Origin of the sequence: Crenobacter caeni (genome assembly GCF_010435965.1) — a bacterium.
Taxonomy (GTDB): Bacteria; Pseudomonadota; Gammaproteobacteria; order Burkholderiales; family Chromobacteriaceae; genus Craterilacuibacter; species Craterilacuibacter caeni.
Window position 1 is genome coordinate 221636 of record NZ_JAAGAA010000004.1, and the last position, 54601, is coordinate 276236.

Annotated in this window: 59 protein-coding genes and 1 other RNA gene (2 of these 60 cut by a window edge); 45 read left to right on the forward strand and 15 right to left on the reverse strand. The window is 66.1% G+C overall.

What is annotated here, in order from left to right; all coding sequences use genetic code 11:
- From GZH52_RS06320 to GZH52_RS06350, 7 genes are all read left to right on the forward strand, one after another.
- Window positions 1-531, forward strand: the 3' end of a protein-coding gene (locus GZH52_RS06320; RefSeq protein WP_163315641.1) for an acetyl-CoA C-acyltransferase. The gene continues 672 nt to the left of window position 1, outside the view; 531 of the gene's 1203 nt are visible here — the last part of the coding sequence; its start codon lies off the left edge, out of view; its stop codon occupies window positions 529-531.
- Window positions 532-1000: 469 nt separating this feature from the next.
- On the forward strand, window positions 1001-1435 hold the full coding sequence (locus GZH52_RS06325; RefSeq protein ID WP_163315642.1) for a type IV pilin protein: 435 nt from the start codon (window positions 1001-1003) through the stop codon (window positions 1433-1435).
- On the forward strand, window positions 1399-1920 hold the full coding sequence (locus tag GZH52_RS06330; protein ID WP_203525640.1) for a GspH/FimT family pseudopilin: 522 nt from the start codon (window positions 1399-1401) through the stop codon (window positions 1918-1920). The genes GZH52_RS06325 and GZH52_RS06330 overlap by 37 nt, the downstream gene beginning before the upstream one ends.
- On the forward strand, window positions 1920-2336 hold the full coding sequence (pilV, locus tag GZH52_RS06335) for a type IV pilus modification protein PilV (protein WP_163315643.1): 417 nt from the start codon (window positions 1920-1922) through the stop codon (window positions 2334-2336). The genes GZH52_RS06330 and pilV overlap by 1 nt, the downstream gene beginning before the upstream one ends.
- Window positions 2337-2354: 18 nt before the next feature.
- Window positions 2355-3548 carry a PilW family protein gene (locus GZH52_RS06340; protein ID WP_163315644.1) on the forward strand — a complete coding sequence of 398 codons (1194 nt, stop codon included), beginning with the start codon at window positions 2355-2357 and terminating at the stop codon, window positions 3546-3548.
- Window positions 3536-4117 (forward strand): pilus assembly PilX family protein, encoded by a 582-nt coding sequence (locus GZH52_RS06345; protein ID WP_163315645.1) that lies wholly within the window; start codon window positions 3536-3538, stop codon window positions 4115-4117. The genes GZH52_RS06340 and GZH52_RS06345 overlap by 13 nt, the downstream gene beginning before the upstream one ends.
- The gene (locus GZH52_RS06350) at window positions 4114-6801 is read left to right on the forward strand and encodes a pilus assembly protein (protein WP_163315646.1); all 2688 of its coding nucleotides are present in this window, start codon (window positions 4114-4116) and stop codon (window positions 6799-6801) included. Before GZH52_RS06345 ends, GZH52_RS06350 begins: the two co-directional genes overlap by 4 nt.
- A 32-nt stretch (window positions 6802-6833) precedes the next feature.
- Here GZH52_RS06350 and GZH52_RS06355 read toward each other — a convergent pair whose 3' ends face one another.
- The gene (locus GZH52_RS06355; RefSeq protein ID WP_163315647.1) at window positions 6834-8012 is read right to left on the reverse strand and encodes a vWA domain-containing protein; all 1179 of its coding nucleotides are present in this window, start codon (window positions 8010-8012) and stop codon (window positions 6834-6836) included.
- A 101-nt stretch (window positions 8013-8113) separates the two neighbouring features.
- On the opposite strand from GZH52_RS06355, the gene GZH52_RS06360 reads away from it, so the two are divergent.
- The 9 genes from GZH52_RS06360 to GZH52_RS06400 all read left to right on the forward strand — a co-directional run bounded on the left by GZH52_RS06360 (window position 8114) and on the right by GZH52_RS06400 (window position 20251).
- Window positions 8114-9541 (forward strand): coniferyl aldehyde dehydrogenase, encoded by a 1428-nt coding sequence (locus GZH52_RS06360; protein ID WP_163315648.1) that lies wholly within the window; start codon window positions 8114-8116, stop codon window positions 9539-9541.
- Entirely contained in the window at window positions 9538-10059 is a 522-nt protein-coding gene (locus tag GZH52_RS06365; protein ID WP_163315649.1) for a hypothetical protein, read from the forward strand. The genes GZH52_RS06360 and GZH52_RS06365 overlap by 4 nt, the downstream gene beginning before the upstream one ends.
- Window positions 10056-11651, forward strand: coding sequence for a GMC family oxidoreductase (locus tag GZH52_RS06370; protein WP_163315650.1), 1596 nt, complete (start codon window positions 10056-10058; stop codon window positions 11649-11651). Before GZH52_RS06365 ends, GZH52_RS06370 begins: the two co-directional genes overlap by 4 nt.
- Before the next feature lie 154 nt (window positions 11652-11805).
- Window positions 11806-13110, forward strand: coding sequence for a TolC family protein (locus GZH52_RS06375; RefSeq protein WP_163315651.1), 1305 nt, complete (start codon window positions 11806-11808; stop codon window positions 13108-13110).
- Between the two features lie 10 nt (window positions 13111-13120).
- A complete protein-coding gene (locus GZH52_RS06380; protein WP_163315652.1) occupies window positions 13121-14035 on the forward strand; it encodes an HlyD family secretion protein in 915 nt (304 codons plus the stop codon).
- 5 nt (window positions 14036-14040) lie between these two features.
- Window positions 14041-15945, forward strand: a complete 1905-nt coding sequence (locus tag GZH52_RS06385; protein WP_163315653.1) for an ATP-binding cassette domain-containing protein — start codon at window positions 14041-14043, stop codon at window positions 15943-15945.
- Window positions 15942-17096 (forward strand): ABC transporter permease, encoded by a 1155-nt coding sequence (locus GZH52_RS06390; RefSeq protein WP_163315654.1) that lies wholly within the window; start codon window positions 15942-15944, stop codon window positions 17094-17096. Before GZH52_RS06385 ends, GZH52_RS06390 begins: the two co-directional genes overlap by 4 nt.
- On the forward strand, window positions 17093-18220 hold the full coding sequence (locus GZH52_RS06395) for an ABC transporter permease (RefSeq protein WP_163315655.1): 1128 nt from the start codon (window positions 17093-17095) through the stop codon (window positions 18218-18220). The genes GZH52_RS06390 and GZH52_RS06395 overlap by 4 nt, the downstream gene beginning before the upstream one ends.
- A 51-nt stretch (window positions 18221-18271) precedes the next feature.
- On the forward strand, window positions 18272-20251 hold the full coding sequence (locus GZH52_RS06400; RefSeq protein WP_163315656.1) for a diguanylate cyclase domain-containing protein: 1980 nt from the start codon (window positions 18272-18274) through the stop codon (window positions 20249-20251).
- A 77-nt stretch (window positions 20252-20328) separates the two neighbouring features.
- Here GZH52_RS06400 and GZH52_RS06405 read toward each other — a convergent pair whose 3' ends face one another.
- From GZH52_RS06405 to GZH52_RS06415, 3 genes are read right to left on the reverse strand one after another with little or no spacing between them, the layout of a single operon-like run.
- Entirely contained in the window at window positions 20329-20973 is a 645-nt protein-coding gene (locus GZH52_RS06405; RefSeq protein WP_163315657.1) for a TetR/AcrR family transcriptional regulator, read from the reverse strand.
- 5 nt (window positions 20974-20978) lie between these two features.
- Window positions 20979-21875, reverse strand: a complete 897-nt coding sequence (locus tag GZH52_RS06410) for a mechanosensitive ion channel family protein (RefSeq protein WP_163315658.1) — start codon at window positions 21873-21875, stop codon at window positions 20979-20981.
- A 16-nt stretch (window positions 21876-21891) separates the two neighbouring features.
- Complete coding sequence (locus GZH52_RS06415) at window positions 21892-23502, reverse strand: peptide chain release factor 3 (RefSeq protein WP_163315659.1); 1611 nt, start codon at window positions 23500-23502, stop codon at window positions 21892-21894.
- A gap of 127 nt (window positions 23503-23629) precedes the next feature.
- On the opposite strand from GZH52_RS06415, the gene GZH52_RS06420 reads away from it, so the two are divergent.
- From GZH52_RS06420 to GZH52_RS06460, 9 genes are all read left to right on the forward strand, one after another.
- Window positions 23630-24244, forward strand: coding sequence for a riboflavin synthase subunit alpha (locus tag GZH52_RS06420; RefSeq protein WP_163315660.1), 615 nt, complete (start codon window positions 23630-23632; stop codon window positions 24242-24244).
- Window positions 24241-24912: a Dph6-related ATP pyrophosphatase gene (locus GZH52_RS06425; protein WP_163315661.1), complete on the forward strand. Its 672-nt coding sequence runs from the start codon at window positions 24241-24243 to the stop codon at window positions 24910-24912. The genes GZH52_RS06420 and GZH52_RS06425 overlap by 4 nt, the downstream gene beginning before the upstream one ends.
- 50 nt (window positions 24913-24962) lie before the next feature.
- A complete protein-coding gene (gene ribBA / locus GZH52_RS06430) occupies window positions 24963-26075 on the forward strand; it encodes a bifunctional 3,4-dihydroxy-2-butanone-4-phosphate synthase/GTP cyclohydrolase II (protein WP_163315662.1) in 1113 nt (370 codons plus the stop codon).
- Between the two features lie 113 nt (window positions 26076-26188).
- Window positions 26189-26656 carry a 6,7-dimethyl-8-ribityllumazine synthase gene (gene ribH, locus GZH52_RS06435; RefSeq protein WP_163315663.1) on the forward strand — a complete coding sequence of 156 codons (468 nt, stop codon included), beginning with the start codon at window positions 26189-26191 and terminating at the stop codon, window positions 26654-26656.
- 37 nt (window positions 26657-26693) lie between these two features.
- Window positions 26694-27149, forward strand: a complete 456-nt coding sequence (nusB, locus tag GZH52_RS06440) for a transcription antitermination factor NusB (RefSeq protein ID WP_136550980.1) — start codon at window positions 26694-26696, stop codon at window positions 27147-27149.
- A gap of 52 nt (window positions 27150-27201) precedes the next feature.
- Window positions 27202-28155: a thiamine-phosphate kinase gene (gene thiL, locus GZH52_RS06445; protein WP_163315664.1), complete on the forward strand. Its 954-nt coding sequence runs from the start codon at window positions 27202-27204 to the stop codon at window positions 28153-28155.
- On the forward strand, window positions 28152-28637 hold the full coding sequence (locus tag GZH52_RS06450) for a phosphatidylglycerophosphatase A family protein (protein WP_163315665.1): 486 nt from the start codon (window positions 28152-28154) through the stop codon (window positions 28635-28637). The genes thiL and GZH52_RS06450 overlap by 4 nt, the downstream gene beginning before the upstream one ends.
- 60 nt (window positions 28638-28697) lie before the next feature.
- Window positions 28698-29693, forward strand: coding sequence for an FUSC family protein (locus GZH52_RS06455; protein ID WP_163315666.1), 996 nt, complete (start codon window positions 28698-28700; stop codon window positions 29691-29693).
- A gap of 72 nt (window positions 29694-29765) precedes the next feature.
- Window positions 29766-30128 (forward strand): hypothetical protein, encoded by a 363-nt coding sequence (locus GZH52_RS06460; protein WP_163315667.1) that lies wholly within the window; start codon window positions 29766-29768, stop codon window positions 30126-30128.
- A 4-nt stretch (window positions 30129-30132) separates the two neighbouring features.
- Here GZH52_RS06460 and GZH52_RS06465 read toward each other — a convergent pair whose 3' ends face one another.
- A complete protein-coding gene (locus GZH52_RS06465; protein WP_163315668.1) occupies window positions 30133-31647 on the reverse strand; it encodes a cyclic-di-GMP receptor FimW-related protein in 1515 nt (504 codons plus the stop codon).
- A gap of 96 nt (window positions 31648-31743) precedes the next feature.
- Here GZH52_RS06465 and GZH52_RS06470 point away from each other — a divergent pair, with 96 nt between their 5' ends.
- From GZH52_RS06470 to GZH52_RS06495, 7 genes are all read left to right on the forward strand, one after another.
- Window positions 31744-33930: a patatin-like phospholipase family protein gene (locus GZH52_RS06470; protein ID WP_163315669.1), complete on the forward strand. Its 2187-nt coding sequence runs from the start codon at window positions 31744-31746 to the stop codon at window positions 33928-33930.
- A 73-nt stretch (window positions 33931-34003) separates the two neighbouring features.
- Window positions 34004-34435: a transcriptional repressor gene (locus GZH52_RS06475; protein WP_163315670.1), complete on the forward strand. Its 432-nt coding sequence runs from the start codon at window positions 34004-34006 to the stop codon at window positions 34433-34435.
- On the forward strand, window positions 34432-35364 hold the full coding sequence (locus GZH52_RS06480; RefSeq protein ID WP_163315671.1) for a CobW family GTP-binding protein: 933 nt from the start codon (window positions 34432-34434) through the stop codon (window positions 35362-35364). Before GZH52_RS06475 ends, GZH52_RS06480 begins: the two co-directional genes overlap by 4 nt.
- On the forward strand, window positions 35361-35489 hold the full coding sequence (locus GZH52_RS16990; protein WP_275405043.1) for a hypothetical protein: 129 nt from the start codon (window positions 35361-35363) through the stop codon (window positions 35487-35489). The genes GZH52_RS06480 and GZH52_RS16990 overlap by 4 nt, the downstream gene beginning before the upstream one ends.
- On the forward strand, window positions 35486-36229 hold the full coding sequence (locus GZH52_RS06485) for an ATP-binding cassette domain-containing protein (RefSeq protein ID WP_163315672.1): 744 nt from the start codon (window positions 35486-35488) through the stop codon (window positions 36227-36229). The genes GZH52_RS16990 and GZH52_RS06485 overlap by 4 nt, the downstream gene beginning before the upstream one ends.
- Window positions 36226-37107: a metal ABC transporter permease gene (locus GZH52_RS06490; RefSeq protein ID WP_163315673.1), complete on the forward strand. Its 882-nt coding sequence runs from the start codon at window positions 36226-36228 to the stop codon at window positions 37105-37107. The genes GZH52_RS06485 and GZH52_RS06490 overlap by 4 nt, the downstream gene beginning before the upstream one ends.
- A gap of 30 nt (window positions 37108-37137) precedes the next feature.
- Window positions 37138-38034 (forward strand): metal ABC transporter solute-binding protein, Zn/Mn family, encoded by an 897-nt coding sequence (locus GZH52_RS06495; RefSeq protein ID WP_163315674.1) that lies wholly within the window; start codon window positions 37138-37140, stop codon window positions 38032-38034.
- On the opposite strand, the gene GZH52_RS06500 is transcribed toward GZH52_RS06495, so the two are convergent.
- Window positions 38018-38692, reverse strand: coding sequence for a sulfite exporter TauE/SafE family protein (locus tag GZH52_RS06500; protein ID WP_163315675.1), 675 nt, complete (start codon window positions 38690-38692; stop codon window positions 38018-38020). The two genes, GZH52_RS06495 and GZH52_RS06500, sit on opposite strands and share 17 nt — an antisense overlap.
- A gap of 206 nt (window positions 38693-38898) precedes the next feature.
- On the opposite strand from GZH52_RS06500, the gene GZH52_RS06505 reads away from it, so the two are divergent.
- Window positions 38899-39681: an enoyl-CoA hydratase gene (locus GZH52_RS06505; protein ID WP_163315676.1), complete on the forward strand. Its 783-nt coding sequence runs from the start codon at window positions 38899-38901 to the stop codon at window positions 39679-39681.
- On the opposite strand, the gene GZH52_RS06510 is transcribed toward GZH52_RS06505, so the two are convergent.
- The 3 genes from GZH52_RS06510 to dapF are packed head-to-tail and all read right to left on the reverse strand — an operon-like array spanning window position 39678 to window position 41668.
- Window positions 39678-40208 carry a hypothetical protein gene (locus tag GZH52_RS06510; protein ID WP_163315677.1) on the reverse strand — a complete coding sequence of 177 codons (531 nt, stop codon included), beginning with the start codon at window positions 40206-40208 and terminating at the stop codon, window positions 39678-39680. The genes GZH52_RS06505 and GZH52_RS06510 overlap by 4 nt on opposite strands.
- Window positions 40209-40228: 20 nt before the next feature.
- Window positions 40229-40834, reverse strand: coding sequence for a DUF484 family protein (locus GZH52_RS06515; RefSeq protein WP_163315678.1), 606 nt, complete (start codon window positions 40832-40834; stop codon window positions 40229-40231).
- A gap of 3 nt (window positions 40835-40837) precedes the next feature.
- Window positions 40838-41668, reverse strand: coding sequence for a diaminopimelate epimerase (gene dapF, locus GZH52_RS06520; RefSeq protein ID WP_163315679.1), 831 nt, complete (start codon window positions 41666-41668; stop codon window positions 40838-40840).
- 107 nt (window positions 41669-41775) lie between these two features.
- Here dapF and GZH52_RS06525 point away from each other — a divergent pair, with 107 nt between their 5' ends.
- The 3 genes from GZH52_RS06525 to GZH52_RS06535 are packed head-to-tail and all read left to right on the forward strand — an operon-like array spanning window position 41776 to window position 43779.
- Window positions 41776-42387: a TetR/AcrR family transcriptional regulator gene (locus GZH52_RS06525; protein ID WP_163315680.1), complete on the forward strand. Its 612-nt coding sequence runs from the start codon at window positions 41776-41778 to the stop codon at window positions 42385-42387.
- A gap of 46 nt (window positions 42388-42433) precedes the next feature.
- The gene (locus tag GZH52_RS06530) at window positions 42434-42937 is read left to right on the forward strand and encodes a DUF4442 domain-containing protein (RefSeq protein ID WP_163315681.1); all 504 of its coding nucleotides are present in this window, start codon (window positions 42434-42436) and stop codon (window positions 42935-42937) included.
- Window positions 42934-43779, forward strand: a complete 846-nt coding sequence (locus tag GZH52_RS06535) for a crotonase/enoyl-CoA hydratase family protein (RefSeq protein ID WP_163315682.1) — start codon at window positions 42934-42936, stop codon at window positions 43777-43779. Before GZH52_RS06530 ends, GZH52_RS06535 begins: the two co-directional genes overlap by 4 nt.
- A gap of 214 nt (window positions 43780-43993) precedes the next feature.
- Here GZH52_RS06535 and GZH52_RS06540 read toward each other — a convergent pair whose 3' ends face one another.
- Window positions 43994-44758, reverse strand: a complete 765-nt coding sequence (locus GZH52_RS06540) for a sulfite exporter TauE/SafE family protein (RefSeq protein WP_163315683.1) — start codon at window positions 44756-44758, stop codon at window positions 43994-43996.
- 117 nt (window positions 44759-44875) lie between these two features.
- Between GZH52_RS06540 and GZH52_RS06545 the strand changes: the two genes are divergently transcribed.
- Window positions 44876-45565 (forward strand): Clp protease ClpP, encoded by a 690-nt coding sequence (locus GZH52_RS06545; RefSeq protein ID WP_163315684.1) that lies wholly within the window; start codon window positions 44876-44878, stop codon window positions 45563-45565.
- A 40-nt stretch (window positions 45566-45605) separates the two neighbouring features.
- Here the strand turns inward: GZH52_RS06545 and GZH52_RS06550 are convergent, their stop codons facing one another.
- The 3 genes from GZH52_RS06550 to argE form a co-directional block, all read right to left on the reverse strand.
- On the reverse strand, window positions 45606-46133 hold the full coding sequence (locus GZH52_RS06550) for a hypothetical protein (RefSeq protein ID WP_163315685.1): 528 nt from the start codon (window positions 46131-46133) through the stop codon (window positions 45606-45608).
- A 2-nt stretch (window positions 46134-46135) separates the two neighbouring features.
- Window positions 46136-47509 carry a sodium-dependent transporter gene (locus tag GZH52_RS06555; protein ID WP_163315686.1) on the reverse strand — a complete coding sequence of 458 codons (1374 nt, stop codon included), beginning with the start codon at window positions 47507-47509 and terminating at the stop codon, window positions 46136-46138.
- A 77-nt stretch (window positions 47510-47586) separates the two neighbouring features.
- Window positions 47587-48759 (reverse strand): acetylornithine deacetylase, encoded by a 1173-nt coding sequence (argE, locus tag GZH52_RS06560; RefSeq protein WP_163315687.1) that lies wholly within the window; start codon window positions 48757-48759, stop codon window positions 47587-47589.
- Window positions 48760-48857: 98 nt separating this feature from the next.
- On the opposite strand from argE, the gene ffs reads away from it, so the two are divergent.
- An RNA gene (ffs, locus tag GZH52_RS06565) (signal recognition particle sRNA small type) lies at window positions 48858-48956 on the forward strand.
- 275 nt (window positions 48957-49231) lie between these two features.
- A complete protein-coding gene (locus tag GZH52_RS06570; RefSeq protein WP_163315688.1) occupies window positions 49232-49564 on the forward strand; it encodes a helix-turn-helix domain-containing protein in 333 nt (110 codons plus the stop codon).
- A 104-nt stretch (window positions 49565-49668) separates the two neighbouring features.
- On the opposite strand, the gene GZH52_RS06575 is transcribed toward GZH52_RS06570, so the two are convergent.
- Window positions 49669-50121, reverse strand: coding sequence for a universal stress protein (locus GZH52_RS06575; protein WP_163315689.1), 453 nt, complete (start codon window positions 50119-50121; stop codon window positions 49669-49671).
- Window positions 50122-50247: 126 nt separating this feature from the next.
- On the opposite strand from GZH52_RS06575, the gene GZH52_RS06580 reads away from it, so the two are divergent.
- The 4 genes from GZH52_RS06580 to GZH52_RS06595 all read left to right on the forward strand — a co-directional run bounded on the left by GZH52_RS06580 (window position 50248) and on the right by GZH52_RS06595 (window position 53007).
- Complete coding sequence (locus GZH52_RS06580) at window positions 50248-50691, forward strand: acyl-CoA thioesterase (protein WP_163315690.1); 444 nt, start codon at window positions 50248-50250, stop codon at window positions 50689-50691.
- The gene (locus GZH52_RS06585; RefSeq protein ID WP_203525641.1) at window positions 50688-51104 is read left to right on the forward strand and encodes a tellurite resistance TerB family protein; all 417 of its coding nucleotides are present in this window, start codon (window positions 50688-50690) and stop codon (window positions 51102-51104) included. Before GZH52_RS06580 ends, GZH52_RS06585 begins: the two co-directional genes overlap by 4 nt.
- An 84-nt stretch (window positions 51105-51188) precedes the next feature.
- Window positions 51189-52043: an AAA family ATPase gene (locus tag GZH52_RS06590; protein ID WP_163315691.1), complete on the forward strand. Its 855-nt coding sequence runs from the start codon at window positions 51189-51191 to the stop codon at window positions 52041-52043.
- 1 nt (window position 52044) lies between these two features.
- Window positions 52045-53007: a tyrosine-type recombinase/integrase gene (locus GZH52_RS06595; RefSeq protein WP_163315692.1), complete on the forward strand. Its 963-nt coding sequence runs from the start codon at window positions 52045-52047 to the stop codon at window positions 53005-53007.
- Here GZH52_RS06595 and GZH52_RS06600 read toward each other — a convergent pair.
- Window positions 52939-53598, reverse strand: a complete 660-nt coding sequence (locus GZH52_RS06600) for a DUF1345 domain-containing protein (RefSeq protein ID WP_163315693.1) — start codon at window positions 53596-53598, stop codon at window positions 52939-52941. The genes GZH52_RS06595 and GZH52_RS06600 overlap by 69 nt on opposite strands.
- A gap of 180 nt (window positions 53599-53778) precedes the next feature.
- On the opposite strand from GZH52_RS06600, the gene GZH52_RS06605 reads away from it, so the two are divergent.
- Window positions 53779-54360 carry an aminodeoxychorismate/anthranilate synthase component II gene (locus GZH52_RS06605; protein ID WP_163315694.1) on the forward strand — a complete coding sequence of 194 codons (582 nt, stop codon included), beginning with the start codon at window positions 53779-53781 and terminating at the stop codon, window positions 54358-54360.
- Window positions 54361-54382: 22 nt separating this feature from the next.
- A protein-coding gene (trpD, locus tag GZH52_RS06610) for an anthranilate phosphoribosyltransferase (protein WP_163315695.1) crosses the window boundary here: on the forward strand, window positions 54383-54601 show its 5' end (the start). Its footprint extends 810 nt past the window's final position; 219 of the gene's 1029 nt are visible here — the first part of the coding sequence; its start codon is at window positions 54383-54385; its stop codon lies beyond the right edge, outside the window.

Sequence of the window (54601 nt, forward strand, 5' to 3'; positions counted from 1 at the left end):
GGCCCGCGCCGCGACACCTCGCTCGAGGGTCTGGCCAAGCTGAAGACGGTGTTCGACGCCAAGGGTTCGGTCACTGCCGGCAACAGCTCGCAGATGTCCGACGGCGCCGGCGCCGTGGTGCTGGTCTCCGAGAAGGTGCTCAAGCAATTCAACCTGACCCCGCTCGCGCGTTACGTGACCTTCTCGGTCAAGGGCGTGCCGCCGGCGATCATGGGCATTGGCCCGAAAGAGGCGATCCCCGCCGCGCTGCGTCAGGCCGGCATCTCGCTTGCCGACATCAAGTGGATGGAGCTGAACGAGGCGTTTGCCGCGCAGGCGCTGGCTGTCGCCCGCGACCTCGAGCTCGACATGGGCGTGGTCAACCCGCACGGCGGCGCGATCGCCCTGGGCCACCCGCTGGGCGCCACCGGCGCCATCCGCGCGGCGACCCTGGTGCACGGCATGCGCGGCCGCGGCGAGAAGGGTTACGGCATGGTCACTATGTGCATCGGCACCGGCATGGGCGCCGCAGGCATCCTCGAGATCTTGTAAGCCTGGCTCTATGCACCGGTTCAGCCGGTGCTTCCGTAAAGCCCCCGGCCTTGGTCGGGGGCTTTTGTTGGCGGGTACCCTTGAGTCAAGTCATTTGGCTTGCAGAAAGAGGCGGGCGATGGAGGCTGACGCGTGGGGCGATTTCAGTTACGACCATCTCGGCCCTAAGGCGGTTGCTAGTGAGGATACCGTGGGCGCGACGGCTGGGTTGTTGCAAATAAGTAACAAGAAGTTACGGCCGCCTACATAGGCAAAACTGTGCGCAGCGCACTGCTGACGTGCGTAAGCCCTTGTATCGTTGGCTTTGCGGTGTTCAGGGACGGCCACGGGTAATCACCCTTTTCCTGCTCGCCTAGGAGTAACCTGCCATGCGGGTGTTTCATGCGTACGAAGTCCAGCCTGGCGAAGTAAAATCCAAATTGGGTGATTGGCTATTGCCATAAAAAGGGGCGCATAGGCTGGGGGCAACATGAAAAACGGATTTACCCTGATCGAGATGGTGATCACGGTCGCGATCATCGGCATCCTCGCTGCGATCGCATGGCCAGCGTATACGGATTATCTGGTCAGAGGTCGCCTCAGTGAGGCGCATGGCATCCTGTCGACCTGGCGGGTTCGTCTCGACCAGTTCTATCAGGACAACCGGCACTACGGGTCGAGTGCAAACGCTTGCGGTGTATCGGAAGCGGTACCTGCCAACTCTCCCTTTACCTACAGCTGTAACTGGGGTGCAGTCGGAACCAACCAGGGCTTTACGGTCACCGCTGCCGGCACTGCCGGCGGCGCAATGGCTGGCTACACCTTCATGATCGACCAGGCCGGCAACAGGGCAACTACCGCGTTCCCGGGCTTGTCCGGCAGCGCAGCTTGCTGGTTTACCAACAACGGACAGACATCATGCTGAGGCGCTTTGCCGGTTTTACGCTGGTTGAGGCAATGGTCAGCGTGGTCATCCTGTCTATTCTCGCCGCGCTGGCCTTGCCGTCATTCAACCAGATGGTCGCCAATTTCAGAGTTCGCACGGCGGCCGAGGCGATGCTGAACGGCCTGAAGCTTGCCCGGTCCGAAGCGGTGCGCCGCAATACGCAAGTCAGCTTTACCGCCAGCGGCACGGGCTGGACCGTCGCTCAGGTTTCGCCAGCGACCACCTTGCAGACCCGGCCGGCTAACGAAGGCGGGCGTGGCCTTACCATGACGTTTGCTAGTGGTAACGCCAGTGCGACTTTCCAGCCGAACGGACGGGTACTGGCGGGCTCGCCGCTGACCCAGATCAAAGTCTCATCAGGTGTGACAGGTGCCGATCGCCTGCAGGTGAACCTTGGGCCTGGCGGGCAGGCTCGGCTGTGTAACGAGTTAATCACCACTGCCAACGATCCGCGAGGCTGCTGATGACTTCACTCCATTCCAGACAACGTGGTGTGTCGCTGATCGAAGCGCTGGTCGCCATCTTGCTGTTTTCTCTGGGCGTGCTTGGTCTGATTGCGCTGCAGGGCCGCGCGGTGACCTTGAGTGCCGATGCGAAATACCGGGCGGATGCAGCATTTTTGGCCGACAGCCTGATCGGCCGCATTGCGGTAGCCGATCAAAGCAACCTCGACGTTTTTAAAACACCGGCCGCCAGCGGGACGATCACCGGCGACTGGGTGGCCGAAGTGGTGGCGACCCTGCCAAATGCCACAACGCAGACACAGACGGTTGCCGTCAATAAGGCAGCACGCGAGATCACGGTCACCCTGCAGTGGCGGTCAAGTCCGGGTGCAGACTTGCGAAGCCATCGAGTATTCACGGTGTTGCCGCCACAATAAGTTTCAGGGGAGATCAGCGTGAAAGCATTGAACCTCAATCGAGCAAGCCGGGGCTTTACCCTGGTCGAACTGATGGTCGGCATTGCGGTCGGCTTGCTGGTCGTGCTGGCGGTTACGCAATCGGTCGCTTTCGTCAACCAGCAGCGCAAGGCGACTACCGGTGGCAACGACGCGCAGGAGAATGCTCAAGCCGCCTTGGTTTTCTTGGACGGAGCATTAAGATTGGCCGGAAACGGAATGTCTTTGCGGGAGAGTCCGTTCGCTTGCACCTCGTACAACGCGTATTACGATCCGCCCGGTGGCGGCTCGCCTGTCACCGTAAGTGGCGGGACTGACCTTGGTTTCATTCCCGGGGTGGCGATCCCTAGAAATGGTCTAGCGGTGAGGTTGCAGGGTGGCGCTGGCGTAGCCCCCGACGCGCTCACCGTGTACAGCGCGCCGCGTAATATCAACGGGGTGATTGGAGATGCAGGGCTGGTACAACTTTCCGGCAACATGCCGGTTCCTTCCGCAAACATTGATGTAGACGGTTTTGCCGACCTGAAAGAGGGCGAGCTGATTCTGATCAAAGACCCAACCAATCCAAGCATGCCTTGCAGTCTGCACAAGATTACAGGCCTGGTGAGTGGTGGGCTGAAGATCCAGGCCAACCCCGGTGCCAATGGTGAGTACAACCCTTCCGGCACCCCCCCATGGACTAATTTCAGCTATTCGGCCGGCTCGTTGGTCCTGCGGGCACCGACGCCGGGCAATCAGCTGCTGGAGACTAATAGTTATAACCTGGCTGCCAGCCGCCTGCAGCACTGTGCCGGCGAACTCGGATGTGCATCGCCAACCGCACTGGTCGACGGCATCGTCCAGTTGCAGGCGCAGTACGGAGTCAGTGCCAGCGCCGCTTCGAAGGTTGTTTCGCAGTGGGTGGAGCCGACCGGTGCCTGGGCAAACCCGAGCAGTGCAGACGCCAAGCGCATCCGCGCGGTACGCCTGGTGGTGGTCGCGCGCAGCGCGGAAGTGGCACCCGACAATGTGACGGCCGCGTGCACCAATGCCGCCGGCGTCTCCAATACCGGTCCTTGCAGTTTCCAGGATGCAGCCGCCCCGGTGATCGACCTGTCGGCTGTGTCCGTGCCGGCTGGCCGGACCTGGCAAAACTACCGCTACCGCGTGTACACCACGGTGGTGCCGTTGAGGAATGTGGTATGGAACATCTAGCAGGGCGTCACCGCCAACGCGGGGCGGTGCTGTTTGTCACGCTGATCGTACTCGTAGTGTTGATTCTCGCCGGCGTCGCCGTGGTGCGCTCAATGGAGACGTCCAGCCAGATCGCCGGCAATACTGCTTTCCGGCAGGCAACCATGCACGCGACGGATCGCGCGATCGTCGACGCGCGCAATGCATTGCACCAGCGGATCGTGGTCGACAAGGCTGGCAATACCGCTGTCGCCAACCGCTACCTGAACACGCGCTCGGCCAATGCTGCCGATTTTGGTGCGCGTGGCATCCCGACGGCGATCAACTGGGCCAACGTGACCTGCACCAAGGCGGACGGTACCAACGGAGACTGCACGGCGAACAACGGAGATTACCGTTTTCAGTATGTGATCGAGCGGCAGTGTTCGGCCAATCCGGTGTTGACCAGCGTTTCTGACGTGAAGGCCAAGTGTGCGTATGAGATGACAGGCGGGGCGGTCGAGGTCAGGTACCGTGTTTATATCCGTGCGCTGGGCCCGAGAGGGACCGAGTCGTTTTACGAGGTGATGCTGGGAGGGCCGTACAATTGAATGCAAATAATAAATTACTGCTGGCGGGTCTGGCCGCTTCCTTGTTGCCCATTTCTGCCATGTCTGCGGTGTCCATCAGTGACGTGCCGCTAGCTGTGCGCAATAATGTACGGACCAATTTTATTTTCATGATCGACGATTCAGGGTCGATGAAGGATAAGGTAAGCGGATCTGGTGGCAAAACCAGAATGGCGGTCGCCCAAGATGCTGCCAAGGCTGTGCTTGATTCCTTGCCTTCAGCTAAGTCGCGGGTTGCTATGGTCAGCTTTTCCAATGCGGGCTCCCAGCATTTGGGTGGTGCGCTTGACTATGGATTGAGGGATCTGGATAGCGACTCTCTTTCCGGAATCAAGTCCGAAATTTCAAAATTATCTCCGGCCAACTGGACTCCGCTGTCCGAGACCCTGGCGGGGGTTGGTCGTTACCTCGCCAATGCGTCTGCCGATAACACACTGAATTTCAGTGGCAATCAAACTGCCAAGGTCAGCAAGTTTTTCGAACAGAATAATACTGGTCGTACAGAGCTGGCAGGGATGTCAGATTCAGACTATCCGATCGAATATTGGTGCCAGCGTTCAAACGTGATTGTAATGACGGACGGCGAATCGACGGAGGATGTCGGTCTGTCCGGTAACGTCTATCTCCGTGATTTTGACAACGATTGTCCGAATTGCACTTACGACAGGAAAACAAGCAACAACCATCCCCCTACTTCGCATATTGGTGGGACTCACACGTATAACCAAACTGACTCATCTCCTCGCGGTAGCGATTATCTGGATGACGTAGCACAAGCCATACACGAAGTTGATCTGCGGCCGGACCTGTTGCCGCCTGCCGGTAAGGCCAAGGGGCGTACCGTTTCCGTTTATATGATTGGCTTCGCAGATGACACGCTGAAGGACTCTCCCTTGATGCAGGAATCCGCCGCGCAGGGGGGCGGCAAGTTCATGTACGCGGGAGACGAGGACAAGTTGAAGGAAGCCTTTCAGGGGGCTATCGACGACGCCTTCGCCAAGGAAAACGCTGCGGCGGCGGTTGCCGTCGTCAATACGCAGGTCGTGGTCGACAATACTGCGTACGCGTCTCGCTACAACTCGGGTACCTGGAGCGGGGACCTGATGGGCTACCGCTTGAACACCACCACCGGCATCCCGATCGAACCGCCAGCCTGGTCGGCGGCCGGTTTGTTGGCCAAACGCACAGACCCACGCAAAATCGTGACTTACAGCGGCAGCAATGGGGTGGTGTTCAGTGGGGCGATGGGGGGGCTAAGTGCCGCCGACGTTGCAGCCCTTCGCGGCGCTCGGCTAGGCGACATCGTCAACGCCGAGCCGGTCGTCGTTAAATACGGTAGCCGCACCGTGGTATTCCAGCCAGCCAACGACGGCATGTTGCACGCCTTCGAAGGCAAACTGGAGGCTGGAGGCGGTGAAGAGTTGTTTGCCTATGTACCGCGTGCTTTATATACAGGCAGTGCGCCGGCGTTGTCTTCACAGAAACTGCCACTAAAGGCGGGGGCTAACCACCAATATCTGGTTGACGCGACGCCGGCTGTCGCCGATTTCGGCAGCCAGAAGCTGCTGGTTGGGGGGCTGGGCAAGGGCGGCAAGGCATATTACGCGCTCGATATCAGTTCGCCCGATGCCAACAACGAAGTCGGCTACGCCAGCAAGGTGAAATGGGAAGTCGTTCCGGATGCCAGCAAATCAGGCTACAGCTTTGCCACCCCCTTGCTGGTCAAGACCAGCAAGGGGGACCGGGTGGTGGTGCCTTCCGGCTATAACAACAGCGACGGCAAGGGCTACGTATTCCTGCTCGACCCGGCCGACGGCAGCGTCGAAGCGACCATCGAGACAGGTGTGAGCGGAGACCTTGCCTATCTTGCCAAACCGCAGGATGCGGTTGTCACGGCCGTAGTCGACGTGATCTACGGCGGCGACACCCAAGGCAACCTGTTCCGCTTTAACCTGGCCAGCGAAACATCCGTCCGTATCGCGCAACTGAAGGATGGTAGCGGCAACGTCCAGCCGGTGACCTCGGCACCCTTGGTGACTACTGGCACCAATGCTGGTGAGTTTCGAGTGTTTGTCGGCACCGGCCAGTATCTGGATGTGGCGGATATTGCTTCGACCAGACGGCAGACGCTGTACGGCGTGTTCGACAACAGTAGTGTGGCGACACCAACCCTGCCAAATATTCGTGGCAGCAATGGTGCCAGCTGCCCGACGGAAGGTGGTGATGGTGCATTCGTCTGCCAGACCCTGAGCGGGAACGATTCGTCAGGGTACTCGGTGAGCGCGAATGCCATCGGCAGCAAGAAAGGCTGGTACGTCGACCTGCCGGTCAGCGGTTCTCGCATCACCTCGCAGGGGGCACTCTCGCGTGGTGGTGTGCTGGTCTACACCGCGAACAAGCCGACCGATACCAAATGCGAGCCCGGCGGCAGCAGCTATCTTTTGACACTGAACCCTGAAACTGGAGGCAGCTTGGGGAATGGCGTCAAGGGCATGGTTTGGATCAGTTCTGCGCTGGCTAGCCGGCCGGTGCTGGTCGAGACCGCCGACGGCGAGCGTGCACTGGTACGCCATGCTGACCAGAGCTTTACGAGTACCAAATTGTGGACGCCGCCCGTGGCGGGGGCGACGACGTTCAGGGTGTTGTCTTGGCGTGAACTGTTGTAGCCGCCACGAGCGAAGATCAGCCGGACAACGGCTCAGCCCCGCCTGAGCCCCCGCATCGCGCGGGTCAGCCCGTCCACCGTCAGCGGGAACATGCGGCCGTCCATGCGCTCCTGCAGCATCGCGATCGACTGCACGTAGGGCCAGCGCGATTCGTCCTCGGGGTTCAGCCACGCGGCGTGGCGGAAGTGCTGGGTGAGGCGTTTGAGCCACACTTCGCCGGCTTCCTCGTTCATGTGTTCGACGCTGCCGCCCGGGTAGGCGATCTCGTACGGGCTCATCGTCGCGTCGCCGACGAACACCAGCTTGTAGTCCTGGCCGTAGGTGTGGATCAGGTCCCACACCGGCAGGACGCTGGCCTGGCGGCGCGCGTTGTCGCGCCACACCGTCTCGTACACGCAGTTGTGGAAGTAGAAGGTCTCCAGGTGCTTGAACTCGCTGCGCGCGGCGGCAAACAGCGACTCGCACACGCGGATGTGGTCGTCCATCGACCCGCCGATGTCGAAGAGCACGATCACCTTCACCGCGTTGTGCAGCTCGGGCACCATTTGCAGCGAGAGATGGCCGGCGTTCTGCGCGGTGGCAGCGATGGTGGCGGGCAGGTCGAGCACCTCGGCGCTGCCTTCGCGCGCGAATTCGCGCAAGCTGCGTAGCGCGACCTTCAGGTTGCGGGTGTCCAGCTCGCTGTCGCCGTCCAGGTTGCGAAATTCGCGCTTGTCCCACACCTTGACCGCGCGGCGGTGGCGCGACTGGTCCTGCCCGATGCGGATGCCTTCCGGGTTGTAGCCCCACGCGCCGAATGGGCTGGTGCCGCCGGTGCCTATCCACTTGTTGCCGCCCTGGTGCCGGCCGTGTTGTTCGGCCAGCCGCTCCTTCAGCGTTTCCATCAGCTTGTCCCAGCCCAGCGCTTCAAGCGTCTGCTTTTCTTCTTCGCTGAGGAATTTTTCGACCTGTTTTCTTAGCCACTCCTCGGGCAGCTCGCGCGCTTCATCGGAGAGGGACGACTCGATGCCGTACGCGAAGCGCGCGAACACCTGGTCGAAGCGGTCGAAGTGGCGCTCATCTTTAACCAGTACGAGCTTGGACAGGGTGTAGAAGTCGTCGACACGGCCGAAGGCGAGGTGGCGGCGCAGGGCGTCCATCAGCACCAGCCATTCCTTGATCGAGACAGGGACGCCGGCTTCGCGCAGCGAGTAGAAGAAGTCGAGTAGCATGATGTGCGGGTGGTGACAGCGTCAGGCGATTGGCTTAGAGTGAAAATACTATGACAAACGACCGTTTGAACGGTCGCCCGGCCACACGAGGATAACATCATATGGACGCACCGACCGCCCCGCTCATGCTTTCCGGCGACCTTGCCGCGCGGCTCGACGCCTTGCGCGGCGCGTGGCGTGCCGACCCCGACCCCTCGCTCGCCGCGCGCCAGCGGGTGCTCGATGCGCTGCGTGAAATGCTGCTGAATCACGAGCACGAGTGGTGCGCGGCGGTGTCCGCCGATTTTGGGCATAGAAGCGACACCGAGACGCGTCTCGCCGAGCTGTTCCCGTCGCTGGAAGGTATTCGCCACGCCAAGAAGCACCTGTCGCGCTGGATGAAGCCGCAAGGGCGGCCGGTGTCGCTGTGGTTCAAGCCGGCGCGTGCGCATGTCCGGCCCCAGTCGCTGGGCGTTATCGGCGTGATCGTGCCGTGGAACTACCCCGTCTACCTCGCGCTGGGGCCGATGCTGGCGGCGCTTGCCGCCGGCAACCGGCTGATGGTCAAGATGTCGGAGTTCACGCCCAACACCGGCGCGCTGATGGCTGCGCTGTGCAAGCGCTACCTCGCCGGCTGGGTCGACGTGGTCGAGGGCGACGCGGCCGTCGCGGCGGCCTTCTCGGCGCTACCCTTCGACCATCTGCTGTTTACCGGGTCGACCGCGGTCGGCCGCCACGTGATGCGCGCGGCGAGCGAGCACCTGACGCCGGTGACGCTGGAGCTCGGCGGCAAGTCGCCGTGCATCGTCGCACCGGGGTTTGACGCGCGCCGCGCGGCCGAAGGCATTGTGGTCGGCAAGATGCTGAACGCCGGGCAGACCTGCGTCGCGCCTGACTATCTACTGGTACCAGAAACTGAAGCGCCGGCGCTTGTCGACGCGATCAGGGCGGCGGCGACGCGGATGTACCCGACGCTGGCCGCCAACCCCGACTACACGGCCATCGTCAACGCTCGCCACCACGAGCGGCTCACCGGCCTGCTTGCCGAAGCAGCCGCGCGCGGCGCGAAGCTCACCGAGGTCAACCCCAAGGCGGAAGACCTTAGTGCCAGCGGCAAGCTCGCACTCACGCTGGTCGAGGGTGCGCCGGAGGACTCGCGGCTGATGCAGGACGAGATCTTTGGCCCGCTGTTGCCCATCGTGCCTTACCGCAGTTTCGACGAGGCGATCGCCTACGTGAACGCAAGGCCGCGCCCGCTGGCGCTGTACCTCTTCGACACCGACAAGGCGCGCATCGCCCGCACCGAGCGCGAGACGGTCGCAGGCGGCATGTGCGTGAACACCACGGTGCTGCACGTCGCGCAGGACGATTTGCCGTTCGGCGGCGTCGGCGCGTCGGGCATCGGCCACTACCACGGCCACGAGGGTTTCCTGACCTTTTCCAAGCTCAAGCCGGTGCTCACCATGCCGCGCCTCAATACCCTGTGGCTGCTGCACGCGCCTTACGGCGCGCGCGCGCGCTGGCTGCTCGCAAGGATGCTCGGCCGATGAGGGCCGACCGCCGCCGTTTCATCCAGGCAGGCCTCGTCGGCTCGCTGCTGCTGGCGGGCGCGGCCTGGCTCGCGCGCCCCGACGCGACCTCGCCCGCGCTGCTGGGCGGCACGCGCTTTGTCAACGCCCAGGACGCGCCCATGCTTGCAGCACTGGCGGTGCCGATGCTGGGGCTGGAACTTACCGCCGGGCAGCGCGAAGCCGTAGTGCGCGGGGTGGACGCGGCGGTGGCCGGCATGCCGCTGGCGATCCAGGCCGAGGTGAGGCAGTTGTTCGACCTGATAGGTTCGGACTGGGGCCGGCGCTACCTTGCGCTGGTCAAACCCGCGTGGGGCGAGGCCAGCGCCGCCGAAGTCGCGGCCTTCCTCGAGCGCTGGCGCACCGCGCCCATTGCGCTACTGCGCGCCGGCTACCAGGCGCTGCACGCGCTGATCAACGCCGCGTGGTACGGGCAGGCAGCCAGCCACGCCGCCATTGGCTATGCGCGGCCCGAGTTCGCGAGGAGGCTGTTTGAATGACAAGCCCCATCCATGACACCTCGCTCGAAGGCCTCGCACGCGGCTGGCGGGTGACCGACGCGTCCACGCTTAAGGCGAACCAAAACCTCGAGTGCGACGTGGTCATCGTCGGCAGCGGCGCCGGCGGCGGCATGGCGGCCGAATCGCTGGCGCGGCGCGGCCTCTCGGTAGTTCTGATCGAGGAGGGCGGCTTGCTTGGCGCCAGCCGCTTCAAGATGGTCGAGGCGCTGGCTTACCCCGAGCTCTACCAGGAATCCGCCGGGCGGCAGACGGCGGACAAGGCGATCACCATCCTGCAGGGGCGTACCGTCGGCGGCTCGACCACCGTCAACTGGACGAGTTCGTTCCGCACGCCGGCCACCACGCTTGCCTGGTGGCGCGACGCGCACGGGCTCGCCGGCCTGACCGACGCCGAAATGGCACCGTGGTTCGCCCAAGTGGAGGCGCGCCTGGCTATCGACACCTGGGCGATGCCGCCCAACCCCAATAACAGCGTGCTGGAGAAGGGTTGTGCGGCGCTGGGTCTCTCCAGCGCCCGCATGCGCCGCAACGTGAAGGGCTGCTGGAATCTCGGTTACTGCGGGATGGGCTGCCCGACCAACGCCAAGCAGAGCATGCTGGTGACGACCATCCCCGCCGCGCTCGACGCGGGCGCGCATCTGCTCACCCGCGCCCGCGCCGAGCGCCTGCTGCTGCAGGGGCGCCGCGTGGCGGGAGTGATACTTGCCGCGCTGGGCGCAGACGGCATCCGCCCAAGCGGGCAGACGCTGACCGTGCGCGCGCGCGAGGTGGTGCTCGCGGCCGGCGCGATCGGCACGCCGGCGATCCTCTTGCGCAGCGGCGCGGCCGACGCGTCGGCGCAGACCGGCAAGCGCACCTTCCTGCACCCGGTGGTGCTCTCCGGCGCGGTGATGAACGAGGAAATCCGGCCGTGGCAGGGCGCGCCGCAGACCGTGTACTCGGACGAATTCCTGCACCGCTGGCCTCTGGCAGAGCGCGTCGGCTACAAGCTCGAGGTGCCGCCTATCCACCCGGTGTTGCTCGGCACCACGCTGACGGGCTTCGGTAGCGCGCACCGCGGACAGATGCGGCAGATGCCCAACCTCAACGTGATGCTCGCACTGACCCGCGACGGCTTCCACCCCGAAAGTACCGGCGGGCAGGTGAAGCTCAGGGGCGACGGCTCGCCGCTGCTCGACTACCCGCTGACCGCTCCCTTGTGGGACGCGTTCCGACACGCCTGGCTGACCATGGCCGAGCTGCAGTTCGCCGCCGGCGCGCAAAGCGTGCTGACCGTGCACGAGGACGCGGCGCCGGCGCGAACGCTTGCCGAGGCACACGCGCAGTTGCAGGCGCTGCCGGACGAGGTGCTGCGCGCGCGGGTGGTCAGCGCGCATGTGATGGGCGGCGCGGCGATGGGCAAGGACGAGCAAAGCGGGGTGGTCGACGCGCACGGCCGCCACTGGCAGTACGACAACCTGACGGTGGTGGACGGCTCGGTGTTTCCGACCAGCATCGGCGCCAACCCGCAAGTGTCGGTGTACGCCTTCGCGGCGCGCAGCACCGACGCACTGGGAAAGCGGCTGGCGTAGGGCGCTTCCACGGTTTTACTTCTACACACACCCGGCCTGTGCCGGGTGTCGTTTTTTGTCGCGCGGTGGCAAGGCTGTCTGACCCAGCTCAAGCCCTGTTCATGCTCATGTGTTAAAATGCTAATGAACAATCATTCATTTGTCAGGGGTCGGCATGAAGGCCTTGCTCGGTGGGGTATGCCTGTGCGCGGCGTTCGCCGCGCACGCGGAAACGCTGGAGGAGGCGTGGCAGGCGGCGCTCGCCAATAACCAGGCGCTCTTCGCAGCGGGGCTTCGGGTCGAGGCCGGCGCGGCGACACTCGAGGCTGCACAGGCGGCGGCGGGCCCGGCGCTCGCCCTCAACGCCGACCTGCGCCGCTTCGACCGCGCGCCGCAAGGCAAGGTCGACCTCTCGGCGCTTGCCAGGGTGCCGCCGCTCGCGCCGCTTGGTTTACCGACCGAGGCCAGGTTCGATTTGACCGACCGCGTGAACACCTACGCCGGCGTGCGGGCGACGCTGCCCCTTTATACCGGTGGCGCTCTGGACGCGATGGCGGCGGGTGCCCGGGCCGGGCAGGACGCGGCGCGTGCGCGAGAGGATGCGCTGTGCCAGTCGCTCAAGCTCTCGGTCGGGCTCGTCTACCTGGACGTGCTGCGCGCCGAGGCGCTGCGAAAGGTTGCCTTACAACAGGTCGCGACGCTGAAGGCTTACCGGCGCGACGTCGGCAACTTCTACCGCGAGGGTGTGGTGGCACGTGTCGACGTGCTGGGCGCGGACACTGCGCTCGCCGCAGCAGAAGGCCGGCGCATCGAGGCGGATAACGCGCTGGAACTTGCACGCGCCGCGTACAACCGCTACCTGGGCCGCGCACCGGCAAGCCAGGTGAGCGTCAGCGACCCGCGGCTTGAGGCGCCGGAGCTCTCCGCCGCGCGTCTTACCGCGCGCGCCGGCAACCGGGCCGAACTGGCCGGGCTCGAGAAACTTGCCCAAGTGCGCAGCGAAGAAGCGCGCGCCAAACGCGCCGACGCGGCACCGCAGCTTGCCGCGTTCGCCGCGTACGACTGGCTGGACAACCCCAACCTGGTTCGCAAGGGCGCGGCGTCGGTCGGCGTCGGCCTGCACTGGCAACTGTTCGACGGCGGGCTCGCGCGTGCCCAGGCGCGCGCGCTCGAGCGCGAGGCCGACGCCCTGCTGGCCGAGCGTGCCGACACCGAGCGCGCGATCACGCTCGAGCTTGCGCAGGCAGCCAGCCAGCTTGAAAACGCCCAGGCCCGCTTCAGGGTGGCCGACAGCGCGCTCGCGCAGGCGGCCGAGCAGCTGAAGATCCAGACCAACCGTTACCGCAACGGCCTTGCGACGCAGACCGACGTGCTTGCCGCGCAAACCATGCACTTTGACAGCCAACGCAACGCCGAAGATGCCCGCTACGCGTGGCAGGCCGCCAGCTTGCGCCTGCGCCGTGCCGCGGGACTCCTGTAAGGGGACGAGAATGCCTAAGAAAACACGAATCCTTGCTGCAGCGGGTGTCGCACTGACGGCCCTGCTGGTTTTTGGCGCGTGGTGGCTGAACCGCGTCCCCGAACTGCCGGCGGGGCTGGTCGCCGTCAACGGCCGCATCGAGGGCGACCGCACGCTGGTCAGCAGCAAATACCCTGGGCGGCTCGCCGAGGTGCTGGTTAACGAGGGTGACTCGGTGCGCGCGGGCGACGTGCTCGCACGCCTGGCATCGGACGAGATCGACGCGCGCAAGGCGGCGCTCGACGCCAAAGTTACCCAGGCCGCGGCGGCGCTCACCCGTGCCCGCGCGCAGGCCGAGCAGGCCGAGCGGGACGCGCGCCGCTTCGAGGCCTTGCTCGCGCAGGGCTCGGTCGAGCGGATGCGCGCCGAGCAGATACGCCTGCTGGCGACCCACGCGCACGAGGCTACGAGCCAGGCGCGCGCGCAGCTTGATGAGGCGCGCGCGGGCGCCCGCGAGGTAGCGGGCATGCAGGGCGAGCTGACACTCAAGGCGCCCGCGTCCGGCGTGGTGCTCAGCCGCTTGCGCGAGCCGGGCGAAGTGCTTGCCGGCGGCGGCGCGGTGTTCGAGCTGGTTGATCTAGACAAGCTGCACCTGAAGGTTTACGTGCCCGAGCGCGAGATCGGCCGTATCGCGCGCGGGCAGGCGGCCAGGTTGTGGATCGACGCGCTGCCGGCTACGCCGTTCGACGCGAAGGTCAGCCAGATCGCCGCGCGTGCCGAATTTACGCCCAAGGAAGTGCAGACCGCCGACGAGCGGGTCAAGCTCGTCTACGCGGTGAAGTTGGGTATCGCGGCCAATCCCGGCCACCGGTTGACGCCGGGCCTGCCCGCCGACGCGGTGATCCGTACTGAAGCCGCTGCCCCCTGGCAGAAACCCGTCTGGTAGCCGTGATGGACGCGCTGGTGATCCGGGCCGACGGCTTTGGCAAGCGCTACGGCAAGCGTCAGGCGGTGTCTGACGTGAGTCTTGCCGTGCGCAAGGGCGAGCTGTTCGGGCTGATCGGCCCGGACGGTGCGGGCAAGTCCAGCCTGATGAAGGCGGTCGCCGGCGTGCTCCGCTACGACAGCGGCACGCTCGAGGTGTTCGGCACCGATATGGCGCGCGACGCGGCGGCCGAGTCGGTGAAGGCGCGCATCGGGCTGATGCCGCAGGGGCTGGGGCAGAACCTGTACGGCGACCTCTCCGTCGAGGAGAACGTCGACTTCTTCGCGAAGCTGCGCCTGGTGCCCGACGCGCAGGCGCGTGCGCGCAAGGAGAAGTTGCTCGGCGTGACGCGGCTCGCGGATTTTCGCGCGCGGCCGATGAAGCAGCTCTCCGGCGGGATGAAGCAGAAGCTGGGGCTGGTCTGCACGCTGATCCACGCGCCGGAGCTGATCGTGCTCGACGAGCCGACCACCGGCGTCGACCCGGTGTCGCGGCGCGACTTCTGGCAGATCCTCGCCGAACTGGTCGCCGAGCAGGGGCTGTCCGCCCTGGTGTCGACCGCGTATATGGACGAGGCGAGCCGCTTTGCACGGATGGCGCTGATGCACGAGGGCAGGGTGCTCGCGCAGGGGCAGCCGCACGAGATCCTCGCGCTGCGCGCGGGCAGCGTGGTCAGCTGCGTACCGCAAGAGCAAGTGCGCGCCCGCGCGGCGCTCGCCGCGAACTACGCGCAGGTCGAGGCGCTCGGGCCCTGCTTGCGGGTGTTCGTGCCCGGTCTGGCGCGAGAAGCGGCCGAAAGCGCGGTCGCGCGGCTGGTCGACGCTGCGGGCAGCGCCACCGCTTACGACTCGGGCGAGGCGGAGCTGGAAGACGTGTTCGTCGCGCTCCTGGCCGGCAGCCTTGCGCCGACGGACGCGGGCGAGGCGGCTGCAGTGCCTGCCGCGCCGGGCAAGGCGTCGCCGGCGATCGAGGCGATTTCGCTGGCACGCCGTTTCGGCGACTTTGTCGCGGTGTCGGACGTGAGCTTCACCGTGCGCGAGGGCGAGATCTTCGGCCTGCTCGGCGCCAACGGCGCCGGCAAGACCACCGCGATCAAGATGCTGACCGGCATCCTGCCGCCCTCCAGCGGCGGCGGGCGCATCGCCGGCGTCGACATCGCCCGCGTCAAGTCGCGTATCGGCTATATGTCGCAAGCGTTCTCGCTCTACCTCGATTTGACCGTCAGCGAGAACATCCGCCTGTACGCCGGCCTGTACGGACTGTCTCGCGCCGAACGCGCGGCGCGGCTGGACTGGGTGCTCGAGATGGCCGGCCTGCAAACGCTCGCCGACACGCTGGCTGCCGAGCTGCCGATGGGGCAGCGCCAGCGTCTCGCGCTCGGTTGCGCGCTGGTGCACCGCCCGCGCGTGCTGTTTCTGGACGAGCCGACCTCCGGCGTCGATCCCGTCGGCCGGCGCGCGTTCTGGGACGTGCTGTTTAAGCTGTCGCGCGTCGACGGCGTCGCCTTGCTGGTGACCACCCACTACATGAGCGAGGCCGAGCACTGCGACCATCTGGCGCTGATGTTCGCCGGGCGCATCGTCGCCGACGCGACGCCCCAGGCGATGAAGGTCGCGCTCGAACACGACCTTGGTGCGCTGTACGAGATCAGCGGCGAGAAGGCGCTGGCCTTCGCGCCGGTGCTCGCGGCGGCCGGGCTGGGCGGCGTGTCGGTACACGGGCGCAGCCTGCACGTGCTGTGCCGCGACGGCGCGCGTCTGGCGGCGCTGGCAAGCGAACACGGCGGCGTGCGGGTGCGCGCACGCGTGCTGACGATGGAGGACGTGTTCGTCGAGCGGGTGCGTGCGCTGGAGAAGGAGGCCGGGCGATGAAGATGCAGCGGGTGCAGGCGCTGGCGTGGAAGGAGTGGCGCGAGATCGTGCGCGACCGGCTCTTTTTCGCGCTCGCCTTCGTGGTGCCGGCGCTGTTGATGGTGCTGTTCGGCTACGGGCTGTCGTTCGACGTGGAAAATGTGCCGTTCGCGCTTATCGACCACGACCGTACCGCGCAAAGCCGCGACTACGGCTACCGCTTCATCGGCTCGCGCTACTTCGACTTCAAGGGCTACGCGGCCAACGAGGCCGACGCCTACGACTTGATCGCCGGCGGGGAGGTGCGCGCGGTGCTGGTGATCCCGCCCGGTTTCGGGCGCGACCTCGCGCAAGGCAGGCCTGCCCAGGTGCAGACGCTGATCGACGGCACTTTTCCCAACCGTGCGCTGACCATCCGCGGCTACGTCGGCGCGATCAACGCCGAACGCTCGCTGGATTCGGCCGCAAATTACCTTGCCGCGCGCAGCGGCTTGCCGTACGCCGACGTGCGCGCGCGATTGCAGCCGGTCACGCTTGAAGTGCGCTACCTCTTCAACGAGGCGGTGCTGAGCATCTGGTCGCTCGCGCCCAAGCTGATCATGCTGATCCTGATGATCTCGCCGCCTTTCCTCACCGCGCTGGGCGTGGTGCGCGAGAAGGAGAACGGCTCGATCTTTAATATCTACGCGTCCGATATCAGCCGCGGCGAGTTCCTGCTGGGCAAGCTTGCGCCCTACGTGGCGATCTCCTGCGTGAACAGCCTGTTGCTGTGGCTGATGGCGGTCGGCCTCTACCGGGTGCCGTTCAAGGGCGACTTCGCGTTCTTCGCGCTCGCCAGCGTGGTGTACGTGGCGTGCACCACCGGCGTCGGCCTGGTGGTGTCGGTGCTGGTGCGCACGCAGATCGCCGCGATGATCGTCACCATGGTGATCACGCTGATCCCGGCGGTGCTCTACTCGGGGCTGATCATCCCGGTGACGTCCCTGTCGGACGCCGCGTCCTTCGTCGCGCACGCGATGCCGGCGATGTACTACGCGGATATCGTGGTCGGCTGCTTCCTCAAGGGGGCAGGGGTCGCCGAGCTGTGGCGGCCGCTGCTGGTGCTCGCGCTGTACGCCTGCGCGCTGTTTGCCGCCGGCTACGCGCTCTTCAGCAAGAGGCCCGCCTCATGAACGCGCTGTCTCTCTGGTGCCTGCAACTGAAGGTGATGTTCGGCAAGGAGCTGCGCCAACTGGGGCGCGACCGCGTGCTGCTCGCCTTCATCGTGTACGCGTTTACCGTCGACATCTTCCTCGCCGCGTCCGGGGTGTCGCTGCAACTGAAGCTGGCGTCGACCTATGTAGAGGACGTCGACCACAGCAGCGCGTCGCGCGAGCTCGCCAGCCGCTTCTTGCCGCCGTACTTCCAGTTGCAGGGCGAGCTTGCAAGCGAGCGCGCGGCGGACGCGGCGCTCTCAAGCGGCCGGGCGATGCTGGTGCTGACGGTGCCGGCGGGCTTCGGCGAAGACCTCGCGCGCGGCGAGCCTACCCACGTGCAGTTGCAGGTCGATACCAGCAACGCGGTGTTGGGCTTTCTGGCCGCCAGCTACGCCGAACAGATCGTCGCGCGCTTCGGGCTGGAAACGGTGGACGCCGGCAAGACGCCGCTGCCCGTCATCGAGAACCGCACCCGGGTGTGGTTCAACCCAAACCAGGAAGACAGCTGGTTCATGGGCATCTCGGAGCTGCTGAACGTGATCACCATCTTCTCGGTGCTGCTGCCGGCGGCCGCCGCCGTGCGCGAGAAGGAGCGCGGCACCATCGAGCAGTTGCTGGTCAGCCCGCTCACCCCGCTGCAGATCCTGTTGCCCAAGGTGCTGTCGATGACGCTGGTGATCCTGGCCGGCACGGCGCTCGCACTGTTCGGCGTGCTCAGGCCGTGTTTCGGCGTGCCGATGGCCGGCAGCGTGCCGGCGTTTTTCGCGCTGACCGCGCTTTACGTGTTCACCAGCGCGGGCTTCGGCCTGCTGGCGGCGACCGTCGCGCGCAACCTTGCGCAGGCGGGGATGCTGACCATCCTGATCCTCGCGCCGATGCTGTTCCTCTCCGGCGCGTGGACGCCGCCGGAAGCGATGCCCGAATGGCTTGCAGTATTCACTCACTTTTCTCCGTTGTATTATTTCATCAATATTTCATTTGGCTTGCTGCTCAAGGGGCAGACCGTCGCCGCGCTGTGGCCTTCGGTACTCGGCATGATGGCGCTGGGCATGGCCGCTTTCGCTGCCGGCTTGTTGCGCTTCAGAAGGCAGTTCGGTTAGTTTAATTATTTTGGATATTTGTCCGCCAGGGGCGGGCGACGCCCGGGCGCCATGCGATCATTCCGTCAACTCTTGTATTGCCCGGGCACGCTGGCCCGCCAGGCCGCGCTATGGGTGTGCGTACTGTCGCTGCTGGTGGCCGCGCTGGTCTGGGGGCTGGGCAGGCTGTGGCTGATCCCTGCCATCGAGACGGGCGAGCGTACCTCCGCCAGCGCCGAGGCGCTACGCATGCGCGACAGCTACCTTGAAGCCGCGTCGGGCATGGTGCGCGCGCAGCGTGACTGGACGCGCTGGCAACAGTTGGCTGACGCCGCCAACGGGAAGGGTCTCGGACACCTGCTGCCCTACGTCGGCCCGGCACGTCTGGCCGACCTCGGCGTCGACTGGGTGGCCCTCTTCAAACGCGACGCCTCGCCGGTCTTTACGGCGGAACTCTCCGGGCGGCAGGTGATTTTCGACAGCCGGCGCCTGGCCGGCGCGCTGCGCCCGGACAGCGAGTTCGGCCGCCACCTGTACCGGCTCGCCGCTTCGGACGACCCGTACGTAATCTCGGGCATCGTCCGTTTCCCGACCGGCCCTTACTATATTTCGCTCGCGCCGGTGCAGGGCCTGCACGCGGGTGCCGAGCCCTCCGGCTTCCTGCTGTGGGCCACCCGCGCCGACCGCATCGTACTCAGGAGCCAGTCGACCTTCCTGCGCAACAACACCCGGGTGCTGTCGCTGACCTCGCGGCAACTGCCCGACGAGGTGGTCGCCTGGCGGCACGCGGGGCGGACCACCGATGCGCCGCTGACGCTGATGCGCAGTCACCGTGTCGACAGCTGGATAGGCGTGAGCGACCTGGACGGCCGCCCCGCGCTGTTTCTCGGGCAAAGCCTGCGCCGAGACCAGTCGCTGCTGGCCTCCGCGCAGGTCAACCGGCTGGCACTCATCGCCGTCGCCGCGATCCTGCTGGTCGGCCTGGCCGCGGTATGGGTCGTGCAAAGCCGGCTGGGCGCGCGCCTCGCGGCGCTTGGCGGCGCGCTGCGACGTCTGGAGCGTCCAGGTCAAATCGAACCGCTGGCGATCCGCGCGGACGACGAGCTTGGCGAAGTGGTCCGCGCGGTCAACGCCCTGATCGGCCGCAAGAATGCCGCCGAAGCGGGGCGAGTGGTGAGCGAGCAGCGTTTCGAGCACCTGTTCGAGCACCTGGCGCATGGGCTGCTGTTGGCCGAGGAGGGGCGGGTGGCCCAGGCCAACCCGGCTGCCTGCGAGTTGTTCGGTGATTTTCTCCTCGGCACGACACTCGCCGGTTTTTTTTGCGGCGACGACGCGCGCGCGATGGTCATGTACGCACGCTGCGCCGAGCCGGCGGGGCAGCGGGAGTCCTGGCGTGGCCAGTGCCGCCTGGTCGGCCGCATGGGCGCGTTCGAGGCGGAGCTGACCGTCACCCGCCTGCCCGGCCCTGACGGGGGCGGCCTGTTGTTGCAGGTCGACGACATCAGCGAGCGCGAGGCGAGCTGGCGCGCGGTTCGCCAGCTTGCGTTCCACGACGCGCTGACTGGCCTCGTCAACCGGACATTGTTCCTCGACCGTCTCGAACACCGGCTGGCGCAGGACGCGCGCACGAGCGGGAGTTTTGTCCTGATGTATATGGACCTGGACGGCTTCAAGGCCGTGAACGACCATCTCGGGCACGCGGCGGGCGACCGGGTGCTGCAGGTCGCCGCGCAAAGGATGGCGTCCTGCCTGCGCGATGGGGATACCCTGGCGCGGTTGGCAGGGGACGAGTTCGCCTTGCTGCTGAAAGGCGAGCCGGACCGCGAGAGCGTCGTGCAGATTTCGGGCCGGCTACTCGCCGAATTGGAGGCGCCCATCGTGCTTGACGGCGGGCCGGTGAGGGTGTCGGCCAGCATCGGCGTGCTGGTCGCGCAGGCCGCCGGCATGAGCGCGGCGGCCGCGCTCGAGCGGGCCGACGCCGCAATGTACCGGGCCAAACACGCGGGCAAGGCGGGCGTCGCCTTCTGGGGCGGGGACGCCCTTACCGCCTGAACTCCTTTGCGGCCGGCATTGGCCGGCGATTTCGCCCGCGAGGCAGAACCCCGGCTGGCGGCCGTGGCGGAGAGGGGCTAGCGGTAGCGCGCGTCGAGCGCCTTGAAGCTTTCGAGGTGGTCGGCGCTGACGTAGGGGCGCATCAGCGCGAGTACCTGGCGGGCGCCGCGCCGGCCGGTTTCCGGCGAGATCGGCACCTTGGGTTTGGCCGACTGCTCGAACGCGTACCAGAACTTGACGACGATCCAGATGTTGACCGCCAACAGGCCGATGGTCTCCTCATCCTCGAAGTTGAGGAAGCCCGACTGCTGAAAGCCCTTCAGGAAGGCGATCATCATCGGCTGCAGCTCGGTGCCGATGAAGTGGTGGTACTCGGCCTGCATCTGCGGGTTGCGCGAGAGCAGCCCCGGCAGGTCGTCGAACATGAAGCGGAAGCGCCAGAAGCCCTGGAAGATCGCGTCGAGGTAGCGCGACAGGTCGTCCACCGTCGGCGCCCGGTCCGCTGGCGGCGTCAGCTGCTCGCGGATGAACGCCTCGTACTCGCGGAAGATCTGGAAGACGATCTCTTCCTTGTTGCGGAAGTGGTAGTACAGGTTGCCCGGGCTGATGCCCAGGTGCGCCGAGATATGGTTGGTGGTGATCGCCCGCTCGCCGTGCTCGTTGAACAGCTTGAGGCTCTCGATGATGATCTTGTCGTAGGTTTTGATCCGGGTCTTGCTCATGGGAATCAAGCCTGTTGGGAAGGGAAGGGTTGGACGTTGCCTGCCGAAACGTCATCGGCAGGCTCGGGGAAGGCTTCGCGCAGGAAATGCTTGAGGATTAGCTGTTCGGTCCGCTGGCGCGACTTGGCGGGCAGCGCGATACGCAGGCTCAAGAGGTAGCTCGTATCGTTGAGCGTCTGCACCGACACCCGCGGCTCGACCGACGGAGTGTCCAGATGGTGGATCGCCTCGATGCGCGACATATGCCTTTGCGCGGCAGCAAGAAAGGGCGCGACAGCGTCCTGGGCGGCGGCGAGCAGCAGGCGTTCGGCGCGCGCCGGCGGCAAGGTGTACGGCAGAGTCAGCTTGACCGTGTGCACCACGTACTCGCCCATGTAATTTTCCTGGATCACCGGCTGCGTCAGCAGCAGGCTGTGCGGGAAGGCGAGCGCGCGGCCTGTCATCTGGTGGCTGTCGTGCTCGGGGCCGATCTCCATCACCGTGGTAGTCAGAAGGCCGATGTCGACCACCCGCCCGCGGATGTGCGCAACTTCAATGTGGTCGCCGAGGCTGTAGCTGTTCGACGCGCTCCTGAGCAGGCCGCCGGTCAGGCACATGATCAGCTCCTTGGTCGCCAGGATCACCGCGGCGGCGAAGGCCAGCATCGACACCGCGATGGTCTGCAGCTCGGACGCCCAGATCAGCGCGATCCCGGCGACGCCGCTGACGAACAGCACGTTGCGCGCGGTGATCGACCAGCGCCGCCTGTCGTCCAGCGTCCAGTCGGTATTGGCGCCGATGGCGCGGCCGATCGCGATCCTCAGCGCTACCAGTACGGCGATGAGCACGCCCGAGCGCACGATGTCGGCAGCGTAGCTGCCGCGCATCGTTTGCCAGAATTCGTACAAGTCACCCGCCGCCATGTCCGCCCCGCAATGCTCAGTCGTTCAGTTTGACCGCGTGTTCGCGGGTCTCGTGGAACACGATGTCCGGCCAGCGCTCCTGCGTGAGCTGCAGGTTGACGCGGTTGGGTGCGAGGTAGGCGAGGTTGCCGCCAGCGTCGACCGCGATATTGCCGGCGAGCGCCTTCACGAAGTCGTCGAGCTTCCTGCGGTCCGCGCAGCTGAACCAGCGTGCCGACCAGATGCTGGCCGACTCGAAGATCGCGTCGACGCCGTATTCGGCGGCCAGGCGCGAGGCGACCACCTCGAACTGCAGCACGCCGACCGCGCCCAGGATCAGGTCGCCGCCGGTCTCCGGCTTGAACACCTGCACCGCGCCTTCCTCACCCAGCTGTTGCAGGCCTTTGGCCAGTTGCTTGAGTTTGAGCGGGTTGCGGATACGCACCGAGCGGAACATCTCCGGCGCGAAGAACGGGATGCCGGTAAACGACAGCGCTTCGCCCTCGGAGAACGAGTCGCCGATCTGGATGTTGCCGTGGTTGGGGATGCCGATGATGTCGCCGGCGTAGGCTTCCTCGACGATCTCGCGGTCGTGCGACATGAAGGTCACCACGCTGGATGCCGCGATGTCGCGGTTCAGGCGCAGGTGTTTCATCTTCATGCCGCGCTCGAAGCGGCCCGAGCACACGCGCATGAAGGCGATGCGGTCGCGGTGCTTGGGGTCCATATTGGCCTGGATCTTGAACACGAAGCCGGAGAACTTCTCCTCGGCCGGGTCGACCACGCGCACCGTCGCGTCGCGCGGTTGCGGGGCGGGCGCCCAGTCGATCAGCGCGTCGAGGATTTCGCGCACGCCGAAGTTGTTGATCGCCGAGCCGAAGAACACCGGGGTGAGCTCGCCGGCGAGGAATTCCTCGAGGTTCCACTCGTTGGACGCGCCCTTGACGAGCTCGATCTCCATGCGCAGCTGTTCCATCTCCAGCGGGAAACGCTGGTCCAGCTCGGGGTTGTCGATGCCTTCGATCAGCTCGACGTCGGTGATCAGGCGGTCCGAGCCCGCCTCGAACAGGATCACCTGGTCGGTCAACAGCGAGTAGACGCCGCGGAAGTTCTTGCCCATGCCGATCGGCCAGGTGATCGGCGCGCAGCGGATCTTCAGCACGTTCTCGACCTCGTCGAGCAGCTCGAGGCTGTCGCGCACTTCGCGGTCGTACTTGTTCATGAAGGTGACGATAGGCGTGTCGCGCAGGCGGCACACGTTCAAGAGCTTGATGGTCTGCTCCTCGACACCCTTGGCCGCGTCGATCACCATCAGCGCGGCGTCGACCGCGGTTAGCACGCGGTAGGTGTCTTCCGAGAAGTCCTGGTGGCCCGGGGTGTCCAAGAGGTTGACCGTGTGCTCGCGGTAGTCGAACTGCATCACGCTCGAGGCGACCGAGATGCCGCGCTGCTTCTCGATTTCCATCCAGTCGGAGGTCGCGAACTTGCCGCCCTTCTTGCCCTTGACCGTGCCGGCCATCTGGATCGCGCCGGAGAACAGCAACAGCTTCTCGGTCAGCGTGGTCTTGCCCGCGTCGGGGTGGGAGATGATGGCGAAGGTGCGGCGGCGCGCGGCCTCGGCGGCGATACGGGTCAACTCGGTGGACATTGCTCGGTCGGGATGCGGATTTCGTAAACCGCGCATTGTACCGAATTTTGCCAAGACTCGCCGGGCAGCCATTTCATGGCGTTGCAGGTACAATGCCGGCATCCGATTTTGCGCAGGATCTTCCAGAATGTTTACCGGGATCGTCCAGGGGATGGCCGAACTTGTCGCCGTCGCCGAAAAGGAAAATTTCCGCACCCACAAGGTGCGCCTGCCCGAGGCTTTGCTGCCCGGCCTGGAGCTGGGCGCTTCGGTCGCGCACAACGGCGTGTGCCTGACCGTGACCGCCGTCGAGGGTGACGTCGTCGCGTTCGACCTGATGCAGGAGACGCTGCGCGCGACCAACCTGGGGGCACTGAAGGTCGGCGACCGGGTGAACGTCGAGCGCGCCGCGCGCTTCGGCGATGAAATCGGCGGCCACGCGATGTCCGGCCATGTGCTGTGCACGGCGCCCATCGTCAGCGTGACCGACACCCCGAACAACCGCACCGTGCGCTTCGCGCTGCCCGAGCCTGTCCGCAAATACGTGTTCGACAAGGGTTATATCGGCATCGACGGCGTCAGCCTGACCGTCGGCGACGTGCGGGACGGGGAATTCTCGGTGTTCCTGATCCCCGAGACGCTCTCGCGCACCAAGCTGGGCTTCTGCGCCGCGGGAGACCTCGTCAATATCGAGGTCGACCCGCAGACGCAGGCCATCGTCGACACCGTCGAGCGCGTGCTCGCGCAAAAGGCGCTCGCGTGATCGCGAAAGGCACGCCGTTTGTCGCGTCGTACAGCGGCGGTAAGGACTCCACGCTCGCGCTGTGGCGCGCGGTGCGCGCCGGCGGCAAGCCGCTCGCGCTATTGACCATGCTCGACGAGACCGGCGGGCGCAGCCGCTCGCACGGCATCTTGCCGGCGGTGCTGGACGCACAGGCCGCCGCGCTGGGCCTGCCGCGCATCAGCGGGCAGGCCAGTTGGGGCGACTACGAGCGGGTATTCGTCGAACAGCTGGGCCGCGCGCGGGCGATGGGTGCGGTGGCTGCGGTGTTCGGCGACATCGACCTTGCCGCGCACCGCCAGTGGGAAGAGCAGGTGTGCGCGCAGGCGAGCCTTGCGCCGGTGCTGCCTTTGTGGGGCGAGGACAGGCTTGCGCTGGTGCGCGAATTTGTCGACGCGGGCTTTGCCGCGCGCATCGTGGTGATCCGCCGCGACCTGATGGCCGACGACTATCTGGGGCGGGTGCTCGACCACGCGCTGATCGAGCGTATGCTCGCCGACGGCATCGACCCGTGCGGCGAGGCCGGCGAATTCCATACGCTGGTGACCGGCGGCCCGCTGTTTGCCAAGCCGCTCGCGCTGGCCGACGGAGACGTGCGCGCAGACGGCGACTACCTGAGCCTTGATTTTGGGCTTGCCGCCAGCATTTGAAGTTTGCATACATAGAACGCAGGGATGGTCCCTGCCACAAAGGCTGAAAAATGAAGATCTCCCCCATCCAGGACATCATCGACGACATCCGCGCCGGTAAGATGGTCGTGCTCGCCGACGCCGAGGACCGCGAGAACGAGGGTGACCTCGTGATGGCGGCCGAGCACGTAAGCGCCGACGCGATCAACTTCATGGCCAAGCACGGACGCGGCCTGATTTGTCTCACGCTGACCGCCGACAAGTGCGAGGCGCTCGAGTTGCCGCTGATGACGAGCAAGAACGGCACGCCCTTGGGCACCAACTTCACGGTGTCGATCGAGGCGGCGCGCGGGGTGACCACCGGCATCTCGGCGGCCGACCGCGCGCGCACCGTGCAGGCGGCCGTCGCGCGCGACGCGCAGCCGTCGGATCTCGTGCAGCCGGGGCATATCTTCCCGCTCAAGGCGGTCGAGGGTGGGGTGCTCGCGCGTGCGGGGCACACCGAGGCAGGGTGTGACCTTGCAGGGCTGGCAGGCCTCGCGCCCGCTTCGGTGATCTGCGAGATCATGAACGACGACGGCACCATGGCGCGCATGCCCGAACTGATCGCCTTCGCCGAGCAGCACGGCCTGAAAGTGGGCACCATCGCCGACTTGATCGCCTACCGCAGCCGCACCGAGAGCCTGGTCACCCGCACCGGCTCGCGCGAGATCGTCACTCCGTTCGGCGAGTTCGTGCTGCACGTGTTCCGCGACACCACCGGCGAGGATACCCACCTCGCGCTGGTCAAGGGCGACATCCGCGCCGACGAGGAAGTGCTGGTGCGCGTGCACGAGCCCCTGTCGGTGATGGACCTGCTCGACCCGCTCTCCAGCGCGCACAGCTGGACACTGCCGTTCGCGCTGGAAACAATTGAAGAAGCGGGCAAGGGGGTGGTCATCCTGTTGCACCGGACCGAGAGCGGCGACGACCTGGCCGCCCGTGCACTGCCGGTAGCCGGCGAGGCGACGCCGCGCGCGGCGTGGGACAGCAAGTCTTTCGGCATCGGTGCGCAGATGCTCAAGGCGGTCGGTGTCGGGCGCATGCGCCTGATGGCATCGCCGGTCAGCCTGCCGTCCATGGTCGGTTTCGACCTCGAGGTCGCCGGCTTCTGCCAGCCGCAGTCGCTGCATATCGATATCTGACCCTTGTTGTTGCCCGCGCCCGGTACCGCCCACGTGCGCGGGCGCGCGTTTTCCGGTAAAATCCCGCGCCTTGCCGCGCAAGGCGCGCCCACCCCTATGAGCAGGAGAGCAGCATGCTGGACGCCGTCCGTCGTATCGAATCCAACCTCAACGGCCAGGGCCTTCGTGTCGGCGTCGTGATGAGCCGCTTCAACGAGGATGTCTGCCACGGTCTGCGCGACGCCTGCCTGTCCGAGCTGTCGGTGCTGGGCGTCGCCCCGGCCGACATCACGCTCGCGTCGGTGCCCGGCGCGCTGGAAATCCCGCTGGTACTCAAGACCATGGCCGCGAGCGGCCGCTTCGACGCGCTGGTCGCGTTGGGTGCGGTGATCCGCGGCGAGACCTACCATTTCGAGTTGGTTTCCAACGAGTCTGGCGCCGCCGTTACCCGCGTGACGCTGGACGCCGCCTTGCCGATCGCCAACGCGATCCTGACCACCGAAACCGACGAGCAGGCCGAGGTGAGGATGGAAGAGAAGGGTCGCGACGCGGCCCGCGTGGCGGTCGAGATGGCCAACCTGCAAAAAGCCCTGCGCGGCTGAGCTTCTGCCGCGCCCGATCTTTAATAAGGACAACACCATGAAAACCGCACGCCGCCGCGCCCGCGAGTTTGCCGTACAAGGCATCTACGAGTGGCTGCTGAACCCGGAAACCCCGGCTTCGCTGATCGAGAAGCACCTGCGCGAGAACGACTACTTCGTCAAGGCTGACGAGGCGCTGTTCCGCAACCTCCTGTACACCGTGATCAAGGACGCGGCCGAACTGGGGCCGCTGGTCGACCGCTACCACGAACGCAAGGCCGAGGAAGTCAGCCCGGTCGAGCGTTCGGTACTGCTGATGGCTGCGATGGAACTGACCCAGCTGCCGGAAACACCGTACCCGGTGATCATCAACGAGGCCATCGAGATCACCAAGACCTTCGGCGGCACCGACGGCCACAAGTTCGTCAACGGCGTGCTCGACAAGCTCGCCGCCGACGTCCGTGCCGAAGAGGTCGCCCGCCAGAAGTCGCGCCGCCAGGGCGCGCAGGGCTGAGTCTGTCACCCGCTACACGCACACCCGCCAAGGCGGGTGTTTTTTTGCCCAGATGAACGAATTCCAATTGATACGCCGCTATTTCGACCGTCCCGCGCCGGGCGCCGTGCTCGGAGTGGGGGACGACGCGGCCATCCTCGCGCCGACACCCGGAATGGAGCTGGTGGTGACCAGCGACATGCTGGTCGAAGGCAGGCACTTCTTTGCCGGCGTCGACCCCGAGTCGCTCGGCCACAAGACGCTGGCGGTCAACCTGTCCGACATCGCCGCGATGGGTGCGCGCGCGCGTTGGGCGACGCTGGCTATCGCGCTGCCCGAGGCCGGCGAAGCGTGGCTCGCCGCGTTCTCGCGCGGGTTTTTTGCGCTGGCCGACCGTTTCGGGGTGGACCTCGTCGGCGGGGACACCACCCGCGGGCCGCTGACGCTGTCGGTCACGCTGATCGGCGAAGTGCCTGCCGGACAGGCGGTCCGCCGCGACGGCGCGCAGGCGGGGGACGATATCTGGGTGAGTGGCGAACTCGGCGGGGCTGCGCTGGCGGTCGCGTGGCGGGGCGGCCGCGCGCCGGACGCCAGCTTCGACGCCATCCGCTACGCCGAACGACGGCTTGACTGGCCCGAGCCGCGCCTGCAGCTGGGCGAGCGCCTGCGTGGCCTCGCCAGCGCCGCGCTCGACGTCTCCGACGGGCTCTGCGGCGATCTTGCGCACCTGTGCGAGCGCTCGGGCGTCGCCGCCGAGCTGTGGCTATCCGCGCTGCCTTGCGCCGAGGCGTTGTTGCCGCTGCGCGTCCGGGCGCCGGCGCTCTTTGCCGCCGGTGGTGACGATTACGAGTTGTGCTTTACCGCGCCGCGCGCGCACCGCGCGGCCATCGAGGCGCTGTCTGCCGAGTTGGGTTTGAGGCTCACCCGCGTCGGTGCCGCGGTTTCCGGCGAGGGGGTCCGCCTGCTGGATGTGCCCGGCGGCACGCCCGTCTTCCTAACGCATGCGAGCTACGATCACTTCCGATGACGAAACCCGACTTGCGTTTCCTGTTGGCCCACCCGGCCCACTTTCTTGCCCTGGGCTTCGGTAGCGGCCTCGCACCGCGTGCGCCCGGCACCTTCGGCACGCTCGCCGCGTTTCCGCTTTACGCCTTGTGGGCGTGGCTTGGGCTGCCCGAAGGGTTGATGCTGCTGCTGGTCGGCTTCCTGTTTGTCGCGGGCGTGCCGATCTGCGCGCGGGCAGGGCGGTCGCTCGGCGCGCACGACCCCGGCGCCATCGTGTGGGACGAGATCGTCGCCATGCTGCTGGTGCTGATCTACGCGCCGCCTACCGCGGCCGGCTGGTTATTGGCCTTTGCGCTGTTCCGCCTGTTCGACATCGTCAAGCCGTGGCCGATCCGTCTGGTCGATGCCCGGGTCGGCGGCGGGCTGGGCGTGATGCTCGACGACCTGTTTGCCGCCGTCTTCGCCCTGGCCGTCCAGGCGGGCGTGTGGCACGTGTTCGCCTAGGGGCGCGCACCACGCATTGAGCTCGTCTACAACGGCAGGGTTGCCAGGAGGCTCTGACCGATGGACGCCAAGCGCCCTTTTTCGCCGCCGACGCGTGCCGATGCGCGTCGCGCCGGCCTGTTCGTGCTCGCGCTCGGCGTGCCGTCGGCCGGCGGCGTCGCCTGCGGCGAGCCGCTGCTGGGTGCCTTCGTCGCGCTGGGCGGCTTGTTCGCGCTGACCATCGATCCGCGCGCACGCGCCGCCTCGCGAACGGTGGCGGTGTTGGGAGGTGCGCTGCTGGTGGTCGGCTGTGCGGCGCTGGGGCTCCTGTTTGCCGGTCATCGCTGGGCGGCGCTGTCCGCACTGCTGCTGGCAAGCTTTCTCGCCGGCCAGCCTCGGCCCGAGCACGCCTATCTGAGCTTGCTGGGCAAATATGCGGCGTCTGCGCTGGTGCTTGCCGAACTGGGATTTCCTGCGACGGCGGCGCTGGGGGTTGCCTATTTAGCCGGTGCGCTGTTCGCACTCGTCCTCGCGCTGGCGGCGGGCTTCGAGCAGGCGACCGCATCGCCGTTGCGGGAGATCGGTGCCGTGCTGGGTGGCGACACCAATGGCCCCTTGTACGGCATGACGCTGCCGCTGACCATCCTGCTGGGCACGCTCAGCGCCCAAGTGCTTCACTTCGTCGAGCCCGGCTGGGTCGCGCTGACCATCCTCTTTGTCATGCATGTGGACGACGCGCTGGCCTGGCGGCGCATCCGCGAGCGGGTCATCGGCACTTTGGCCGGCGTGGTGCTCGCCTGGCTGCAGCTCGTGTTCCTGCCCGGCGTCTGGCCGCTGCTTGCATCGATTGTCTTGCTGTCCGCAGCCTACCCGTACGCCTTGCGTGTCGACTACCTAGCATTCAGCGCAGTGGTGACCGCGCTCGTGCTGCTGCTGATCGACGTTGCCCGCCTGCCGGGGGGTGATCTCGGGCTGGTCGGCTGGCGCCTGTGGGCGACCTTGCTGGGGTGCGGCTGGGTCGCTGCCGCGCTGGTGCTGATGCACGCGCTGCGCCGTTTCATTCCGCGCTGGCGCTAAGCGGCTGCTCGCCGAACGGCCTTGTGCGTGCTATGATTCCGCCCCTTTGTCGTGACCCGTCACCTATAGCGCATGAGAGATCCCTGCGACCATTACACCGGCGACCTGATCGGTGGCCTGCGCAAGAAGCCGGGCCGCAAGCCGCTGGGCGAGCGCGCGATGACCGTGGCCGAGCGCAAGCGCCGTAGCCGCGAACTGCGCCGCAAGCGGCTGCAGGAGCTATCGGTGACGGTGGAACTCTCGCGCGAGGCACAAAAGTCGCTCGACAAGATGATCGAGTGGTGGGGGGTCAGCAAGAAGGAGGCGATCAACCGGGCCTTGCTGATCGCCTGCGCATCCCAGACGGGCCGGATCGGCACCCTGTTCGATACAGACCCTGCCTTTTACCAGCACCTGCCTCCGGTTGACGCCAGGTCGGGTGGGGGCAAGCGCTGAGGCTTCAGGCGCCGACCCTGTCCAGGGTTTCGAAGTCGACCTGCGCGGCTTCTTCGAAGGCAGCGGTGCGCTGTTTGACCCGGATCTGGTACGCCTTGCCGTTGGCGCTGAAGATCAGCGGCAGATCCCGCCGGGCCAGCCGCTCGGGGATCAGCAGCATCCTCGCCGAATTGCGCGCGTTCGCCTGGGTGACGTAGAGCGCCGGCAGCGGCGCCGAGTTTTCTCCGGACTCGCCTTCGGAGAGGCCGACCACCAGCGGGTTCTCCGCGATGATCTCGACCCCGACGCGGGTGCCGCCTTCGGCCAGCCGCTGAATGCGGCGGATCACGCCCAGCGTGCTGTCTAGCGAGGCGCTGGACAACCAGATCAGGCGTCCGAGTTTCAGCTGGTCGATGTCGCGGCCGAGGAACACCAGGCCGACGCCGGTCGGGCTCACGTCGCTGACTTTCCAGTTGTCTTCCTGCCCGCTGCCGACGCCCTGATAGAGCTTGAGCGCGAGGGCGATGCGCTCGAGGCCGACTTCGACGCGGGCGTCGGTATAAGTCGTCGTGCGCTCGTGGCGGCGCATCGACTTGCCGCCGTCCTGGCTCCAGCGGGTGGACAGCTTTTCCAGCAGCAACTGCCAGTCAGGCTCGGCAAGCCTGGGGACGGCCGAGAGCAGGCTGTCCGGGATCTTCTGCTCGAAGGCAAGCATCAGGTCGGCCAGCCGGTTAAGGACAGACTCGCCGGACCAGTAGCGGCAACCGTTGCCGGTGGTGCCGCGGCGCATCAGTTGTGGCGGCTGCGGCTTGTCGAGGTTGATCACGTACTGGAAGTCGGTCGCGACCGGCTCCCGCGTCAGGTGGACCTCTTCGATCAGGCGCTGCAACAGGCGGTCGACCCCCTCGATTTCCTGCGGCAGCAAGTTGTCGGTCTGCGCCAGATGCAGCATCGCCGCACGGATCAGCGTCGCTTCGCAACTGGCGGCGCCTTGCGACTCGTACGCGCGGATGGCTTCGCGGGCGAAGCCCTGCGACTCTGCGAATGCGTAGATGTGGTAAGCCTGCTGCCAGGTCGAACCGTCGGCGGACAGGTAGCGCAGGGCGCTCCACTTGATCAGGCTCAACTGGTGCTGCAGCGCGCGCAACGCGCACTGCTTGAGCGCGCCGTCGGTCGGCACCTTGCCGCGTTGCGCCTGGCGCAGGCAGATCTGGTAGCCGTTGGAGAGCTCGGACAAGTAGGACAGGATGCTCGGCAGGTGCAGTTGCGGCCGGCCGGTGTTGGCCAAGAGGTCGCGGCAGATCTTCTCGTGGAAGCTGTACGCCTTGTCGTCGACGTAGGCGAGTGCCTGCATGCGCTCGGCGAGCGGCACCTCGACGTCGGCGTTGAGCTTGGCGACCGCCTTGATGATTTCGATGAAGGTACTGTAGAACTCGGCCTCGGGCAGGTTCTTGGCAAGCTGGGTGACGCTGGTTGCCGTGGCGTGGAACGTCGTGCCACGACCGGCGAGCGTGCCGAAAAAGGCCTTGAGGTCAAACATATCGTAAGATACTCGCTGTCTACAATTTTTCTTAACAATAGGCGATTCTACCCGTTTGCCGCCTTGCCGCGAAGGGATGTGCCGCCGTAAATCGCCATGAAACGCTTACTGTTTGTTGCAATCTTGCTCGGGCTGCTCGCCGGTCCGGTGCTGGCAGACGACGCTGCCCCTGCGCCGCGGATCGGCGTCGTGCTGGGCGGCGGCGGCGCGCGGGGCTTTGCCCATCTGGGGGTGCTGCAGGAACTCGACCGGCTGGGCATCCCGATCAGCTGCATCGCGGGCACCAGTGCGGGCGCGCTGATCGGCGGCATCTACGCGAGCGGCCAGCCGCTGGACAAGCTGGAAGCGACCTTCGCGCACACCGACTGGGACCAGCTCACCTCGGGCAAGCCCCGCCGCGAGGACGTGCCCTTTTCGCGCAAGCGCGAGGATGTCCGCAACTACCTAGACCTGAGCGTAGGCATCGAGGACGGCAAGCTCAAGCTGCCGCGCGGCGCGCTCAACTCGCAGGCGGTCGACCTCTATATCCGCTACCTGACCCAGGGTATCCCGGCCGGTGACTTCGACCGCTTGCCCATCCCGTTCAGGGCGGTGGCCACCGACCTTGCCAACGGTGACGCCGTCGTTTTCGACAAGGGCGACCTGGCGACCGCCCTGCGCGCCAGCATGGCGGTGCCGGGCGTCTTCGACGCGGTCGAGGTCGACGGGCGCCTGCTGGTGGACGGACTGCTCGCGCGCAACCTGCCGGTGTCCGACATCAAGGGGCGCTGCGCGGACGTGGTGATCGCCGTCGATGTCGGCGAGCCGCTGAAGAAGACGGAGGACATCCGCTCCTGGCTTGACGTGCTCACCCAGAGCCTGAATTTCGGCGTCAGCCGCAATGTTGCCGAACAGAAGAAGCTGTTGGGGCCGGACGACATCCTGATCACGCCCGCGCTGGGCGACACCCCGGTCACCGCGTTTGCAGACAGTCCGCGCATCGTCGCGGCCGGGCGGGCCGCGGCGCGTGCGCAGGCCGCTCAGCTGGCCCGCTACGCGGCGGACCCGGCGGTCTACCAGCTCTGGAAGGCTTCGCTCTCGCAAGCGACGCCGGGGCGGATCGAATCGGTCAAGGTCGACGCGCCCGCCGGGCGCAGCCGGCGCCTGCTCGAGGACAAGCTGGCCGTGCCGGCGGCCGGCCAGACGCAATCTGCTTTCCTCGCCAATTTGCAGGACGTGTTCGCCGAGGGCGACTACGACCGGCTCGCGTACCGGGTAGAGGGCGAAAATGGCGAGCGCGCCGTCGTTACTCCGCAGCCGCGCGCGACCGGGCCCGACCTGTTGCGTTTTGGCGTCAGCATGGAAGGGGCCAGCAACGGGGACGCGACCTTCGCGGTGCTGGCGAGCCACCGGCGCACCTGGGTCAACGAGGCGGGTGCGACTTGGTTTAACGAGGCGAGAATAGGCGAGAGCCTGTATTTCGGCAGCGAGCTCTACCAGCCGCTTGACCCGACGTCCCCGTTCTTCTTCGCCGGCGGCTTTCGCGTGAGCAAGGATGCCTTTTCGCTGTACACGCCCGAGCACGACCGGCGCGCCGACCTGAGCCTGCGCGACTCGCGGGTGTCGCTCTCGTCCGGGGTCGCGCTCGGCCGCTACGGCGAATGGCGGCTGGGCCTCTTCAGGGGGCAGGTCGACACCGGGCTCAGGGTCGGCGACCCGGGCGAATTTCCGAGTGCGAGCTACCGGCTGGGCGGCGTCGAGACCCGGCTGACCATCGACCAGGTCGACAACCCGCGCTGGCCCCGCAACGGTTACGCGGTGAGGGTCGAGGCGCAGCGCGCGCTGCCTGACTGGAGCTCGAAAGACTACGAGCAGCTGGTCAGCTACGACACCGGTTTCGATTACGTGCACACCACCGGCGCCGACCTGACCTGGCGGCTGACTGGCAAGGCGCGCGGCAGCACGCAGGAAGGCGCCAACATCGCGTCACTCGGCGGCTTCCTCAACCTGTCCGGCTACCAGAACGACGAGCTGCTCGGCCAGCGCGTGGCGCTGGCGCGGCTGATGGGCTATTGGCGGGTCGCCTCGCTGCCTTTCGCGCTGGGGACCGGCGTCTACGTCGGCGCGTCGGCCGAGCTCGGCCGCGTGTGGAACGGCCTGTGGGACGGCAAGGACAGCGAGTGGCTGCCGGCCGCGTCGGCCTTCGTCGGCGCGGATACGCTGTTCGGCCCGCTGTTCCTCGGCGTCGGCAACGGCAGGGGCGGGCGCTGGACGGCCTACTTCTACCTCGGGGCCGACTACTGAGCCGCTGCGGCGGCTTGACGAAGCAATGTTATAGTATAACAATCTCGCGTTTCGATCCGACCGGAGCGCGTCGATGAACACAAGCGACTATCTTGCCGCCGCCGACGCCGCCTGCTGCGCCAGCGGCACGCGGCTGACGGCCTTGCGCCGCCGCGTGCTCGAGCTGGTGCTGGGCTACCCGGGGGTGGTCAAGGCCTATCAGGTGCTCGCCGACTTGCAGGCCGAGCGAGGCGTCGTCGCGCCGCCCACCGTCTACCGTGCGCTCGACTACCTGGCACAGCAGGGCATGCTGCACCGGGTGGACGCGCTCAACGGCTATATCGTCTGCCACCATTTCGAGTGTACCCACCGCGCACTGATCCTCGCCTGCGAGCGTTGCGGCAAGGTCACCGAACTCTCCGGCGACGATGCCTTCGCCGCGCTGTCGGCTTCGGCCAGCGCCGCAGGCTTCGTGCCGCGCGAACAGACGCTGGTGCTCACCGGTTGCTGCAAGGAATGCGCATGAACAAGACCCCGATCAACCTGATTACCGGCTTTCTGGGCGTGGGCAAGACCACCGCCTTGCGCCACCTTCTATCCAATCGTCCGGCCGGCGAGCGTTGGGCGGTCATCGTCAACGAATTCGGCGAAATCGGCATCGACGGCGCGGTACTCGACGACGGCGAGTTGCCGGTTGCCGAGATCGCCGGCGGCTGCCTGTGCTGCGCGGCCGGCCCGCAGCTGACGGTGACGGTCGCCAAGCTGATCCGCCGCCACCGCCCCGACCGCTTGCTGATCGAGGCGAGCGGGCTTGCGCACGCAGCCGGCGTGATCGACGAAATGCGCGAGAAACCGCTTGCCGACGGCGTCGAGGTCGCTGCGACGCTGACGCTGGTCGACCCGCGCCAGTTCGTCGACCCGGATTACGCGCGCAACCCCCTGTACCGCGACCAGGTCGCAGTCGCCGACGTGCTGATCGCGACCAAGTGCGACCTCGCCGACGCGGTGACGCTCGCGCGCTTTGCCGAACAGGCCGGCGCCCTGTTTCCGGCCAAGGCGCTCGTCGCGCAGGTGGCCAACGGCGCGGCGGACCCGGCGTGGCTCGCCATGCCCGCCGCACCGCGTCCGCGTTACCGGCCGGCCGTGCCGCGCGGCGAGGCGGGCGGCTGGGTGAGCGCCGGCTGGTCGTTTGACGCCGACCGCGACTTCAACGGCGAGCGGCTGACCGAATTTTTCGACAGCCTGTCCGCGCGCGTACCGGGCCTGGTGCGCGCCAAGGGCGTGTTCCGCGTGCTGGGCAGCTGGGTGTGGCTCAACTGGAGCGCCGGGCAGTGGGGGGCGAGCCAGGTCGCTTGGCGACGCGACAGCCGTTTCGAGCTGATCGCGCCGGCCATCGACGAGGCCGCGATCGAGGCCGCGCTCGCCGAATGTCTGGACACGGAGGCGCATCCATGAGCACGAACCACCGTCCGCCACGCACCCTGCTGATGCGCTCTGCGCTCGAGCGATTGCTGGGGGCTAGCCTGCTGTTGGCCCTATTGTGGCTGCTCGTGTTCTGGGCGCTGGGGGAGGTCGCGTGAAGATCATCCTCGACAACCTGACCGTCTCCTACCGCCGCCACCCGGCGGTACACCACGCCAGCGGCACCTTCGCCGAGGGCGAGGCAACCGCCATTTTCGGCCCCAACGGCGCGGGCAAGAGCACCTTGCTCAAGACCATGATCGGCGCGCTGAGGCCGGACGAAGGTGCGGTGCACTTTGACGGCGGCTCGCTCGCCGATATCGCGTATCTGCCGCAGCAGTCGGAAATCGACCGCTCCTTGCCGGTGACGGTGACCGACCTGGTCGCCACCGGCCTGTGGCGGCGCACCGGCGCCTTCGGCGGCGTCGACGCGGCGTCGCTTGCCAAGGTCAGCGAGGCATTGGCCACCGTAGGCCTGTCCGGTTTCGCCTCGCGCACCATCGACGCGCTCTCCAACGGCCAGTTCCAGCGCGTGCTGTTTGCCCGCATCCTGGTGCAGGACGCACGGCTGATCCTGCTCGACGAGCCCTTCAACGCGGTCGACGCCAAGACCACCTTCGACCTGCTCGAGCTGGTGCGCCGCTGGAAGGAGGAAGGCCGCACGGTGATCGCCGTGCTGCACGACTACGAGCAGGTGCGCGCCTATTTCGCGCAGACCCTGCTCTTGGCGCGCGAAGTGGTCGCGTGGGGCGCGACCGCGTCGGTGCTGACCGACGACAACCTGCGCCGCGCGCTCGACAAGGTCGCCGTCTGGCACGCGCACGCGCCGGTCTGCGAGACAGCCAAGGAGGGCGCATGATCCTCGCCACGCTTTACGAAACACTGGTCGCGCCGTTCGCCGAATTCGCGTTCATGCGCCGTGCGCTGGTCGCGTCGGTCGCGCTGGCGCTGGGCTCGGCGCCGATCGGCCTGTTGCTGGTGATGCGCCGCATGAGCCTGATGGGCGACGCGATGAGCCACGCTGTACTGCCGGGCGCGGCCATCGGCTTCATGCTGGCCGGCCTCTCCTTGCCGGCGATGAGCGTCGGCGGCTTTGTCGCGGGCGTGCTGGTCGCCGCACTGGCCGGCATCGCCACCCGCTACACCTCGGTGCGCGAGGACGCGAGCTTCGCCGCGTTCTACCTGATGTCGCTGGCGGCAGGCGTGCTGCTCGTGTCGGTCAGCGGCAGCAACGTCGACTTGATGCACATCCTGTTCGGCTCGGTGCTCGCCGTCGACGACGCGGCGCTGCTTTTGGTCGCCTCGGTCGCGACGGTGACGCTACTCACGCTTGCCGTGATCTGGCGCGCGCTCCTGATCGAGTGCCTGGACCCGGTATTCCTCTTTTCGATGCGCGGGCACGGGCCGTGGTGGCACCAGCTCTTTTTGCTGCTGGTCGTGCTCAACCTGGTCGCGGGCTTCCAGGCGCTGGGCACCTTGATGGCGGTCGGCCTGATGATGCTGCCGGCGATCAGCGCGCGGCTGTGGGCGCGCAGCGTGGGCGGCATGCTGGTCGCGGCGGTGCTGATCGCGACGGCCAGCGGCGTGGGCGGCCTGCTGTTGTCCTACCACGTCGAATTGCCGTCCGGCCCGGCGATCATCCTGCTCGCCGGCGTGATCTACCTGTTGTCGCTGCTGGTGGGCAAGCAAGGCGGCGCGCTGCCGCGCTACCTGCGCGGGCGTCACCTCGCCGAGTAGGCAAACTTCCATCAATACACTGGAATGACCATGAAAAAAGCCCTCTTGTTTTCCGTCGTGTTCACGCTGACCGGCACGGTCTGGGCAGCGACCCCCATGCCGGTTGTCGCCAGCTTCAGCATCCTCGCCGACCTGACCCGCGAAGTGGGCGGAGAGCGGGTCGAGGTGGTGCCGCTGGTCGGCGCCGACCAGGACGCGCACGTCTACCAGCCGCGCCCGGCCGACGTGAAGAAGCTTGGCGCGGCGAAGGTCTTCGTCATCAACGGGCTGGGGTACGAAGGGTGGGTCGCCCGGCTTGCGAAAACCTCGGGCTTCAAGGGCGTCAACATCGTCGCGACCCAGGGTGTAAAACCCCTGCAAACCGGCCACGACGACCACGGCCACGCGCACGGCCATGACCACGGCGGCGTCGACCCGCACGCCTGGCACGACCCGAGGCGGGTCGTGCAGTACGTGAGGAATATCGAGGCGGGGCTCGCCAAGGCAGACCCGGCCGGGCGCGACTACTACCGCGACCGCGCCGCCGCGTACACGAAGAAAGTCGAGGCGGCCGACGCGTGGGCAGCCAGCCAGTTCGCCGCGGTGCCGGCCGCACAGCGGAAGGTACTGACCTCGCACGACGCGTTCGCTTATCTGGGTGACCGCTACCAGATCCGCTTCCTGTCCCCGCGCGGTGTCTCGACCGAGGCCGAGGCGTCGGCGAAGACGGTTGCCGCCTTGATCCGCCAGGTCCGCCAGGACAAGGTGAAAGCCGTGTTTGTCGAGAACATGAGTGACCCGCGGCTGATCGAGCAGTTGTCGCGCGAAGCGGGCGTCAAGGTCGGCGGACGGCTGTACTCGGACGCGCTCGCCGGCAGCGCGCCGGCCAATAGCTACCTCGGGTTGTTCCGCGCCAACGTCGGTGCCATCGTCAGCGCATTGCACTGACAAGCAGCCGTGCCAGCGGCCACGCGCCGCTGGCGACCACCGCTACGCCGGCGACGCGGCGTAGCCAGGGCTTTTGCAGCCAGGCGCGCAAGCGGCTGGCGAACCAGCCCATCAGCAACAGGTTGGGCAGGGTGCCCGCACCGAAGGCGAGCATGGCCAGCGCGCCGCCGGACGCGCTGCCGCTGGCCAGCGCCGAGAGCGACGCGCTATAGACCAGCCCGCAAGGCAGCCAGCCCCACAATGCGCCGACCAGAAGGGCCTGTTGCGGCGAGCGCACCGGGATCAGGCTGCGCGCGAGCGGCTGCAGGCGCCGCCACAAGGGCATGCCCAAGCGCTCGATGCGGGCGGTCCATCCCGACCAGCCGGCGATATACAGGCCCATCAGCACGATCACCACGTTGGCAAGCACGAAGAGCGCGACGCGCACGCTGGTGAACGCGGCGTGTTCCAGGATTAGCGCGCCCGCCGCGCCCAGCAGGGCACCGGCCAGCGTGTAGCTGGCGACTCGGCCGAGGTTATAGCCGAGCAGCAGCGTCCACGGTGCGCGGCCGCGGCCGCCGCCGCTCAGGGCCGCGACGATGCCGCCGCACATGCCAAGACAGTGGCCGCCGCCGAGCAGGCCTGCCATCAACAGGGCGAGGTAACTGGTTTCGAGCATGGTCGGTCCGGAAAAGCCTGCATTTTAACAGTGAAGTTGACGCTAGACTTCACGTTGGCTTGTCTATAACGCATGAGATACCCATTCGGGAAATCTGGGGTTTGTGCAAATGGGAAGTCTTTCATTTGCTCCGGCTGATTTTCAAGGGATAATTTACAGAGCTTCGTCAGCAGCGCATGCCGGCGGTTAATGGAACAGGAGACAATATGAAACCCGTCGTCGTCGAGAAACTGGGCTCGACCGCGATCGTCACGATCGCACACACCCCGGTCAACACGTTGAGCGAGCAGGTACTGCTCGAGATCGAGCAGACGGTCGGTCAACTGGCGCTGGACGAGCATGTCCGTGCCATCGTCCTCACGGGGGCCGGCGAGCAGTATTTCTGCGCGGGCATCGACATGACCATGTTCGTCAGCGGTGACAAGGCTCACGCCGCCGAAGTGGTCGACGCCTTCCGCCGCGCCCAAGGCGCGATCAAGTCGTTTGCCGGCGTGACCATCGCCGCGATCAACGGTTACGCGCTGGGCGGCGGGCTGGAACTAGCGCTCAGTTGCGACTATATGGTCGCCGAGCGCGGCGCGGTGCTGGGCATGCCCGAGGCAAGCGCGGGGTTGGTGCCCTTTGGCGGCGGTAGCAAGTCGCTCGCGCAGAAGGTCGGGCTCGCCTGGGCCAAGCGCATGATGCTCGGCGGCGAGACGCTGGACGCGGGAAAGGCGTACGACATCGGGCTGATCGAGGAAGTGGTCGAGCCTGGCTTCTCGAAAATCGTCGCGGTGAGCCTTGCCGGCAAGGTCGCTCGGCAAGGCGAGCAGGCGGTCATCCTGACCCGCAAGCTGATCGACGACAGTCTCTCGCGCGACATGGACGCGCAGCTTGCCGCCGAGAAGTTGGCATTTGTCAGCCTGGTCGGCAGCGCCGAGCAACTGGAAGGGGTGCACGCCTTCCTCGAAAAACGCAGCCCGTCCTGGGTCGTCGAGGACGAGGATTAGCCCCAAATCAGGAGGAGCCAGCCCACCAGCTGGCGCAGGGGCTCGGCCACCGCGGCAGCCAGCGCGCATAACAGCGCGCACCCGAACAGCGCCGCATGACTGACCGAGCGCCCGTCGCTGCAGGCGCAGAGGAAGGCCCAGCCTGCGTACAGGATGGCGGTTGTTGCGCCGGGCGAGAGCAGGTAGGTCGCGAGCAGGGCGGGAGAGTGTAGCGCCCCCAGCAAAATCCCGGTCTGTCCTGCGACGCACGCGAGCAGGAACAAGGCGCCCTTGCCCGAGAGCCATGTGCGGGTCAAGCCCGGCCGCACGCAGGCAGGCAGCCAGATCAGCGCGAACAGCGCGAGCCACAGGTAGCCGTAACTTAACGGCAACAGCCAGCGCCCCGCCTGCCAGGGCAGCAAGGTATCGAACACGCCCGCCAGCAGCAGGTAAGCGCTGGCGGCTGCCAGCACCAACAAGCCATGCGGTCGCGCCCGCGCCAGCCACAAGCCGTGCAGCGCATAAAAGGCGGGCAGTGCGGTCAGCAACCAGTGCGCCGCGACGCCCGTCAGGACGCGCGGGTCCGCCACAACGCCGCCGAAAGAAGTTCGGCGATCCGCGCCAGATAATCGGTGGCGACGCCGGCGGCAAAGCGTCCGCTGTCTTCGCTGGCAAATACGGCAAGGCCGAAGGCTGTGCCGTCCGGGCTTCTCAGCGCCGCCAGCGCGAACGACTCGGGCGCCGGACCCGCCGGCAGCAGGGCGATCACGCGCTCGCTGGCGTAGGGGCCGCAGTAGGGCTCCGTCAGCTGTTCGGCGTAGTCGGCGAGCGGGTCGGAAGATGCGTTGAATAGATAAAGCGCTGCGCGCGGCAGGCCGAAGGTGTCGGCAAAGCACGCGAGCGATGTGCGGATGCACGCCTCACGGCTGTCGGCACCCGCCAGCAGGCAGGCGAGGCGATGCAGGTGTCCGAGCAACACCTCGTTCTCGCGTGCCCGCTCGAGCAGTGCGCCCAGTTCGCCGCCCAGTTGGGCGACCCGGCCTTGCCAGGCCTTCAGTTGCAACTGCGAGAGCGGCAAGACCTTGCCTTCGCCCAAGGTGATGGGCAAGTTGGCGTGCTCGCGCACGAAGTCGGGGTTGGCCTGCAGCCACGCACGAACCTGGGCTTCCTGCATCGCTCAGACCTCGACTTCGCCGGTGAACACCGTGACGGCCGGCCCGGTCATCCGCACCGGCGTGTCGTCGCCTAGCCAACAGATGGTGAGGTCGCCACCGCGGGTGTGCACCTTGACTTCATGATCGAGCAAGCCCAGACGGATGCCGGCGACCACCGCGGCGCAGGCGCCCGTGCCGCAGGCGAAGGTTTCGCCGGCGCCGCGCTCGAACACGCGCAGGCGGATTTCCGTGCGGTTCAACACCTGCATGAAACCCGCGTTGACGCGTTGCGGGAAACGCGGATGCGCCTCCACGCGCGGGCCGACACCGGCGACTGGGTAGCTGTCCACGTCATCGACCACGATCACCGCGTGCGGGTTGCCCATCGACACGCAACTGACTTCGACAAGATCGCCGTCGACTTCCAGCGGGTAACGCAGGGCGGGGGCCTCGGCGGCAAACGGAATCTGGTCCGGCATGAAGCGGGGCAGCCCCATGTCGACGCTGATCGCGCCTTGCGCGTCCATTTCGGGCACGATCACGCCGCGCTGGGTTTCCACCCGGATCGCGCGCTTGTTGGTCAGGCGTTGCTCGGTCACGAATTTCACGAAGCAGCGGGCACCGTTGCCGCATTGCTCGACTTCGCTGCCGTCGTTATTGAAGATGCGGTAGCGGAAGTCGTTGTCCGCCGACTCGGGCGATTCGACCAGCAGCAGCTGATCGAAGCCGACGCCGAAGTGGCGGTCGCCCAACTGGCGGATTTTTTCCGGAGTGAGGGTGACGGTCTGGCGCACGCCATCGATGACGATGAAGTCGTTGCCTAGCCCGTGCATCTTGCTGAATTTGACTTTCATGCATGCGGCCCGATTGAGATAGCCGACATCATAAACGATGTTGCCGCACTGCGGCACTTAACGACATCGGCATTGACAGCTTACTGACCGGTAAGTAGAGTCGCGGCATGAAATGCGACCCGTCCGCACGCGGCGATACGCGCCGCAAGATCCTCGACCTTGCCGAAGGCCTGTTCCTTTCGCGCGGCTTTTCGGCCTTGAGCTACCAGCAAGTCAGCAAGGTGCTCGGCGTACGCAACGCAGCCATCCACTACCATTTCCCGCACAAGACCGACCTGGGTGTCGCACTGATCCAGCGCTACCGGCGCCGCTTCGAGCGCTTCGTCGACAGCCAGGCCGAACTGGGGGCGCTTGAGCAACTCGTCAACTATTTCGAGCTGTCGACCGTCTATTTCAGCCGCGACCGGCAGATTTGCCCAAGCGGCGTACTCTCCACCGAGTACCCGGCGTTGCCGGACGAAATGCAACGCGAGGCACTGGGCTTTATTGGGCAGATGCGCGCGTGGGCGGTCGCCATCGCGGACAAGGGCAGGGCGGAGGGCTGCATGCGCTACCCGGGCGAGCCCGAGGCGATGGGGCTTTTGATGTTCAGCGCACTGCAAGGCGCGCTGCAGCTGGCACGCATCGAGCCGGACATGCTTGTTGCCGTAAAGGCCCAGATTTGCCGGCTGCTGGACCTGCCGCCTGACGCCCTCGCTGCGGGCGGCACCACACCATAACAAGACGCCAAACAACCGGGCTTCGTGCCCGCACACGGGGAAATCCATGGCCTTAGTTCAAAACCGCATGAGCCGGATCGCCGGCAAGACCCGCGCCTTGCCGGCGCCGCTGCGCAGCATGGTGCTCAGCCGCGTGTTCGGCCGCGTCGTGCCGTTCCTGTCGACGGCAGGGGTGCGCTTCGAGGAAGTCGGCAGCCACCGCCTCGCCGTTTCGATCGCCAACCGACGCCGCGCGCAAAACCATATTCGCGGCGTGCACGCGGCCGCGATGGCACTGCTGGCGGAAACGGCGACCGGTTTCGTGGTCGGCATGAACATGCCCGACGACAAGCTGATGCTGCTCAAGTCGATGCACGTCGACTACCTGAAGCGCTCGCAAGGCGCGATGCGCGCGGTCGCCACCCTGCGCGACGACGACATCGTGCGCTTTCACCACGAAGAGCGCGGCGAAATCAAGGTGCCGGTCACCGTGACCGATGAGTCGGGTCAGGCGCCGATCGAATGTACGATGGTCTGGGCCTGGCTGCCCAAGAAGAAGGAGCAAAAATGAGCGACGCAAACAAGGGCTGCGCGGCCGTGCCTGCGCTGGAGACGTTCCGGGTCGAGCTGGTTGGCCAGGTCGCGCATGTGCGTTTTGCACGGGCGGACAAGGCCAACGCGCTGAACGAGACGATGTGGCGCGAGTTGGGCGAAGCCTTCACCTGGTGCGACGAGACGCCTGAGGTGCGCGCCGTGGTGCTGTCCGGCGAGGGGCGGCATTTTTCCTCGGGCATCGACCTGACCATGCTGATCGGTGTGCAGCAGGCCGTCGCCGACAAGTGCGACACGCGCAAGCGCGAGAAGCTGCGCCGGCTGATCCTGCAACTGCAGGACAGCGTCAGCAGCCTGGAGATGTGCGGCAAGCCGGTGATCGCCGCGATCCACGGCGCGTGCGTCGGCGGCGGCCTCGACATCGCCTTGGCGGCCGACTTCCGTTACGCCAGCCGCGACGCGGTGTTCAGCGTCAAGGAGGTCGACATGGGCATGGTCGCCGACGTCGGCACCTTGCAGCGGCTGCACCATGTGGTCGGCCAGGGCGTCGCGCGCGAGATGGCACTGACCGGCTGCGACGTGGACGCGGACCTGGCGCTGTCGTGGGGGCTGATCAACCGGGTATTCGATGACGCGCAGTCGCTGATCGACGCCGCGCTGTCGGTGGCGGCCTCGATCGCCGCCAAGAGCCCAGTTGCAGTGAGAGGCAGCAAGCACGTGATCAACTACAGCCGTGACCACAGCGTCGCTGACGGTCTGCAATATATCGCGACGTGGAACGCGGCGATGCTGATGTCCGAAGACATCCAGCAGGCGGTGATGGCGTCGATGAGCCGGCAGGTGCCTCAGTTCCGTAACTAAGGGGCAGGACTGTGCGGGCGGCACGCGATGTGCCGCCCTTTTTGTCGTTCAGTACTTCGCATAATGTACATTATGTAAAATAATGTGAGTACACATGGCATGGCACCGCCAGATATGTTCCAGGTGTAGTAATCGGCTACTACCCTGCATCGTCCCCGGCAACCTCCTCATCATCATGATGAAGCCTGCCGCGATCCCGCATGCCCTCTTCCCGCTAAGCGCCGCTAAACGTGTCCCAGGCCAGCTTGCAGATCAGCGTGCTGGTCAACAGCAGGAACAGGATGCGCACAAAACCGGCGCCCTTGGTGATCGCCAGTCGGGTGCCGACCATCGCGCCGGCCATATTGCACGCGGCCATCGGCAGCGCGTACGCGAAAATCACGTTGCCACTGGGGATGAAGAACAGCAGCGCGGCGACGTTGGTCGACAGGTTGACCACCTTGGCCGACGCGGACGCGTGCAGGAAGTCGAACGCGAAAAAGCGGATGAACAGGAACATCAGGAAGCTGCCGGTGCCCGGCCCGAACAGGCCGTCGTAAAAGCCGATCGCGCCGCCGATCAGCACGCCGAGCGCCATTTCCCGGCGGCCGATGGCCACCGGCTTGTGCAGCTTGCCGAAATCCTTCTTCCACAGCGTGTAGACCGCCATCACCACCAGCAGCACCAGCACCATCGGCCGCAATAGCTCCTTGGGCAGCAGGCTGACCGCGGCCGCCCCTGCGAACGACATCGCGAAGGCGGCGATGGCGGCTGGCAGCACCAGCGGCCACGCGATGTTCACCCGGCTAAGATAACTGCGCGCCGCCGACAGGGTGCCCACCGCGGAGGCGAACTTATTGGTGCCGAACAGCGTCGGCGCGGAGACTTGCGGCAGCGCGTTGAAGAGTGCCGGGATCTGGATCAGGCCGCCACCGCCGACGGCCGCGTCGATCAGGCCGGCCATGAAGGCGAATGCGCACAGGAAAGAAAGGGTCAGCATGAGGGATATGGCTAGATGGGTGCGATATTCTATGCCATAACACTGCGGTGGTTTCGCACTTTATTGCTTCAAGATGGTCTAAGAAAGTCGGAGCGACCCATGAACCAGGAGCACGCCATGAGCAGACGCTACCCCCAGCCCGCGCAGGTACCGGAAGAAGACGAAGGGATAGACGCGATCGTGCCGGCTTACCAGCGTTTCGAGAGCCAGATCACCGCCCGCCAGATCTCGTTCTACCTGTCTGGCGAGATCCTCGAGCCGCGCTATTACGCGGAAATCCTCTACACGCTGCGCACGGCGAGCGAGCACGACGCGGTGTTCTTCCACCTCAACACGCCGGGCGGCAACTTCGACAGCGGCCTGCAACTGATCAACAACATGCTGGCGACCCGTGCGCACGTGGTGACCGTGCTCGAGGCCCGCGCGTACTCGATGGGCGCCCTGCTCTTCCTGTCCGGCGACGAGCTGATCGTGCACGACAACTGCCAGCTGATGTTCCACAACTACACCTCCGCGCTGATGGGCAAGGGCAACGAGCAGCAGGCGCAGGTACTGGCGATCGGCAAGTGGTTCGCCAAGGTGATGCAGAACATCTGCCTGCCCTTTCTCAAGGACGAGGAGCTCGCGCGCATCCTGCGCGGCGAGGACATCTGGATGGAGTCGGAAGAAATCCGGCGCCGCCTCGTTCGCATGCTGCCGGACGAGGCGGAAGACAAGCCCAAGCGGCGCGGACGCAAGGCCTTGCCGGCAACGCTGGAGGCCGAAGCGGTTCCCTCCCCGTCAGCGCCTGCCAAGAGCAAGGCCTAGCCTTGTGGTGACAGGCGCGGGGCTGACCGCGAGCGACGGATCAGCCTGCCATCGCCGCCGGGTCAAAATCGCAGGGGGCGTTGTCGTGCGCCCAGGCACGCGTGCCCCGCCCTGCTTCGGCTTTCTCGAGCGCCGCCTTGCGTTCCGGCGTGTCAAACAGCGCGTCCCGGATCCGCGCGATGGCCGCGTACATGTCCTGCGGCCCCATCTGCGAGCGGGCGAGCACCCCGGGGCTGTAAGCGCAGTCGAACGCTCGGGTGAGGCGGTTGCCGGCGGCAAACTGTACGTCAGGCTTCGCGTCGGCGAGTGTCGCCAGCTTCTGCCAACTGCGCGCGACCTGCATCAGCGCCGCGTGGGAGACTCCCGAGTAATCCTGCCGGATCATGCGCCCCACGTCGTCGCGGACCAGGTCGCCGTCCCGATCCGGCAGAAACAGCCTGCCGGCCTCCTTTGCAGGCCGGGCCAGGCGCCCAAGCTCGGGCGCCGGCACCAGCGCAGCCAGCAAGGCAAACACAGCCAGCAGCGAGAAGGCCTGCCACAGGCGCCGGCGCGCGTGCAGGGAGGCCACGGTCAGATCAGCCCCAACCCGCTGAGCATCACCGCGAGTACCAAGAGCGGCGTCACATAGCGCAGCAGGAAGAACAGCTTGCGCAGCAGCGCCTCGTTGGCGAGCGCGCCGTGGTTGGAGAGTTCGGCCTTCATCTTGTCAAAGCCCCACACCCAGCCGACGAACAGGCACAGCGCGATGCCGCCGGCCGGCATGATCAGCTTCGAGCTCACTTCGTCAAACAGGTCGAACATATTGAAGCCGAACAGCTTGAAGTCGGCGAGCAGGCTGCCGGAGAGCGCGCAGGTCGAGCCGATCAGCGCGAGCAGCAGCAAGGTTGCGACCACCGCCTTCGGGCGGCTGATGCCGAAGCGGCCGTTCAGTACCGACACCGGCACCTCGAGGATGGATAGCATCGCGCCGGTCGCCGCGATCGCGGTCAGCACGAAGAACAGCACCATGAACACATGACCGAACGGCATGCTGGCGAACACCGCCGGGATGGTGATGAATACCAGCGACGGGCCGGCGGCCGGCTCGAAGCCGAAGGAGAACACCGCCGGGAAGATCGCGATGCCGGCGAGCATGGACACGAAGAGGTCTGCCGCCATCACGCGCACCGTGGTCGCCGGGATGTTCTGGTCGTCGCGGAAATAGCTGCCATAGGTGATCATCGTGCCCATGCCGATCGACAGCTTGAAGAAGGCCAGCCCCATCGCGGTCAGGATCACCGCGCCGCTGATCTTGGAGAAGTCGGGCGTGAAGAGGAAGGACAGGCCCTCGGCCGCGCCAGGCAGCATCAGGCTGCGCACGCACAAGACGATCAGGAGCAGGAACAGGATGGGCATCAGCTTCTTGGTTACCGCCTCGATCCCCTTGGAGACGCCCATCAGCAGGATGCCGCCGATGAAGGCGAGCACCAGCCACTGCCAGAGCAGCGACTGCACAGGGTCGGAAACCAGTTGGCCGAACGCGGCCGAGGTGACCGCCGGGTCGCTGGAGAGGATGCTGCCGCCGATTGCCTTGAACACGTAGGCAAACACCCACGCCGCGACCTCGGAGTAAAAGGCCATGATCAGGAAGGCCGCCAGCACGCCGAAGGCGCCGACCAGCCACCAGGGTTGCCCGCGCGGCGAAAACTGCACCAGGGTGGTCACCGCATCGCGCTTGGCCGCCCGGCCGAGCATGATCTCGGAAATCATCACCGGCAGGCCGACCAGCAAGGTCGCCAACAGGTAGACGACCAGGAAGCCCGCGCCGCCGTTGGCGCCGGTCAGGTAGGGGAATTTCCAGATATTGCCGAGGCCGACGGCGGAGCCCAGCGTCGCGGCGAGGACGCCGAAGCTGGAGGTGAAACCGTCACGGACGGTTTTGGCAGAAGCATCTTGTTGTGTCATGGCGGTGCTTGATATTTGGGTTGGATGGAATCTTGCCGCGCGAATTTAGCTTGGCCGCCGCGCGGGCGCAAACGGTTTCAAATCCGGCGCTCGATCAGTTGCGCCGCCAGCCTGTCCAGCCAGCGGTCGCACAGGGCAAGCTGGCTGCGCTCGACGTACTCGTCGCTCTTGTGCGCCTGCTCGATCGAACCGGGGCCGCACACCACGGCCGGCACGCCGAGCCGGCTGAAATGGCCGGCTTCGGTGGTGTACGCGACGCCAAGCCCCCTGCCGTGCTCGCCCTGGGCGGTCAGCCAGTCCCGCAGCGGGTTGTGCTCGCCGCTTTCGAATGCGGGGCAGTGCACCAGCGACTCGAACGCGATCGCGGCTTCGGGCGCGGTGATGCGCATCTCCTGCTGCAGACGTTCGGCCTCGGCGGCGACCTGCCGGTAGAAGTGCTGCGGATCGTCACCGGGCAGCCAGCGACACTCGAAGATGAAGTCGCACGCGCGCGGCACGATATTCGGCGCGCTGCCGCCCGAGATCCAGCCCGTCTGCAGCGTGTTGTAGGGGACGTCGAAAAGTGGCACCCGCCTGCCTGCGTTACGCTCCGTGTCGGCCAGGCGACGGATGAAGCCCACCAGTTGCGCGGCGTACTCGATGGCATTGACGCCCTGGTGGGTCAGCGAGGAGTGTGCGGCGCGGCCGTGCACCTGGCAGCGCCAGTGGGCGATGCCCTTGTGCGCGACGATGGCCTGCATCAAGGTCGGCTCGCCGACGACGCAGCCTGCCAGCGCCTCGCCGCTCTCGAGCACATCGTCGATCAGGCGTGACACGCCCAGGCAGCCGACTTCCTCGTCGTAGCTGATCGCGATCGCCAGCGGCAGTCGCTTGGCAACGCCGGCTTCGGCAAAACGCGCGAACGCCGCCAGCACGCAGGCGAGGAAGCCTTTCATGTCGGCACTGCCGCGGCCAAATAGCCGTCCGTCACGCAAATCGAGCTTGAACGGGTCCGACGCCCAGTGCTGCCCGTCGACCGGTACGGTGTCGCTGTGGCCGGACAGCACCACAGCGTCCTGCCCCGCCCCGCCCAGTCGTGCGTACAGGTTGGCCTTGCCGCCGGCGTCGTCGTGCGTGAGGCGCACGCTGGCACCCAGCGTATCCAGCAGGCCGGCCACCTCGTCGATCAGCGAGAGGTTGCTGTTACGGCTGGTGGTGTCAAAGGCGATCAGGCGGGCGAGCAGCTGCTCACTGGGTGTCAGTTCGAACATGGCATCCGGGTGCAAAGAGATAGGCGGCCCTACCTTATCATGCGGAGCTACGGTTGGGGTTGCTGCTAATCACTTTTGTCTATATAGTGCGAAGCCGTGGCGGGTCTCCCCGCATTGCACCGTAGTGAATCTGGTCAGGTCCGGAAGGAAGCAGCCACAGCTACCACGTGCAAGTGCCGGGGGTCAGGCTCGCCACCCTCCCCACGTTCTACCCCTCTGCCGTACCCCTCCTCTTGAAGAATTCTGGCTGTAACCCCACTTGAATTTTGTTATTGCGACGGAATTTTTCATTTCCGCGTCATTGCGCTCGTATACCGCTGTACTTCTACATTAGCCGTACCTAAAATTAGATCCAGATAATATTTCAGCACCCAACATGCATTGTACTTGGTCACTTGCTGATATTTGCTATGGTACAGGGTGTGCAACGCCCATAACGACAATTACTCTTTCATAAGCTGAGGAATTCACCATGAAACTCTTTGAGAAGATCGCGAACCCGCGCGAAATCCGTCGCAAACTTGGCCTGAACCAGCAGGAGTTCTGGAGCCGCATCGGCGTGACCCAGTCCGGCGGTTCCCGTTACGAGAGCGGCCGCAACATGCCCAAGCCGGTTCGCGAACTGCTTCGCCTCGTGCATATCGAGCAGATCGACCTGGCCAAGGTCAAGCGCGAAGACTTCGAGATCGTCGAGTATCTGAAGGAAACCCACCCGGACCTGTACAAGAGCCTGCGCAAGGCGGTGCGAGCCCGCATCGAAGCGCAGGAAGGCGAAACGACCGACGCAGTCGGCGTGCACGGCTAAGCCGGCCGCATCATCGCCACGCAAAAGGCCCGCCCGGATGGTTCCGGGCGGGCCTTTTGTTGCGCACGTCATGCCGCCCGACAAGGCAGGCGGCATAGGCGGACTCAGTCTTCTTCCTGGTTGCGCACCAGCAGCACCGGCACATCCGTCAGCTTGAGCAAGCCCTCGGCGACGCTGCCCATCAGAATGTGCATCAGCCCGCTGTAGCCGTGGGTGCCCATCACGATCAGATCCGCCCCCCACGCGTTGGCGTCGTCCATCAGCACCGCGGAAATCTTGTCGCCCCAGCTCTCGAGGATCTGGGTTTCCGGCTCGATACCTTGCTCGCGCGCGATCTGCGACGCCTGCGCGAGCACCTGACCGCCGGCCTGCTTGATCGAGTCCTGCAATTCGCTGGCGTCGAGAAACTCCGTGCCACCCCAGCCGAATTGCGCGAGGTCGACCACATGTACCAGGCGGACGCCGGCCTGCATGGTCTTGGCCAGCTGGCAGGCCTCGACCAGCGCCTGGTTGGACGTCTGACTGTCGTCGACCGGGACGAAAATACGGTTGTACATTCTGCTCTCCTGAGGTTTCGTATTGCCTTATGAGACTAGTCTAACAAAACGGAATGCTCCGCACTTGATTCAGGTTAAGGACGCCCGTATTCTGCCCCGACCTCTTTCTCAACCCGCACCTCCGCCATGGCCCGATTGCAACTCCCCGCCCCTTCGCCCATCCTGTTCGAGACCCGGCTTGACGTGCGGATCGGCGACATCAACTACGGCGGCCACCTCGCCAATGACGCGGTGCTCGGCTTGGCACACGAGGCGCGCGTGCGTTTCCTGAAGAGCCTTGGCTACAGCGAGATGGACGTCGAGGGGCTTGGCATCATCATGGCCGACGCGGCGATCTGTTACAAAAGCCAGGCTTTTCACGGTGACGCGCTTTGCGTGCGGGTCGGCCTCGCCGACTTCAACCGTTATGGTTGCGACATCCTCTACCAGATTGTCGATGACAACGGCAGCAAGGAAGTGGCAAGATTGAAAACAGGGGTCGTGTTCTTCGACTACACGGCCCAGAAGGTAGCCCGCATCCCGGCGGCTTTCGCCGCCCGCTTCGCGGACCTGACTGGAGAATTGACTTGAACCGTTACGCGAACAACTCGCCCGAAGCGATCGCCCGCCTGGTCGCCCTCTTCATGGTGACCGACGGCCATATGGACGAGCGGGAACTGGACACGCTTGAGAAGCTGCACGTGTACGAGCTGATCGGCCTGCCGCGCAAGCGCTTCGTGACCATCCTCACCGAACTGTGCGACGCCTTCGCCGACGCCGAGCGTGAAGACGGCTCGATCGCGCTGCTCGACAAGGAGCGCGTCGACGATTACCTGTCGCTGGTGACCGACCGCACCAAGCGCCTGCTCACCTGCGCGCTCGCGCTGGATGTATGCAAGTCCGACGGTAGCATCGGCGACGCCGAGATGGCGCTGTTGCGCTACATGATGGGCAGCTGGCGCATCTCCCTGGATGACCTTGAGGCCGAGCTGATCCGCCGCTAAGTCCGCAGGTTATCCGACAGAGCCGCCCACGGGCGGCTCTTTGCATGGACACGCAGTGCAAAACCCGACAAGGAAAACCGACCCATGAAGCAACGCTTTACCGGCAGCAGCCAGTACGTCGCCACCGACGACCTGATGCTCGCCGTCAACGCCTCGATCACCCTCGAGCGCCCCTTGCTGATCAAGGGCGAGCCCGGCACCGGCAAGACCATGCTCGCCGAGGAGATCGCACGCGAGCTTGGCCGCGAGCTGATCGTCTGGCCGATCAAGTCGACGACCAAGGCGCAGCACGGGTTGTACGAGTACGATGCGGTCTCCCGCCTGCGCGACTCGCAACTGGGCGACGCGCGCGTCAACGAGATCCGCAACTACATCGTCAAGGGCAAGCTGTGGCAGGCATTCGAGGCGGATACCGCGCCTGTGCTCTTGATCGACGAGATCGACAAGGCCGACATCGAGTTCCCGAACGACTTGCTGCGCGAACTGGACCAGATGGAATTCTTCGTGCACGAGACGCAAGAGTTCGTGCGCGCGCGCGTACGCCCGATCATCCTGATCACCTCGAACAACGAGAAGGAGTTGCCGGACGCCTTCCTGCGCCGCTGCTTCTTCCACTACATCCGCTTCCCGGAGCGCGACACCATGCAGGCCATCGTCGACGCGCACTACCCGGGCCTGGCGCCGCAACTGGTCAGCGAGGCGCTCGAACTCTTCTTCGGCATCCGCGAACTGCCGGGGCTCAAGAAAAAGCCGTCGACGTCCGAATTGCTCGACTGGTTGCGCCTGCTAGACGCCGAAGCGGTCGGCCCCGAGCACTTGCGGCAGAGCCAGGCCGCGCAGGAGCTGCCGCCGCTCTCCGGCGCTTTGCTGAAAAACGAGCAGGACACGCAGCTGTTCGGCCGCCTGCTGCAGATGGCCCGCCTGCGCCGGGGTGCCTGACATGGACTGGGTCGCGGCCAGGCAGGGCTTCCTCTCGATACTTTCGCTCGCCGGGCGCAGCCCGGATACGCTTGCGGCGTATGCGCGCGATATCGATCTGCTCTCGGCGGCCTACCCTGACGTCGCGCCTGCCGGCCTTGGCCGCGCGCAGCTCGCGCGCGAACTCGCGCGCATGGCGCAGCGGGGGCGCTCGCCGCGTACCATCGCGCGCACGCTGTCGGCCTGGCGGGCCTTCCAGCGTTACCTGATCGACCAAGGCGCGCGTGACGACGACCCCTGTCATGGTCTTAAAGCGCCGAAGGCGGCGTCCCGCCTGCCCAAGGCCTTGCCGGTCGAGCGCACCATGCAGTTGCTCGACGCGCCGCAACACGGCGACGAGACGCTGCTGGCGCGTGACCTCGCGATGTTCGAGCTGTTCTATTCGGGCGGCCTGCGCCTGTCCGAGCTGGCAGGCCTGACGCTTGCCGACCTAGATCTCGCCGCTGACGCGGTGCACGTACTGGGCAAGGGCGGAAAACAGCGCGTCTGCGCGGTCGGCGCCAAGGCAAAAGACGCGATCAATGCCTGGCTTGCGCTGCGCACGCCTATCGCCCGCAGCGACGCGCTGTTTGTCGGCACGCGCGGCGCGCCGCTCGGTAAACGGCAGATCCAGCTGCGCCTTGCCGCTTGGGCCAGGCAAAGCGGTGTGGGCCGCCACGTGCACCCGCACATGCTGCGCCACTCGTTTGCCAGCCACCTGTTGCAGTCGTCGGGCGACCTGCGCGCGGTGCAGGAAATGCTGGGGCATGCCAACCTGTCGACAACCCAGGTCTACACCTCGCTCGACTTCCAGCACCTGGCGCGCGCTTACGACCAGGCGCACCCGCGCGCGCACCTCGCGGGCCGCGCCCCCGCCTCAGCCGCCAAGCAGTCCGGCCGCCAGGTTGACGGTCAGCCCGAGGATGAACAGGTTGAAGACGAATGAAAGCATGCCTTGCAGCAGCACCAGGCGCCGCACGCGGGCGCTGGCGATGCCGACGTCGGCGGTCTGGTTGGTCGCCGCGATGGTGAACGAGAAATACAGGAAATCCCAGTAGTCGGGCTCTGCCGGCTCGTCGGGAAACTGCAGGATGGGTTTGGCGGGGTCGGCGAGGTAAAAGAGATGCGCGTAGTGGACCGCAAAGCAGGTCGGCAGCAACAGCCATGCGCTTAGCAGCGTGGCGACGGTGAGCGCCACATGCCAGGCGCCGTGGTTGGCCAGCGCAAGCTCGATGACGATCGCGGCGACGCTCATCAAGGAGCCCGCGCAGACCAGGGCGAGCACCAGCGCGGCGCTTTCGTCCTCGCGTACCGCGTGGCGGCGGATATGGTGCGGCCGCGTGGAAAAGACGATCAACCACAGGCCGATCAGGTAGGTCCACGCCGTGACGTTCCACGCGAGCAAGGCCCTGAGCAGCAAGGAAGTGTCAATGGGCAGCAAGAACCAGGCCGCCGTGCCCAGCGCCAGCGCCAGGGAGAGCCTGGGACGCGCGCCGATCAGGGCGCGGACCCGCTGGGAAAAAGACGCTTTACGCATGCGCTTGGCCGGTGCAAAACCTTATCGTACTGCGCAACGGACAGGCAGGCCATCCGCTGCCGCTAGCAGGATTGTTTAACTTGGATCGCCGTTGCATGATGTTGTGATTGTCACGGCGCTTTACGGGCGATGTGCGGCGCATGCCGTACCGCCCCTCACTTGAAGGCTTAGCAGAACACCATGTTGCTGATGATCGACAACTATGACTCGTTTACCTACAACCTCGTGCAGTACTTCGGCGAGCTCGGGCAGGAAGTGCGCATCCACCGCAACGACGAGATCACGCTGGACGAGATCGAGGCGCTCGCGCCCGACTACCTGGTGATCTCGCCCGGCCCCTGCTCGCCTGCCGAGGCCGGCATCTCGGTGCCGGCGATCCGCCATTTCGCCGGCAAGCTGCCCATCCTCGGCGTCTGCCTCGGCCACCAGAGCATTGGTGCAGCCTTCGGCGGCGAGATCGTGCACGCCAAGGAGCTGATGCACGGCAAGGTGTCCGACGTGCACCACCACAATCTGGGCATGTTCCGCGGCCTGCCCGACCCGGTGGTGTGCACCCGCTACCACTCGCTGGTGATCCGCCGCGAGTCGCTACCCGAATGCCTGGAAGTGACCGCGTGGACGGCCGACGGCGAGATCATGGGGGTGCGCCACAAGACGCTGGCGATCGAGGGCGTGCAGTTCCACCCGGAAGCCATCCTCACCCAGCACGGCCACCGCATGCTCGAAAATTTCCTGACCGAATTCGCCCCCGCGGCGCGATAAACAGAACCACAAGGATAGCTCGATGATCACCGCCCAGGCTGCCCTCAACCGTCTGATCGACGGCAACGAACTCTTTTACGACGAGATGCTCGACCTGATGCGCCAGATCATGCGCGGCGAGATCCCGCCTGCGTTGACCGCGGCGATCCTGGTCGGCCTGCGCGTCAAGACCGAGACCGTGCTCGAGATCGCCGCGGCTGCCGCCGCGATGCGAGAATTCGCGACACCGGTGCCGCTCACG

Coding starts and splice junctions, on each gene's coding strand:
- GZH52_RS06325 (WP_163315642.1), top strand. CDS start 1,001: ATGAAAAACGGATTTACCCTGATCGAGATGGTGATCACGGTCGCGATC.
- pilV (WP_163315643.1), top strand. CDS start 1,920: ATGACTTCACTCCATTCCAGACAACGTGGTGTGTCGCTGATCGAAGCG.
- GZH52_RS06345 (WP_163315645.1), top strand. CDS start 3,536: ATGGAACATCTAGCAGGGCGTCACCGCCAACGCGGGGCGGTGCTGTTT.
- GZH52_RS06355 (WP_163315647.1), bottom strand. CDS start 8,012: ATGCTACTCGACTTCTTCTACTCGCTGCGCGAAGCCGGCGTCCCTGTC.
- GZH52_RS06360 (WP_163315648.1), top strand. CDS start 8,114: ATGGACGCACCGACCGCCCCGCTCATGCTTTCCGGCGACCTTGCCGCG.
- GZH52_RS06365 (WP_163315649.1), top strand. CDS start 9,538: ATGAGGGCCGACCGCCGCCGTTTCATCCAGGCAGGCCTCGTCGGCTCG.
- GZH52_RS06370 (WP_163315650.1), top strand. CDS start 10,056: ATGACAAGCCCCATCCATGACACCTCGCTCGAAGGCCTCGCACGCGGC.
- GZH52_RS06375 (WP_163315651.1), top strand. CDS start 11,806: ATGAAGGCCTTGCTCGGTGGGGTATGCCTGTGCGCGGCGTTCGCCGCG.
- GZH52_RS06380 (WP_163315652.1), top strand. CDS start 13,121: ATGCCTAAGAAAACACGAATCCTTGCTGCAGCGGGTGTCGCACTGACG.
- GZH52_RS06385 (WP_163315653.1), top strand. CDS start 14,041: ATGGACGCGCTGGTGATCCGGGCCGACGGCTTTGGCAAGCGCTACGGC.
- GZH52_RS06390 (WP_163315654.1), top strand. CDS start 15,942: ATGAAGATGCAGCGGGTGCAGGCGCTGGCGTGGAAGGAGTGGCGCGAG.
- GZH52_RS06395 (WP_163315655.1), top strand. CDS start 17,093: ATGAACGCGCTGTCTCTCTGGTGCCTGCAACTGAAGGTGATGTTCGGC.
- GZH52_RS06400 (WP_163315656.1), top strand. CDS start 18,272: ATGCGATCATTCCGTCAACTCTTGTATTGCCCGGGCACGCTGGCCCGC.
- GZH52_RS06405 (WP_163315657.1), bottom strand. CDS start 20,973: ATGAGCAAGACCCGGATCAAAACCTACGACAAGATCATCATCGAGAGC.
- GZH52_RS06410 (WP_163315658.1), bottom strand. CDS start 21,875: ATGGCGGCGGGTGACTTGTACGAATTCTGGCAAACGATGCGCGGCAGC.
- GZH52_RS06415 (WP_163315659.1), bottom strand. CDS start 23,502: ATGTCCACCGAGTTGACCCGTATCGCCGCCGAGGCCGCGCGCCGCCGC.
- GZH52_RS06420 (WP_163315660.1), top strand. CDS start 23,630: ATGTTTACCGGGATCGTCCAGGGGATGGCCGAACTTGTCGCCGTCGCC.
- ribBA (WP_163315662.1), top strand. CDS start 24,963: ATGAAGATCTCCCCCATCCAGGACATCATCGACGACATCCGCGCCGGT.
- ribH (WP_163315663.1), top strand. CDS start 26,189: ATGCTGGACGCCGTCCGTCGTATCGAATCCAACCTCAACGGCCAGGGC.
- nusB (WP_136550980.1), top strand. CDS start 26,694: ATGAAAACCGCACGCCGCCGCGCCCGCGAGTTTGCCGTACAAGGCATC.
- thiL (WP_163315664.1), top strand. CDS start 27,202: ATGAACGAATTCCAATTGATACGCCGCTATTTCGACCGTCCCGCGCCG.
- GZH52_RS06450 (WP_163315665.1), top strand. CDS start 28,152: ATGACGAAACCCGACTTGCGTTTCCTGTTGGCCCACCCGGCCCACTTT.
- GZH52_RS06455 (WP_163315666.1), top strand. CDS start 28,698: ATGGACGCCAAGCGCCCTTTTTCGCCGCCGACGCGTGCCGATGCGCGT.
- GZH52_RS06460 (WP_163315667.1), top strand. CDS start 29,766: ATGAGAGATCCCTGCGACCATTACACCGGCGACCTGATCGGTGGCCTG.
- GZH52_RS06465 (WP_163315668.1), bottom strand. CDS start 31,647: ATGTTTGACCTCAAGGCCTTTTTCGGCACGCTCGCCGGTCGTGGCACG.
- GZH52_RS06470 (WP_163315669.1), top strand. CDS start 31,744: ATGAAACGCTTACTGTTTGTTGCAATCTTGCTCGGGCTGCTCGCCGGT.
- GZH52_RS06475 (WP_163315670.1), top strand. CDS start 34,004: ATGAACACAAGCGACTATCTTGCCGCCGCCGACGCCGCCTGCTGCGCC.
- GZH52_RS06480 (WP_163315671.1), top strand. CDS start 34,432: ATGAACAAGACCCCGATCAACCTGATTACCGGCTTTCTGGGCGTGGGC.
- GZH52_RS16990 (WP_275405043.1), top strand. CDS start 35,361: ATGAGCACGAACCACCGTCCGCCACGCACCCTGCTGATGCGCTCTGCG.
- GZH52_RS06490 (WP_163315673.1), top strand. CDS start 36,226: ATGATCCTCGCCACGCTTTACGAAACACTGGTCGCGCCGTTCGCCGAA.
- GZH52_RS06495 (WP_163315674.1), top strand. CDS start 37,138: ATGAAAAAAGCCCTCTTGTTTTCCGTCGTGTTCACGCTGACCGGCACG.
- GZH52_RS06500 (WP_163315675.1), bottom strand. CDS start 38,692: ATGCTCGAAACCAGTTACCTCGCCCTGTTGATGGCAGGCCTGCTCGGC.
- GZH52_RS06505 (WP_163315676.1), top strand. CDS start 38,899: ATGAAACCCGTCGTCGTCGAGAAACTGGGCTCGACCGCGATCGTCACG.
- GZH52_RS06515 (WP_163315678.1), bottom strand. CDS start 40,834: ATGCAGGAAGCCCAGGTTCGTGCGTGGCTGCAGGCCAACCCCGACTTC.
- dapF (WP_163315679.1), bottom strand. CDS start 41,668: ATGAAAGTCAAATTCAGCAAGATGCACGGGCTAGGCAACGACTTCATC.
- GZH52_RS06525 (WP_163315680.1), top strand. CDS start 41,776: ATGAAATGCGACCCGTCCGCACGCGGCGATACGCGCCGCAAGATCCTC.
- GZH52_RS06530 (WP_163315681.1), top strand. CDS start 42,434: ATGGCCTTAGTTCAAAACCGCATGAGCCGGATCGCCGGCAAGACCCGC.
- GZH52_RS06535 (WP_163315682.1), top strand. CDS start 42,934: ATGAGCGACGCAAACAAGGGCTGCGCGGCCGTGCCTGCGCTGGAGACG.
- GZH52_RS06540 (WP_163315683.1), bottom strand. CDS start 44,758: ATGCTGACCCTTTCTTTCCTGTGCGCATTCGCCTTCATGGCCGGCCTG.
- GZH52_RS06545 (WP_163315684.1), top strand. CDS start 44,876: ATGAGCAGACGCTACCCCCAGCCCGCGCAGGTACCGGAAGAAGACGAA.
- GZH52_RS06555 (WP_163315686.1), bottom strand. CDS start 47,509: ATGACACAACAAGATGCTTCTGCCAAAACCGTCCGTGACGGTTTCACC.
- argE (WP_163315687.1), bottom strand. CDS start 48,759: ATGTTCGAACTGACACCCAGTGAGCAGCTGCTCGCCCGCCTGATCGCC.
- GZH52_RS06570 (WP_163315688.1), top strand. CDS start 49,232: ATGAAACTCTTTGAGAAGATCGCGAACCCGCGCGAAATCCGTCGCAAA.
- GZH52_RS06575 (WP_163315689.1), bottom strand. CDS start 50,121: ATGTACAACCGTATTTTCGTCCCGGTCGACGACAGTCAGACGTCCAAC.
- GZH52_RS06580 (WP_163315690.1), top strand. CDS start 50,248: ATGGCCCGATTGCAACTCCCCGCCCCTTCGCCCATCCTGTTCGAGACC.
- GZH52_RS06590 (WP_163315691.1), top strand. CDS start 51,189: ATGAAGCAACGCTTTACCGGCAGCAGCCAGTACGTCGCCACCGACGAC.
- GZH52_RS06595 (WP_163315692.1), top strand. CDS start 52,045: ATGGACTGGGTCGCGGCCAGGCAGGGCTTCCTCTCGATACTTTCGCTC.
- GZH52_RS06600 (WP_163315693.1), bottom strand. CDS start 53,598: ATGCGTAAAGCGTCTTTTTCCCAGCGGGTCCGCGCCCTGATCGGCGCG.
- GZH52_RS06605 (WP_163315694.1), top strand. CDS start 53,779: ATGTTGCTGATGATCGACAACTATGACTCGTTTACCTACAACCTCGTG.